Origin of the sequence: Actinoplanes sp. CA-030573, assembly GCF_050951115.1 — a bacterium.
In the GTDB taxonomy this organism is placed as follows: Bacteria; Actinomycetota; Actinomycetes; order Mycobacteriales; family Micromonosporaceae; genus Actinoplanes.
In genome coordinates this window covers 7,434,460-7,489,588 of record NZ_CP192038.1, presented here as the reverse complement: position 1 = coordinate 7,489,588, position 55,129 = coordinate 7,434,460, and the positions used below count along the sequence as shown (strand labels likewise).

At 72.1% G+C, this 55,129-nt stretch carries 56 protein-coding genes and 1 riboswitch (2 of these 57 running past the window's edge); of the genes, 28 read left to right on the top strand and 28 right to left on the bottom strand.

What is annotated here, in order from left to right; genetic code table 11:
- Together fmt and ACQP2F_RS34400 are read left to right on the top strand one after the other, a co-directional pair.
- Positions 1–815, top strand: partial view of a methionyl-tRNA formyltransferase gene (gene fmt / locus ACQP2F_RS34405; RefSeq protein WP_433307702.1) — the 3' portion only. The gene continues 112 nt to the left of window position 1, outside the view; 815 of the gene's 927 nt are visible here — the last part of the coding sequence; its start codon lies off the left edge, out of view; it ends in the stop codon at positions 813–815.
- Complete coding sequence (locus ACQP2F_RS34400) at positions 812–2,284, top strand: RsmB/NOP family class I SAM-dependent RNA methyltransferase (RefSeq protein WP_433294927.1); 1,473 nt, start codon at positions 812–814, stop codon at positions 2,282–2,284. The genes fmt and ACQP2F_RS34400 overlap by 4 nt, the downstream gene beginning before the upstream one ends.
- Positions 2,285–2,289: 5 nt before the next feature.
- Here ACQP2F_RS34400 and ACQP2F_RS34395 read toward each other — a convergent pair whose 3' ends face one another.
- Positions 2,290–3,180 (bottom strand): septum formation family protein, encoded by an 891-nt coding sequence (locus ACQP2F_RS34395; RefSeq protein ID WP_433294925.1) that lies wholly within the window; start codon positions 3,178–3,180, stop codon positions 2,290–2,292.
- 101 nt (positions 3,181–3,281) lie between these two features.
- Between ACQP2F_RS34395 and rpe the strand changes: the two genes are divergently transcribed.
- The 6 genes from rpe (at position 3,282) to ribH (ending at position 9,718) form a co-directional block, all read left to right on the top strand.
- Complete coding sequence (gene rpe / locus ACQP2F_RS34390; RefSeq protein ID WP_433294923.1) at positions 3,282–3,962, top strand: ribulose-phosphate 3-epimerase; 681 nt, start codon at positions 3,282–3,284, stop codon at positions 3,960–3,962.
- Between the two features lie 51 nt (positions 3,963–4,013).
- Positions 4,014–5,021 (top strand): GGDEF domain-containing response regulator, encoded by a 1,008-nt coding sequence (locus tag ACQP2F_RS34385; protein ID WP_433294921.1) that lies wholly within the window; start codon positions 4,014–4,016, stop codon positions 5,019–5,021.
- A gap of 1,000 nt (positions 5,022–6,021) precedes the next feature.
- Positions 6,022–6,205: riboswitch (FMN riboswitch) on the top strand.
- A gap of 141 nt (positions 6,206–6,346) precedes the next feature.
- Entirely contained in the window at positions 6,347–7,402 is a 1,056-nt protein-coding gene (ribD, locus tag ACQP2F_RS34380) for a bifunctional diaminohydroxyphosphoribosylaminopyrimidine deaminase/5-amino-6-(5-phosphoribosylamino)uracil reductase RibD (protein WP_433294919.1), read from the top strand.
- Entirely contained in the window at positions 7,402–7,992 is a 591-nt protein-coding gene (locus ACQP2F_RS34375) for a riboflavin synthase (protein ID WP_433294915.1), read from the top strand. The genes ribD and ACQP2F_RS34375 overlap by 1 nt, the downstream gene beginning before the upstream one ends.
- Positions 7,992–9,197: a bifunctional 3,4-dihydroxy-2-butanone-4-phosphate synthase/GTP cyclohydrolase II gene (locus ACQP2F_RS34370; RefSeq protein ID WP_433294913.1), complete on the top strand. Its 1,206-nt coding sequence runs from the start codon at positions 7,992–7,994 to the stop codon at positions 9,195–9,197. Before ACQP2F_RS34375 ends, ACQP2F_RS34370 begins: the two co-directional genes overlap by 1 nt.
- Positions 9,198–9,241: 44 nt before the next feature.
- Positions 9,242–9,718 (top strand): 6,7-dimethyl-8-ribityllumazine synthase, encoded by a 477-nt coding sequence (gene ribH / locus ACQP2F_RS34365; RefSeq protein ID WP_433294911.1) that lies wholly within the window; start codon positions 9,242–9,244, stop codon positions 9,716–9,718.
- Positions 9,719–9,767: 49 nt separating this feature from the next.
- On the opposite strand, the gene ACQP2F_RS34360 is transcribed toward ribH, so the two are convergent.
- From ACQP2F_RS34360 to ACQP2F_RS34345, 4 genes are all read right to left on the bottom strand, one after another.
- On the bottom strand, positions 9,768–10,346 hold the full coding sequence (locus tag ACQP2F_RS34360) for a hypothetical protein (RefSeq protein ID WP_433294909.1): 579 nt from the start codon (positions 10,344–10,346) through the stop codon (positions 9,768–9,770).
- A gap of 101 nt (positions 10,347–10,447) precedes the next feature.
- A complete protein-coding gene (locus ACQP2F_RS34355; protein WP_433294907.1) occupies positions 10,448–11,188 on the bottom strand; it encodes an amino acid ABC transporter ATP-binding protein in 741 nt (246 codons plus the stop codon).
- Complete coding sequence (locus ACQP2F_RS34350; protein ID WP_433294905.1) at positions 11,188–12,042, bottom strand: amino acid ABC transporter permease; 855 nt, start codon at positions 12,040–12,042, stop codon at positions 11,188–11,190. Before ACQP2F_RS34350 ends, ACQP2F_RS34355 begins: the two co-directional genes overlap by 1 nt.
- Positions 12,043–12,074: 32 nt before the next feature.
- A complete protein-coding gene (locus ACQP2F_RS34345; RefSeq protein ID WP_433294903.1) occupies positions 12,075–12,944 on the bottom strand; it encodes an ABC transporter substrate-binding protein in 870 nt (289 codons plus the stop codon).
- Between the two features lie 77 nt (positions 12,945–13,021).
- Here ACQP2F_RS34345 and ACQP2F_RS34340 point away from each other — a divergent pair, with 77 nt between their 5' ends.
- The 11 genes from ACQP2F_RS34340 (at position 13,022) to ACQP2F_RS34290 (ending at position 22,114) form a co-directional block, all read left to right on the top strand.
- Positions 13,022–13,285: a phosphoribosyl-ATP diphosphatase gene (locus ACQP2F_RS34340; RefSeq protein ID WP_030440099.1), complete on the top strand. Its 264-nt coding sequence runs from the start codon at positions 13,022–13,024 to the stop codon at positions 13,283–13,285.
- Positions 13,286–13,330: 45 nt separating this feature from the next.
- The gene (hisG, locus tag ACQP2F_RS34335; protein WP_433294900.1) at positions 13,331–14,173 is read left to right on the top strand and encodes an ATP phosphoribosyltransferase; all 843 of its coding nucleotides are present in this window, start codon (positions 13,331–13,333) and stop codon (positions 14,171–14,173) included.
- A 9-nt stretch (positions 14,174–14,182) separates the two neighbouring features.
- Positions 14,183–14,626 carry a PH domain-containing protein gene (locus ACQP2F_RS34330; protein WP_433294898.1) on the top strand — a complete coding sequence of 148 codons (444 nt, stop codon included), beginning with the start codon at positions 14,183–14,185 and terminating at the stop codon, positions 14,624–14,626.
- Between the two features lie 319 nt (positions 14,627–14,945).
- Positions 14,946–15,572, top strand: a complete 627-nt coding sequence (gene infC / locus ACQP2F_RS34325) for a translation initiation factor IF-3 (RefSeq protein WP_433307700.1) — start codon at positions 14,946–14,948, stop codon at positions 15,570–15,572.
- Positions 15,573–15,628: 56 nt separating this feature from the next.
- On the top strand, positions 15,629–15,823 hold the full coding sequence (gene rpmI / locus ACQP2F_RS34320) for a 50S ribosomal protein L35 (RefSeq protein WP_433294896.1): 195 nt from the start codon (positions 15,629–15,631) through the stop codon (positions 15,821–15,823).
- A 39-nt stretch (positions 15,824–15,862) separates the two neighbouring features.
- Positions 15,863–16,255, top strand: a complete 393-nt coding sequence (gene rplT / locus ACQP2F_RS34315; RefSeq protein ID WP_433294894.1) for a 50S ribosomal protein L20 — start codon at positions 15,863–15,865, stop codon at positions 16,253–16,255.
- Between the two features lie 67 nt (positions 16,256–16,322).
- Positions 16,323–17,099, top strand: coding sequence for a TrmH family RNA methyltransferase (locus tag ACQP2F_RS34310; protein ID WP_433294892.1), 777 nt, complete (start codon positions 16,323–16,325; stop codon positions 17,097–17,099).
- Positions 17,096–18,112 (top strand): alcohol dehydrogenase catalytic domain-containing protein, encoded by a 1,017-nt coding sequence (locus ACQP2F_RS34305; protein WP_433294890.1) that lies wholly within the window; start codon positions 17,096–17,098, stop codon positions 18,110–18,112. Before ACQP2F_RS34310 ends, ACQP2F_RS34305 begins: the two co-directional genes overlap by 4 nt.
- A 145-nt stretch (positions 18,113–18,257) precedes the next feature.
- The gene (locus tag ACQP2F_RS34300; protein WP_433294889.1) at positions 18,258–19,319 is read left to right on the top strand and encodes a phenylalanine--tRNA ligase subunit alpha; all 1,062 of its coding nucleotides are present in this window, start codon (positions 18,258–18,260) and stop codon (positions 19,317–19,319) included.
- 5 nt (positions 19,320–19,324) lie between these two features.
- On the top strand, positions 19,325–21,802 hold the full coding sequence (pheT, locus tag ACQP2F_RS34295) for a phenylalanine--tRNA ligase subunit beta (protein ID WP_433294887.1): 2,478 nt from the start codon (positions 19,325–19,327) through the stop codon (positions 21,800–21,802).
- A 102-nt stretch (positions 21,803–21,904) separates the two neighbouring features.
- Positions 21,905–22,114: a nuclear transport factor 2 family protein gene (locus ACQP2F_RS34290; RefSeq protein WP_433294885.1), complete on the top strand. Its 210-nt coding sequence runs from the start codon at positions 21,905–21,907 to the stop codon at positions 22,112–22,114.
- On the opposite strand, the gene ACQP2F_RS34285 is transcribed toward ACQP2F_RS34290, so the two are convergent.
- Complete coding sequence (locus ACQP2F_RS34285) at positions 22,093–22,458, bottom strand: MerR family transcriptional regulator (RefSeq protein ID WP_433294883.1); 366 nt, start codon at positions 22,456–22,458, stop codon at positions 22,093–22,095. The two genes, ACQP2F_RS34290 and ACQP2F_RS34285, sit on opposite strands and share 22 nt — an antisense overlap.
- 46 nt (positions 22,459–22,504) lie before the next feature.
- Positions 22,505–22,966 carry a hypothetical protein gene (locus ACQP2F_RS34280; protein WP_433294881.1) on the bottom strand — a complete coding sequence of 154 codons (462 nt, stop codon included), beginning with the start codon at positions 22,964–22,966 and terminating at the stop codon, positions 22,505–22,507.
- Between the two features lie 669 nt (positions 22,967–23,635).
- On the opposite strand from ACQP2F_RS34280, the gene ACQP2F_RS34275 reads away from it, so the two are divergent.
- Positions 23,636–24,334, top strand: a complete 699-nt coding sequence (locus ACQP2F_RS34275; RefSeq protein ID WP_433294879.1) for a class I SAM-dependent methyltransferase — start codon at positions 23,636–23,638, stop codon at positions 24,332–24,334.
- Positions 24,331–25,326 (top strand): LLM class flavin-dependent oxidoreductase, encoded by a 996-nt coding sequence (locus ACQP2F_RS34270; RefSeq protein ID WP_433294877.1) that lies wholly within the window; start codon positions 24,331–24,333, stop codon positions 25,324–25,326. The genes ACQP2F_RS34275 and ACQP2F_RS34270 overlap by 4 nt, the downstream gene beginning before the upstream one ends.
- On the opposite strand, the gene ACQP2F_RS34265 is transcribed toward ACQP2F_RS34270, so the two are convergent.
- Positions 25,319–25,777 carry a hypothetical protein gene (locus ACQP2F_RS34265; protein WP_433294875.1) on the bottom strand — a complete coding sequence of 153 codons (459 nt, stop codon included), beginning with the start codon at positions 25,775–25,777 and terminating at the stop codon, positions 25,319–25,321. The two genes, ACQP2F_RS34270 and ACQP2F_RS34265, sit on opposite strands and share 8 nt — an antisense overlap.
- A gap of 126 nt (positions 25,778–25,903) precedes the next feature.
- Between ACQP2F_RS34265 and ACQP2F_RS34260 the strand changes: the two genes are divergently transcribed.
- Both ACQP2F_RS34260 and ACQP2F_RS34255 read left to right on the top strand, forming a co-directional pair.
- The gene (locus ACQP2F_RS34260) at positions 25,904–26,656 is read left to right on the top strand and encodes an ABC transporter ATP-binding protein (protein WP_433294873.1); all 753 of its coding nucleotides are present in this window, start codon (positions 25,904–25,906) and stop codon (positions 26,654–26,656) included.
- Positions 26,653–28,632 carry an FtsX-like permease family protein gene (locus ACQP2F_RS34255; RefSeq protein WP_433294871.1) on the top strand — a complete coding sequence of 660 codons (1,980 nt, stop codon included), beginning with the start codon at positions 26,653–26,655 and terminating at the stop codon, positions 28,630–28,632. The genes ACQP2F_RS34260 and ACQP2F_RS34255 overlap by 4 nt, the downstream gene beginning before the upstream one ends.
- Positions 28,633–29,003: 371 nt before the next feature.
- Here ACQP2F_RS34255 and ACQP2F_RS34250 read toward each other — a convergent pair whose 3' ends face one another.
- The 3 genes from ACQP2F_RS34250 to ACQP2F_RS34240 form a co-directional block, all read right to left on the bottom strand.
- The gene (locus ACQP2F_RS34250; RefSeq protein ID WP_433294869.1) at positions 29,004–30,074 is read right to left on the bottom strand and encodes a DUF3616 domain-containing protein; all 1,071 of its coding nucleotides are present in this window, start codon (positions 30,072–30,074) and stop codon (positions 29,004–29,006) included.
- 79 nt (positions 30,075–30,153) lie between these two features.
- A complete protein-coding gene (locus ACQP2F_RS34245) occupies positions 30,154–31,536 on the bottom strand; it encodes a M20/M25/M40 family metallo-hydrolase (RefSeq protein ID WP_433294867.1) in 1,383 nt (460 codons plus the stop codon).
- Between the two features lie 168 nt (positions 31,537–31,704).
- The gene (locus ACQP2F_RS34240; protein ID WP_433294865.1) at positions 31,705–32,487 is read right to left on the bottom strand and encodes a hypothetical protein; all 783 of its coding nucleotides are present in this window, start codon (positions 32,485–32,487) and stop codon (positions 31,705–31,707) included.
- Positions 32,488–32,690: 203 nt separating this feature from the next.
- Between ACQP2F_RS34240 and ACQP2F_RS34235 the strand changes: the two genes are divergently transcribed.
- Entirely contained in the window at positions 32,691–32,936 is a 246-nt protein-coding gene (locus ACQP2F_RS34235; RefSeq protein ID WP_433294863.1) for a hypothetical protein, read from the top strand.
- 32 nt (positions 32,937–32,968) lie between these two features.
- On the opposite strand, the gene ACQP2F_RS34230 is transcribed toward ACQP2F_RS34235, so the two are convergent.
- From ACQP2F_RS34230 to ACQP2F_RS34215, 4 genes are all read right to left on the bottom strand, one after another.
- Positions 32,969–33,661: a SanA/YdcF family protein gene (locus ACQP2F_RS34230; protein ID WP_433294861.1), complete on the bottom strand. Its 693-nt coding sequence runs from the start codon at positions 33,659–33,661 to the stop codon at positions 32,969–32,971.
- 37 nt (positions 33,662–33,698) lie between these two features.
- Entirely contained in the window at positions 33,699–35,945 is a 2,247-nt protein-coding gene (locus ACQP2F_RS34225; RefSeq protein ID WP_433294859.1) for a glycoside hydrolase family 3 N-terminal domain-containing protein, read from the bottom strand.
- 114 nt (positions 35,946–36,059) lie between these two features.
- Positions 36,060–36,293 (bottom strand): hypothetical protein, encoded by a 234-nt coding sequence (locus ACQP2F_RS34220; protein WP_433294857.1) that lies wholly within the window; start codon positions 36,291–36,293, stop codon positions 36,060–36,062.
- A 12-nt stretch (positions 36,294–36,305) separates the two neighbouring features.
- Complete coding sequence (locus ACQP2F_RS34215) at positions 36,306–36,989, bottom strand: SDR family NAD(P)-dependent oxidoreductase (RefSeq protein WP_433294855.1); 684 nt, start codon at positions 36,987–36,989, stop codon at positions 36,306–36,308.
- A gap of 86 nt (positions 36,990–37,075) precedes the next feature.
- Between ACQP2F_RS34215 and ACQP2F_RS34210 the strand changes: the two genes are divergently transcribed.
- Complete coding sequence (locus ACQP2F_RS34210) at positions 37,076–37,930, top strand: helix-turn-helix transcriptional regulator (RefSeq protein ID WP_433294853.1); 855 nt, start codon at positions 37,076–37,078, stop codon at positions 37,928–37,930.
- Here the strand turns inward: ACQP2F_RS34210 and ACQP2F_RS34205 are convergent, their stop codons facing one another.
- The 3 genes from ACQP2F_RS34205 to ACQP2F_RS34195 form a co-directional block, all read right to left on the bottom strand.
- Positions 37,931–38,926, bottom strand: coding sequence for a cellulose binding domain-containing protein (locus tag ACQP2F_RS34205; protein WP_433294851.1), 996 nt, complete (start codon positions 38,924–38,926; stop codon positions 37,931–37,933).
- A gap of 93 nt (positions 38,927–39,019) precedes the next feature.
- On the bottom strand, positions 39,020–40,840 hold the full coding sequence (locus tag ACQP2F_RS34200; RefSeq protein WP_433294849.1) for a cellulose-binding protein: 1,821 nt from the start codon (positions 40,838–40,840) through the stop codon (positions 39,020–39,022).
- A gap of 138 nt (positions 40,841–40,978) precedes the next feature.
- Positions 40,979–41,332, bottom strand: a complete 354-nt coding sequence (locus ACQP2F_RS34195; RefSeq protein WP_433294847.1) for a cupin domain-containing protein — start codon at positions 41,330–41,332, stop codon at positions 40,979–40,981.
- Between the two features lie 24 nt (positions 41,333–41,356).
- Here ACQP2F_RS34195 and ACQP2F_RS34190 point away from each other — a divergent pair, with 24 nt between their 5' ends.
- Positions 41,357–43,582 (top strand): CHAT domain-containing protein, encoded by a 2,226-nt coding sequence (locus tag ACQP2F_RS34190; RefSeq protein ID WP_433294845.1) that lies wholly within the window; start codon positions 41,357–41,359, stop codon positions 43,580–43,582.
- Between the two features lie 12 nt (positions 43,583–43,594).
- Positions 43,595–43,930 (top strand): hypothetical protein, encoded by a 336-nt coding sequence (locus tag ACQP2F_RS34185; RefSeq protein ID WP_433294843.1) that lies wholly within the window; start codon positions 43,595–43,597, stop codon positions 43,928–43,930.
- Between the two features lie 33 nt (positions 43,931–43,963).
- Here ACQP2F_RS34185 and argH read toward each other — a convergent pair whose 3' ends face one another.
- From argH to ACQP2F_RS34135, 10 genes are all read right to left on the bottom strand, one after another.
- On the bottom strand, positions 43,964–45,385 hold the full coding sequence (gene argH / locus ACQP2F_RS34180) for an argininosuccinate lyase (RefSeq protein WP_433294841.1): 1,422 nt from the start codon (positions 45,383–45,385) through the stop codon (positions 43,964–43,966).
- Between the two features lie 5 nt (positions 45,386–45,390).
- Positions 45,391–46,593 (bottom strand): argininosuccinate synthase, encoded by a 1,203-nt coding sequence (locus ACQP2F_RS34175; RefSeq protein WP_433294839.1) that lies wholly within the window; start codon positions 46,591–46,593, stop codon positions 45,391–45,393.
- Positions 46,590–47,090, bottom strand: coding sequence for an arginine repressor (locus ACQP2F_RS34170; RefSeq protein WP_433294837.1), 501 nt, complete (start codon positions 47,088–47,090; stop codon positions 46,590–46,592). Before ACQP2F_RS34170 ends, ACQP2F_RS34175 begins: the two co-directional genes overlap by 4 nt.
- Positions 47,087–48,016, bottom strand: a complete 930-nt coding sequence (argF, locus tag ACQP2F_RS34165) for an ornithine carbamoyltransferase (protein ID WP_433294835.1) — start codon at positions 48,014–48,016, stop codon at positions 47,087–47,089. Before argF ends, ACQP2F_RS34170 begins: the two co-directional genes overlap by 4 nt.
- Positions 48,013–49,161, bottom strand: a complete 1,149-nt coding sequence (locus tag ACQP2F_RS34160; RefSeq protein ID WP_433294833.1) for an acetylornithine transaminase — start codon at positions 49,159–49,161, stop codon at positions 48,013–48,015. Before ACQP2F_RS34160 ends, argF begins: the two co-directional genes overlap by 4 nt.
- Positions 49,158–50,024: an acetylglutamate kinase gene (gene argB, locus ACQP2F_RS34155; protein ID WP_433294831.1), complete on the bottom strand. Its 867-nt coding sequence runs from the start codon at positions 50,022–50,024 to the stop codon at positions 49,158–49,160. Before argB ends, ACQP2F_RS34160 begins: the two co-directional genes overlap by 4 nt.
- Positions 50,021–51,193, bottom strand: coding sequence for a bifunctional glutamate N-acetyltransferase/amino-acid acetyltransferase ArgJ (gene argJ / locus ACQP2F_RS34150; RefSeq protein ID WP_433294829.1), 1,173 nt, complete (start codon positions 51,191–51,193; stop codon positions 50,021–50,023). The genes argB and argJ overlap by 4 nt, the downstream gene beginning before the upstream one ends.
- A complete protein-coding gene (gene argC, locus ACQP2F_RS34145) occupies positions 51,190–52,191 on the bottom strand; it encodes an N-acetyl-gamma-glutamyl-phosphate reductase (protein WP_433294827.1) in 1,002 nt (333 codons plus the stop codon). The genes argJ and argC overlap by 4 nt, the downstream gene beginning before the upstream one ends.
- A gap of 109 nt (positions 52,192–52,300) precedes the next feature.
- The gene (locus tag ACQP2F_RS34140; protein WP_433294825.1) at positions 52,301–53,131 is read right to left on the bottom strand and encodes an LLM class flavin-dependent oxidoreductase; all 831 of its coding nucleotides are present in this window, start codon (positions 53,129–53,131) and stop codon (positions 52,301–52,303) included.
- A 171-nt stretch (positions 53,132–53,302) separates the two neighbouring features.
- Positions 53,303–54,427 carry a cellulose binding domain-containing protein gene (locus ACQP2F_RS34135; protein WP_433294823.1) on the bottom strand — a complete coding sequence of 375 codons (1,125 nt, stop codon included), beginning with the start codon at positions 54,425–54,427 and terminating at the stop codon, positions 53,303–53,305.
- A gap of 695 nt (positions 54,428–55,122) precedes the next feature.
- Here ACQP2F_RS34135 and ACQP2F_RS34130 point away from each other — a divergent pair.
- On the top strand, positions 55,123–55,129 hold the start of the coding sequence (locus tag ACQP2F_RS34130; RefSeq protein WP_433294821.1) for an NUDIX domain-containing protein. Its footprint extends 437 nt past the window's final position; only the first 7 of its 444 coding nucleotides appear in the window; it begins with the start codon at positions 55,123–55,125; its stop codon lies beyond the right edge, outside the window.

Here is a 55,129-nt window from a genome sequence, read left to right as displayed (position 1 = left end):
GCCGGGGCCGCCGCCTGGTCCGGTCGCCCGCCGCCGCCTGGGCCGACGAGCGCGGCATCGAGGTGCTCACCCCGGCCAAGCCGCGGGAGCCCGAGTTCCAGGAGCGACTGCGGCAGATCGCACCCGACTGCGTGCCCGTCGTCGCGTACGGCGCGCTGGTGCCGCCCAGCGCGCTCGAGATCCCCAAGCATGGGTGGATCAACCTGCATTTCTCGCTGTTGCCCGCGTGGCGCGGCGCCGCGCCCGTGCAGCACGCCGTGCTGCACGGCGACGAGGTGACCGGGGCCAGCGTGTTCGAGCTCGAGGCCGGGCTCGACACCGGCCCGGTCTACGGCACGCTGACCGAGGAGATCCGCCCGTCCGACACCTCGGGTGACCTGCTCGGTCGCCTGGCCACCGAGGGCGCCGGGCTGCTCGTGGCCGTGCTCGACGCGATCGAGGCCGGCACCGCGCGGGCCCACCCGCAGCCGGCCGACGGGGTCACGTTCGCGCCCAAGATCACCGTCGAGGACGCGCAGGTCCGCTGGGGCGACCCGTCGTTCGCGGTGGACCGGCGGATCCGGGCCTGCACGCCGGCGCCCGGAGCCTGGACCACCTTCCGTGACGACCGGGTGAAGCTGGGCCCGGTGCGGCCGATCGCCAACGCCCCCGCCATTGCCGCCGGGGAGATTCACGTCGAGCGCACCCAGGTGCTGGTCGGCACGGCCACCACCCCGGTGGCGCTGGGTGAGGTGCGCGCGGCCGGGAAGAAGGCGATGCCGGCCACCGACTGGGCCCGCGGGCTGCGGATCCAGGCGGGGGAGACGTTCGCGTGACGGACCATCGAGCGGGACGGCCGCACAAGTCCGGCCGGCCGCGGGGCACGGCGGGTCCCGGCTACGACCGCGACTCGCGCACGGGCCGGGCGCCGAGAGCGGGCCGGCCGCCGTCCGATCCGGCGCGGCAAGCGGCGTACGAGGCGATCGCGGCCGTGCACCGCGACGACGCGTACGCGAATCTCGTGCTCGCGGAGATCCTCCGCGGCATGGCCCTGAGTGGCCGCGACGCCGCGTTCGCCACCGAGCTCGCCTACGGCACGCTGCGCGCCACCGGCACCCTCGATCTGATCATCGGATCGGCCGCGGGCCGCGACGTGGCCCGGATCGACCCGCCGGCCCGCGACGCCCTCCGGCTCGGCGCCTACCAGCTGCTCTACACCCGGGTGCCGGCGCACGCGGCGGTCAACCAGACCGTCGACCTGGTGCGCTCGGTCGCGCCCGGCGCCGCCGGCTTCGCCAACGCGGTGCTGCGCGCGATCACCGAGACGCCGCTGGACGGGTGGCTCGAGCGGCTGGCCCCGGCCTACGACGAGGACCCGGTCGGCAACCTCTCGGTGCTGCACAACCACCCGCAGTGGATCGTGCGGGCGTTCGCCGAGTCGCTCGGCGGCGACCTCGAGGACACCGCGCGCCTGCTGATCGAGGACAACCAGGCGCCGGTCGTCCACCTGTGCGCGCGGCCGGGGCGGGCCGAGGCGGTGGAGCTGGCGGACGAGGTCGACGGGGTGCCAGGGGCCTTCTCGCCGTACGCGGTCTACCTGAACGGCGGCTCGCCGCGGGAGCTGGCCGCGATCGCCGAGGGCCGCGCCCACGTGCAGGACGAGGGCTCCCAGCTGGTGGCGGCCGCGCTGCTGGCGGCGCCGATCGAGGGGCGCGACGCCCGCTGGCTCGATCTGTGCGCGGGGCCGGGTGGCAAGGCCGGCCTGCTCGGGTCGATCGCGGCGCTGCGCGGGGCCGAGGTCACCGCGGTCGAGGTGGCCGAGCACCGGGCGCGGCTGGTCGAGCACGCCACCGAGGGCATGCCGGTGACGGTGCTGCCGATGGACGGGCGGTCGGTCGGGCGCGATCCGGATCTGCCCGAGGACTCGTTCGACCGGGTGCTGGTCGACGCGCCGTGCACCGGGCTGGGCTCGCTGCGGCGACGGCCGGAGTCGCGCTGGCGCCGGCAGCCGTCCGACCTGCCGGCGCTGACGAAGCTGCAGCGGGAGCTTCTGGTGGCGGCGTTGCGGGCGGTGCGGCCGGGCGGGCTCGTCGCGTACGTGACCTGCTCGCCCCACATGGTCGAGACCCAGGTGACAGTGACCGAGGGTGCGCGCCGCAGCGGTGTCGAGGTGGACTTCGTCGACGCGCGCCCGCTGCTGCCGCCGGGCATGCCGGGGCTGGGCAACGGGCCGACCGTGCAGCTCTGGCCGCATCGGCACGGCACCGACGCGATGTTCCTGGCCGTGCTGCGGCGTACTTCCTGACGGGTTCAGTTCGCGTAGTGGATCTTGAGCTTCCCCGGGCCGGCGCCCCGATAGGAGCCCTTCATCTTCTCGCCGTTGAGCCACAGGAAGCACCGCACGGCCCGGTCGCCCATCCGCCAGGCCGTGTCGTCGGGCGGAAAGCCGAGCCACCCGATCCGGCTCGGCAGGGTCGCGTCGTCGCGCAGGCCGGTGAACTTGGCGATCGCCGCGTCGCAGCCCTTGGCCAGCTCGGCTTCGGAGAGGTCGGACGATGCGGCCTTGGCCGTGCTGAACAGGCCGGCGAACTCGGCGGTGTGCGTGCTCGCGCACGCGACCGGGTGCATCTCGGCGACGGACTCTCCGGCGATCTTGGGGTTGGCGCAGGCCATCCGGAGCTTGCCGCCGGCTTTGACGGTGCCTTTCATGCTTCCCGTACGCCGTACGAGCGTCCCGTCGATCGGCGAGGACTCGGCCACATCGCAGCGCACCCAGTGGGCGCCCCCGGTCCACGCCTTCGCGCTCGGCAGCACGGGCTGAAGCACCACCCAGCCCGTACGCCAGTCGCCGCCGAGGAACGCGGAGGCCTTCTGCGAGCAGGTGGCGAAGGCCTTGGCCATGCCGTCCTTCGGCGACTTCAGCGGGCCGGCGGCGGCCAGGTCGGCGACGGCGACGGTCTCGGCCAGGTGGGCGGCGGTGCAGGCCACGGGCTCGTAGTTCTCCGCCGTGCCGGTCTCGACGATCTCGGCGTGGCAGGCGCCGGCCTGCGGGCGGAACGGGGCCGCGGCCGGCATCGGCCGCCACCCGTTGGTCAGGTCGCCGTCGACGCCCTCCGGCCGGTCGGTGGCGCACCCGCCGGCGCCCAGGGCCGGCGCGCCCAGGGCCAGCGCGCACGCCAGGGCGGCCGCCCACCGTCGCATGGTCGCCTCCCCAGGCCGTCTCGGACGGGTCACTCTAACGGTTGTCCACAGGCCGCGAGGAGCCCGGGCGGCGAGCGGCGCCGACGCCCTAGACTCCTCCCGTGAGCCCAAAGCCGATCATCGCCCCGAGCATCCTGGCCGCCGACTTCGCCCGTCTCGCCGACGAGGTGGGTGCCATCGAGGGCGAGGCCGACTGGGTGCACGTCGACGTCATGGACAACCACTTCGTGCCCAACCTGACGATCGGCCTGCCGGTGGTGCAGAGCCTGCGCAAGTCGACCACGATCCCGTTCGACGTGCATCTGATGATCACCGACCCCGAGCGCTGGGCGCCGGGCTACGCCGAGGCCGGTGCCTACAACGTCACGTTCCACGCCGAGGCCTGCGAAAACCCGGTGGCCCTGGCCAAGGCGCTGCGCGCGGCCGGGTCCAAGGCCGGCCTCGCGATCGACCGCGACACGCCCGTCGAGCCCTATCTCGAGCTGTTGCCCTACGTCGACACCCTGCTGATCATGACGATCAAGGCGGGTTTCGGCGGGCAGGCGTTCCTGCCCGAAATGCTCGACAAGGTGCGCGACGTGCGGCGTCGCATCAGCGCCAAGGACCTGGCCGTCCGGCTCGAGGTCGACGGCGGCATCGCGGCCGACACCATTGCCCGGGCGGCCGAGGCGGGCGCCGACGCGTTCGTGGCGGGCACGGCGGTCTACGGGGCCGACGACCCGGCCGAGGCGATCCGGAAACTGCGGGCACTGGCCGCCGGGGCCGGTCCGTCGCATGATTGAGCTGCTTGTGGGGAGGGTTGCCGTGCGGGCCGGCGGGAGCGGGGTAGCAGGATGAGCACCGGCGTGGTGCGCGAGGCGGACGAGCTCGGTGTCGATCCGGAGGAGCGGCCCGATCTGATCCTGGTGGTCGACGACGATCAGGACATCGCGAGCTTCGTCGAGTTCAACCTCAAGATGCAGGGCTACGAGGTGATCCGGGCCGAGCACGGCCAGGAGGCGCTGCAGCTGATGGAGGACAGGCGTCCCGACCTGGCCGTGGTCGACTGGATGATGCCCGGCATGGACGGCGTCGAGCTGACCCGCAAGCTGCGTGCCGAGCCGCTGACCAGCGCCCTCCCGGTCATCATGCTGACCGCCAAGAGCATGACCGTCGACAAGGTGGTGGGCCTGGCCGCCGGCGTCGACGACTACCTGGTCAAGCCCTTCGACACGACCGAGCTGATCGCCCGGGTGCAGTCCACCCTGCGGCGCAACAAGGAGTTCCGCGAGGTCTCGCCGCTGACCGGTCTGCCCGGCAACGCGCGGGTCCGGCGCGAGATCGCCGACCGCATGAAGGCCGGCGGCGAGTATTCCGTGGGCTACATCGACATCGACCGCTTCAAGAGCGTCAACGACGTCTACGGCTTCGACCGGGGCGACGAGTTCATCGGCGCGCTGGCCCGCAGCTTGCACAAGGCGGTGACCACGGTCGGCCCGCCCTCGATCTTCCTGGGCCACATCGGCGGCGACGACTTCGTCTTCATCTGCGCGCCCGACCAGGTGCTGCCGCTGACCAAGCGCACGGTGACCGACTTCGAGCAGGCGGCCGACCAGCTCTACGACCCGTCCGACGCCGAGCGCGGCTACATCGAGGTCCCCGACCGCCGAGGCAACAAGAACCGCGCGGCCCTGGTGACCCTCTCGATCGGCGTGGCCCAGGCCACCGTCGACGGCCGCAAGTTCACCGACCCCCGAGTGGTGATCGCGGTGGCCTCCGAGATGAAAAAGGTAGCCAAGTCCCAGCCCGGCTCCTACGTAGCAATCGACCGCCGCCGCAGCGAGGCCGAGCCAGAGGAGTAACAACCCCCGCCGGCGCCAGCCACCCACTCACCTCGCCCTACTCGCCCACCCCGCCTCGGCCCGCGTCGCTCCGCCTTGTCCGCCGGCCCGCCTCGTCTCGCCCGCCCGGCCCGCCGGCCCGCCGCGCCCGGCCTGCCGCGCTCGGCCTGCCGCGCTCGGCCCGCCCGGCCTGCCGCGCTCGGCCCGCCGCGCTCGGCCCGCTCGGCCTGCCGCGCTCGGCCCGCCCGGCCTGCCGCGCTCGGCCCGCCGCGCTCGGCCCGCCCGGCCTGCCGCGCTCGGCCCGCCCGGCCTGCCGCGCTCGGCCCGCCGCGCTCGGCCCGCCCGGCCTGCCGCGCTCGGCCCGCCCGGCCTGCCCGGCCTGCCGCGCTCGGCCCGCCCGGCCTGCCGCGCTTGGCCCGCCGCGCTCGGCCCGCCCGGCCCGCCGCGCCTGACCCGCCGGCCCGCCGCGCCCGGCCCGGCCTCGCCCTGCCGCGTCTCAGCTCGCCCCGCCCGCAAGCCGTGCAGCACGCCCGCAAGCCGCCCTCGCACGCACGCTCTCCGCAGCGCCCCGAGCCGCCATGCCTCTCGTTGGGCGTTTGCCTGGCGGATCTTGATAGCTTCCGGTGCCGCGCATGCCGCAATTCATCAGGGTGTGACTCACCTCGCCTGCGATGCGCGCGCCTGTGAGGCGATAACGAGCCTGTGACGCGATGCCAGGCCCGCGGCGTGGCGGATGAGATGCCCGCTCGCGATGCCTGCGCCTGCGCTGCCCGCGCCCGTCCGTGGTTGCGCCGGCCCCCGTCGCCCTCCGGTGCGGCGTCGCGGCGCCCACTGGTCCCCACCCAGGCACTGGGTGGGCACCACTGAAGCAGCCCCCTCTGACATTTCTCCGGAGTTGTCCACCGAGCGACCGCCAAAAACCGCACCCCCGCTGACCTGCGCAATCGGGCCGCGATGTGAGATGGCTCGCGCACATGGTGGCAAAGACGAGCCTTCGTGACACACTCGGGGGTGACCCACCACGCGCTGGCGGGACTCGGTGAAATTCCGAACCGGCGGTGATCCGATGCGCGAGCATCGGTAAGCCCGCGACCCGGACGTCATGATGATGGACGGTGGACCTGGTGAAAATCCGGGGCCGACGGTTGATCGAGCGGCAAGCATCACGCCGCACGGTCAGACAGTCCGGATGGGAGACAGCGCGCGGAAACGGACCGTGGGCGGCGTGCGAAACGGCGCCGCGTGCGAACCGGGGTGCGCCTGGCGTACCCTGATGTCCCTTTCCCGGCGTTTCTTCCGCTTTCCCCCGGCGCGTGACCGCACCGCGCCCGAGAGGAAAGCACAGCATGGTGACCGAGGACGAGGCGATGCGCCGCGCTATTGCGCTGGCCGCCCGGGGCCTCGGCACGACCAGCCCCAACCCCGTCGTCGGGTGTCTACTGCTCGACGCCGAGGGTGAGGTGGTCGGCGAGGGCTTCCACGCCTACGCCGGCGGGCCGCATGCCGAGATCGTCGCGCTCGCGCAGGCCGGGGAGCGGGCACGCGGTGGCACCGCGGTGGTCACGCTCGAGCCCTGCAACCACACCGGGCGTACCGGGCCCTGCAGCCTCGCGCTGATCAACGCGGGGGTGCGCCGGGTGGTCATCGCGGTGGACGATCCGACGCCGGTCGCGGCCGGCGGCGCCGTGACGCTGCGGGCCTCGGGGGTGCAGGTCGAGACGGGGGTGCGGCGCAAGGAGGCGGAGCAGGGCAACGTCGCCTGGCTCACCGCGGTGCGGCGCGGCCGGCCGTACGTGACCTGGAAGTTCGCCGCCACGCTGGACGGCCGCTCGGCCGCCGCCGACGGCACCAGCCAGTGGATCACCTCGGCCCCGGCCCGGAGCGACGTGCACGTGCTGCGCGGCACGATGGACGCGATCATGGTGGGTGCCGGCACGGTGATCGCCGACGACCCGCAGCTCACCGTGCGCGACCTCAAGGACGGCACGCTGGCGATCAAGCAGCCGCTTCGCGTGGTCGTCGACTCCTCCGGGCGTACCCCCGGGAAAGCGCGCGTGCGCGACGTCGCCGCACCCACCTGGGTCGTCACCACCGCCGAGGTCGGCGCCGGCCCGGATGGCCGCGTCGATCTCCACGCGCTGCTCGTCGCGCTCTTCGGCCGGGGGATCCGCTCGGTGCTGCTGGAAGGCGGACCCACGCTGGCCGGCTCGTTCCTGGCCGCCGGACTGGTCGACCAGGTGATCGGCTACGTGGCGCCCAAGCTGCTCGGCGCCGGCAAGCCCGCCCTCGTCGACGCCGGCGTCACCACCATCGGCGACGCCATCGAGCTCGACCTCACCGACATCGCGCAGATCGGCCCCGACCTGCGCTTCACCGCATCGCTCCGGCAGAAGGAGAGCTGATGTTCACCGGCATCGTCGAGGAACTGGGTGACGTGGTCAGCCTGGAGAACCAAGGCGACAACGCGATCATCGCGGTACGCGGCCCGGTCGTCACGTCCGACGCCCGGCACGGCGACTCGATCTCCGTCAACGGGGTCTGTCTCACCGTGATCGAGAACGTCGACGGCGTCTTCACCGCCGACGTGATGGGCGAGACCTTGCGCCGGTCCTCACTCGGCGCGCTCAAAAAGGGCAGCCAGGTCAACCTGGAGCGCGCCGCCACGGTGGGCAGCCGGCTCGGCGGCCACCTGGTGCAGGGCCACGTCGACGGGGTCGCCACGATCCTCGACCGCACGCCCGAGTCGGAGTGGGAGGTGCTGCGCTTCTCGCTGCCGGAGAGCCTGAGCCGGTACGTGGTGGAGAAGGGCTCGATCACCGTCGACGGCGTCTCGCTGACCGTCATGGCGGTCGACGACGAGTCGTTCAGCGTCGGCCTGATCCCGACCACGCTGAAGCTGACCGTCCTGGGATCCAAGAGCGCGGGCGACCCGGTGAATCTCGAGGTCGACGTGATCGCCAAGTACGTGGAAAAGATGCTGGGGAGCCGATGATGTTCGAAGACATTGAGCGGGCGATCGCCGACATTGCCGCCGGCCGGCCCGTCATCGTGGTCGACGACGAGGACCGGGAGAACGAGGGCGACCTCATCTTCGCGGCCGAGAAGGCGACGCCGGAGCTGGTGGCCTTCATGGTGCGCTACACCTCGGGCTACATCTGCGCGCCGATCACCGAGGAGGAGGCGGACCGGCTCGACCTCCCACCGATGTACCACACCAACCAGGACCGGCGGGGCACGGCGTACGCGGTGACGGTCGACGCCACCGAGGGCGTGAGCACCGGCATCTCGGCCGCCGACCGGGCCCGCACCCTGCGGCTGCTGTCGTCGCCCGACACCCGTCCGACCGACCTGTCCCGTCCCGGCCACGTGGTGCCGCTGCGGGCCAAGGCCGGCGGCGTGCTGCGCCGCCCCGGGCACACCGAGGCCGCGATCGACCTCGCCGTGCTGGCCGGCCTGCGCCCGGCCGGCGTGCTCTGCGAGATGGTCAACGACGACGGCACCATGCAGCGCCGCCCCGACCTGGAGAAGTTCGCGATCGAGCACGACCTCGTGCTGATTACGATCGCCGACCTGGTCGCCTACCGGCGGCGCAACGACCGGCAGGTGGAGCGGGTCGTCGAGACCAAGCTGCCGACCGAGCACGGCGACTTCACCGCCGTCGGCTACCGCGCGGCCGTCGACGGCGGCGAGCACGTCGCGCTCGTCTTCGGCGAGATCGGCGACGGCCGCGACGTGCTGGTGCGGGTGCACTCCGAGTGCCTGACCGGGGACGTCTTCGGTTCCAAGCGCTGCGACTGCGGGCCGCAGCTAGACGCGGCGCTGGAGCGGGTGGCCGAGGCCGGCCGCGGCGTCGTGCTCTACATGCGCGGGCACGAGGGCCGGGGGATCGGCCTGCTGCACAAGCTGCAGGCGTACCAGCTGCAGGACCGCGGCTTCGACACGGTCGACGCGAACCTCGAGCTGGGCCTGCCGGCCGACGCCCGGGACTACGGGACCGGCGCGCAGATCCTCTACGACCTGGGCGTGCGCTCGATGCGGCTGCTCACCAACAACCCGGCGAAGCGGGCCGGCCTCGAGGGCTACGGCCTGACCGTGACCGGCCGGGAGGCGCTGCCGGTGCGGCTGCACCCGGAGAACGTGCGCTACCTGCGGACCAAGCGCGACCGTATGGGCCACCTGTTCGAGGCTTTGGGCTGATTCGGCGGCAAAAAGAGTGACAATGCAAGAAAGAGGGGGCGAGGATGGCCGGCTTCGGTGACCCGCACATGGATACCGTCGACGCCGCCGGGCTGCGGCTCGGCATCGTCGGCGCGCGATGGCACTCCGACCTGATCGAGCACATGATCGAGCGGGCCCGGTCCGCGGCCGAGGCGTGCGGCGTGACCGACGTGGTCGTCCACCGCGTGGCCGGCGCGGTCGAGCTGCCGGTGGTGGCCCAGGCGCTGGCGAAGAAGTGCGACGCGGTGGTGGCGATCGGTGTGGTGATCAAGGGCGAGACCGAGCATTTCGAGTACGTCTGCGACTCCGTCACGACCGGCCTGACCCGCATCGCGCTGGACGAGCACACCCCGGTCGCGCACGGCGTGCTGACCGTGCACAGCCTCGGGCAGGCCCGCGACCGGGCCGGCCTCGAGGACTCGATCGAGGACAAGGGCTGGCAGAGCACGGTGGCCGCGCTGGACGCCGCCCTCGTGCTCCGCGAGATCTCCAAGCCGTAGTGCCTCCGCGCCCGCCGTCTCCCCACAGCGGGCGCGGGACATCACGCGGTCAGCAGACGTCGACCCGGTCGAACGTGTCGTTGTTGTAGTCGCCTACATAGGGGAAAATGATCTGGTGACCGGGGCCGAACCGGAATTGCCAGGCGCTGCCGGTCCAGTTGTAGAACGAGGCGTAATTGGCCCCGGAGGTCTGATTGTCGAAGACCGCGCTGATCCGGTCGTTCCATTTCGGGCCGGCCGCCGTTCCGACGTACCGGAAATCGGGATAGCTGTAATAGCCGAGGTTGTAGCTGGTGCAGGCGCTGAACCGGAGCGCGTAGCCCCCGTTGAGGCCAATGCCGACGGCGGCCTCGAAGACGCACAGGTACTGGTACGAGCACTGGGCATAGGTCGAGTCGGTCGCCAGGCCGGCGGCCGCCTTCGCCGGCACCACCAGGTCGACGTTGGGCGCGACGTTGACCACGTTCGGCGCGATCTGCTTCGCGTTCGGATTCATCCGCAGAATGTCGGCGACGGTGGCGGCGGACTGGCCGCCGCTCGGTGCCGCATTGGCCGCCACCGAAGGTGCGAATGGCGCGGCGAGCAGCGTGACGAGCACGGCCGTGAAGGCGATCAGCTTACGTTTCATCCCCGTTTTCCTCCCCCGTTGAGGCATTGCCGGGAACCTATCGCGCAACCATTGATCAATGTGGACCGCGATCTAGCGCCTGCAAGAAGAGGAAAACGGGGCTATAGCCGTCCGGCCTCGATAATTCGGGCCAAAAACTGCCGGGTGCGGGCCTCGACCGGGTCGCCGAGCACCTGCGCGGGCGGGCCCTGCTCGAGCACGCGGCCGCGGTCCAGGAACGCCACCCGGTCGGCGACCTGCCGGGCGAACCCCATCTCGTGGGTGGCCAGCACCATGGTCATCCCGTCCCCCTTGAGGTCCCGGATCATGGTGAGCACCTCGCCGACCAGCTCGGGGTCGAGCGCCGAGGTCACCTCGTCGAGCAGCAGCAGCCGGGGCGAGTTGACCAGCGCCCGCACGATCGCCACCCGCTGCTGCTGGCCGCCGGAGAGCCGGTCCGGGTAGCTGCCCGATTTGTCGGCCAGGCCCACCCGCGACAGCCACTCCATCGCCTGGTCGCGCGCCTCGGCGGCCGGCCGCCCGTACACCCGGGTCGGGGCCAGGGTGATGTTGTCGAGCACCGTCATGTGCGGGAAGAGGTTGTAGGACTGGAAGACCAGGCCGATCTTCCGGCGTACGAGATCGGGATCGACCTTGGGGTTGGTGATGTCCTCGCCGTCCAGTTCGATCGTGCCGTCGTCGACCTCGGCCAGCAGGTTCACGCACCGCAGCAGGGTCGACTTGCCGGAGCCGGACGCGCCGATCAGCGCCACCACCTCGTGCTCGTCGACGCGTAGATCGAGCCCGTCGAGCACCACCGTCTCGCCGAACGTCTTCCGCACGTCCGTGCAGGTCAGCACCATCAGGTCCCCGCGTTCTGGCGTCGGGCCGCGCGCAGCGTCACCCAGTCGGTGATCCCGATGAGCGGCAGGGCCAAAAGGACGAAGAGCACACCCGCGACCACGTACGGGGTGAAGTTCGCCGTCTGCGCCACCCCGATCTGAGCGGCGCGGATCGCGTCGATCGGGCCGGCCAGCGAGATCAGGCCCACGTCCTTCTGCAGCGCCACGGTGTCGTTGAGCAGCGGCGGCGCCACCCGGCGGACCGCCTGCGGCAGCACCACGTGCCGCATCGCCTGCCGATAGGTGAGCCCGAGCGAGCGGGCCGCCGCGACCTGGCTCGGGTGCACCGATTCGATGCCGGCCCGGAACACCTCGGCCAGGTAGGCGCCATAGGTGATCACGATGGCCGCGCCGCCGAGCACGGTCACGTTGGGCGTGCCCTGCAGCCGCAGACCCGGGATGCCGAACGCGCACAGGTAGATCACGATGATCAGCGGCAGGCCCCGGAACGAGTACGTGTAGACGGTGGCCAGCGCCCGTACCGGGAAGAACACCGGACCGCGCAGCGTCCGCAGCACCGCCACCAGCAGGCCCAGCGCGAGCGCGCAGACGGCGCAGACGACCAGCATGCGGATGTTGAGCCAGAGGCCCTCGAGGATGTCGGGCAGGAACTCGCGGGCGATCTGCGGGTCGAAGAACGACTGCTTGACCCGCTCCCAGCCGGGCGCGCCGGTGATCAGCAGGCCCAGCAGCGTCCCGAGGACGGCGGTGGAGAGCGCCGCGAGCAGCACCGACCGGATCGCCCGCCGTCTCCGGTAGGCGATCCGCCCCAGCTGAATGTCACTCGGTCGGTGTCCGGCTCTGTCTTCAGTCATGTTCTGGGTGGTGGGCGGGGCGGTTGGATGGGTCACTGCAGTTCGGGAGCTCCGCCCGCGGCGAGCCAGGTCTTCTCCAGCACCGCGAGGGTGCCGTCCTGCCGCAGCTGGTCGACCGCGGAGCTCACGCAGCCGGTCAGCGCCGAGTCCTTGTCGAGCACCAGGCCGAACTGCTCGGGCACGCCGACCTGCGGCAGCTGCCCGACGATCACGCCGTCGTCGAGCTCGGCGCCGGTCATGTAGAACGCGGTCGGCAGGTCGACCACGATGCCGTCGACCGTGCCGTTGACCAGGGCGGCCTTGGCGTCGTCGTTGGTGTTGAAGACGGATGGCTTGGTGGTCGGCTTGATCACGTCGGTGATGGCCTGGTAGCTCGTCGTGCCGACCTGCGCGCCGAGCTTGGCCGACTGGAGGTCGGCGATCGACTTGGCGTTCGCGATCTTCGACTTCTTGGTCGTGATCACGGTCTGCCGGACCAGGTAGTACGGCGACGAGAAATCGACGGCCTTCTTGCGCTCGTCGGTGATCGAGAACTCGTTGATGTCGAAGTCGAACGTCTTCGGCCCGGGCGCGATCGCGTTGTTGAACGTCACAGAGACCCACGTCACGTTCTCGGCCGAGTAGCCCAGACGCTGGGCGACCTGGTACGCGACGGCCGATTCGAACCCTTTGCCGTTGCTCGGCTTGTTGTCGCTGAACCAGGGCTCGTAGGCGGGGTTGTCGGTGCCGATCGTGAGCTTGCCCGCGGTCTTGGTCGACAGGGCTCCCGGCGCGCACGTGCTCGCGGAGACCGAGGCCGAGGCGCTGGGCGAGGTGCTCTCGTCGGCGGGCGCGCAGGCCGCGAGGGCGGCCAGGGCGAGCGCGGCGCCACCGGCGTAGGTGAGGGTGTTTCGGCTGACCATGACGGGGAGCCTAGGGCACGTCTCACCTGCGGGGGCCGTTCGTATCGATCCCGTGATGAGTTGTCACAATGGCGGCCGTGAAGACGTTCGAAGAGCTGTTCGCCGAGCTTCGGGAGAAGGCGGAGACGCGCCCCGAGGGGTCGTCCACCGTCGTGGCCCTGGAGCGCGGGGTCCACTTCATCGGGAAGAAGGTCGTCGAGGAGGCGGCCGAGTCCTGGATGGCCGCCGAGCACGAGGGCCCGGAGCGGGCCGCCGAGGAGATCTCCCAGCTGCTCTACCAGGCCCAGGTTCTGATGATCGCGACCGGTCTCGACCTCGAGGACGTGTATCGACATCTCTGACGTGCCACCTCCCTGTCGATCCTCTTCAGACCAAGGAGCACGTCCATGCTGCGCATCGCCGTTCCGAACAAGGGCACCCTCTCCCAGCCGGCCTCGCAGATGCTGCGCGATGCCGGGTACCGCCAGCGCACCGACCCGAAGGACCTGGTCTGCCGGGACGAGCCCAACAACGTCGAGTTCTTCTACCTGCGACCGCGTGACATCGCCACCTACGTCGCCTCCGGCGATCTCGACCTCGGCATCACCGGCCGGGACCTGCTGGTCGACTCCGGGGTGGCCGCCGAGGAGCTGGTCGACCTGGCGTTCGGCGGGGCCACGTTCCGGTGGGCGGCGCCGGCCGGCACGATCGAGTCGACCGACCAGATCGGCGGCCGGCGCATCGCGACCGCCTACCCGGGTGTGGTCGCGCGCTATCTCGCCGACAACGATCTCAAAGCCGATGTCGTACGCCTCGACGGCGCCGTGGAGAACGCGGTGCGGCTCGGCGTGGCCGACCTGATCGCCGACGTGGTCGAGACCGGCGCGACGCTGCGCCAGGCCGGCCTGGTCACGCTGGGCGAGCCGCTGCTGCGGTCGTCGGCGATCCTGATCGGGCGGGCGGGCGAGTCGCCGGCCGGGATGGCCCAGCTGATCCGCCGGCTGCAGGGCGTGCTGGTCGCCCGCAGCTACGTGATGCTGGCCTACGACGTCCGCGCCGACCTGCTGGAGAACGCGACCGCGGTGACGCCCGGCATCGAGTCGCCGACCGTCTCGCCGCTGCACCGGGAGGGGTGGGTCGCCGTGCAGGCCATGGTCCAGCGGGCCGACGCCCACAAGATCATGGACGAGCTGTACGAGATCGGCGCCCGGGCCATCCTGGTCACCGACATCGCCAACTGCAGACTGTAGGTTGGAGGGGTGGCGACGGTGACGTACCGACCCAAGAAGATCCGGCTGGTCGCGGGCCTCGCGGCGGCGGGTGTCCTGGTGCTCTTCACCGCGATCAGCTTCGGGCTGCACGGCTCGAAGGGCTTCGACAACTCGGGCCAGTTCGAGCGGGGCGACCAGACCGCGATGATCGGGCTCGGTGTGCTGATCGCGCTCGGCATCCTGGCGTTCTGCCGGCCCCGGGTGGTGGCCGACGCCGAGCACATCAAGATCCGTAACGTCGTCGGCGGCTACGACCTGCCGTGGTCCGTGGTGCGGGCGGTGCGCTTCGACCGCAACTCGCCGTGGGCGCAGCTCGAGCTGCACGACGACGAGCAGGTGTCGATCCACGCACTGCAGGCGGCCGACAAGGACTACGCGGTCGAGGGCGTACGTGCTCTGCGGGCCCTGCATTCGGCGTCCGTCGACGCCTGATAGACTGCACGGGAGTCGACCACGCCCGCACTCGTGTGCGGGCGCGAAAGAGGAGCCCGCTGGTTCCCACCCGCCCATCCCTGAGGTGATCGGGTCCGGTCACCCGGTTCGGGAATATCCCGAGCCCGGGGAGCGTCCTCATGGACGCCGATGACCGGTCGAGCGGGCCCTGGCATGCGTGCAGTTCGGCGCAGACCGGGGCCTTCTGCTTTCTCGGTGTCCCGCGACCAAAGGGATGCTCGGGGCCGACCGACATTGGCAGCGCCGCACGGTTGGGGAACCGTGGGGCGTGAGACAGAAACCGTTCTGAGGAGGCCCCATCAGCGTCGAACCACGCGTTAACGAACAGATCCGGGCTCGTGAGGTCCGTCTGGTCGGTCCCGAGGGTGAGCAGGTCGGCATCGTGCCGCTCGAGCGCGCCCTGCAGCTGGCCGCGGACGTCGACCTGGACCTGGTCGAGGTTGCTCCGATGGCGCGGCCGCCGGTGTGCAAGCTCATGGACTTCGGCAAGTTCAAGTACGAGAGCGCACTCAAGGCCCGCGAAGCGCGGCGCAACCAGCAGCAGACCGTCATCAAGGAGATGAAGCTCCGTCCGAAGATCGACCCGCACGACTACGAGACCAAGAAGGGTCACGTGGTGCGGTTCCTCAAGGCGGGCGACAAGGTCAAGGTGACGATCATGTTCCGCGGTCGTGAGCAGAGCCGCCCCGAGCTGGGCTTCCGGCTCCTGCGCCGGCTCAGCGAGGAGATCTCGGAGCTCGGCTTCGTCGAGGCCAGCCCGAAGCAGGACGGCCGGAACATGATCATGGTGTTGGCCCCCCACCGGGCCACGAAGGCAGCTGCTGCTGCGACGGTCGCGGCCAACGCCCGTCCGCCGCGGGAGCCGCGCGAGGGCGATGGTGCCGCGACGCCCGCGGCCGAAGCCACGGACACCACCGCAGAGTAGTTCAAGCTTTTCCGGGCGGCCCCGCGCCGTACGGAAAGATCAGAAAGAGGCTTTAAGTGCCGAAGTTCAAGCCCCACACCGGTACGGGCAAGCGGGTGAAGGTCACCGGTAAGGGCAAGCTCGTCACCGAGCAGGCCGGCAAGCGCCACCTGCTCGAGAGCAAGTCCTCGAAGGTCACCCGCCGGATGACCGGTACGGTCACCGTGGCCAAGGCCGACACCAAGCGAGTCAAGAAGCTGCTGGGCCGCTGACGCGCGCGCCACACAAGTTCCCCTGTTAGGAGTACCGAAATGGCACGCGTCAAGCGTTCTGTCAACGCCCAGAAGAAGCGCCGCACCCTGCTCGAGACCGCGAGCGGCTACCGCGGGCAGCGCTCGCGGCTGTACCGCAAGGCCAAGGAGCAGGTGCTGCACTCGATGCAGTACTCGTACCGCGACCGCCGTGACCGCAAGGGCGACTTCCGCCAGCTGTGGATCACGCGCATCAACGCGGGGGCCCGGGCCAACGGCCTGACCTACAACCGCCTCATCCAGGGCCTCAAGCTGGCCGAGGTCGAGGTGGACCGCAAGATCCTGGCCGACCTGGCCGTCAACGACCCCGCCGCGTTCGCGGCGATCGTCGAGGTCGCGCGGGCTGCCGTCGCGGCCGAGGGCACCGGCGGCGCGGCCGCTCAGGCCGCCTGATCTCGCGTCACCATCGAGGCGCCTCCCGGATCCCGGGGGGCGCTTCGCTCGTTCTGAGGGGCCGGCCTTGACCTTTACGACCCGCACCCCCCGCGTGGTCGCCGCCCGACGCCTTCAGCGGCGCCGGGACCGCGACCAGAGCGGCCGTTTCCTCGCCGAGGGCCCGCAGGCCGTGCGGGAGGCTCTCGGCGCCGGGGTGGTCCTGGAACTGTTCGGCACCGAGGAGGCGCTGACCCGGAACGGCGACCTCGCGCTGCTCGCGCCGCAGGTGTCGGCGGTCGACGAGGCCGCGCTGGCCGCGCTGGCCGAGACCGTGCAGCCGCAGGGCCTGGTGGCGGTCTGCGAGCAGGCGGACGTCTCGCTCGGCGACGCGCTGGCCAAGCGGCCGCGGCTGGTGGCGGTGGCGGCCGAGATCCGGGACCCGGGCAATGCGGGGACGGTGCTGCGGACCGCCGACGCGGCCGGCGCCGGCGCGGTGATCTTCGCCGGTGACGCCGTCGATCCCTACAACGGGAAGTGCGTGCGGGCGTCGGCGGGATCGCTCTTTCACGTCGACATCGTGCGGACCGGGCTCTCGATCGTGTCCGCCCTCCGTGAGGCCGGCCTGCAGGTGCTGGCGACCAGCGGGTACGGCGCGGACAACCTGGACTCGCTGCTGGACGAGGGCGCGCTCGACGGGCCGACCGCCTGGATCTTCGGGTCGGAGGCGCACGGGCTGCCCCGGGACCTGCTCGATGCCGCCGACCGCCGGGTGCGGGTGCCGATCTACGGGGGCGCGGAGAGCCTGAACCTGGCCGCCGCGGCCGCGGTCTGCCTCTACGCCTCGGCCCGGGCGCACCGATGAAGGCGCTGGTGTACCGGGAGGTCGGCGGCCCCATCTCCCTCGAAGATCTGATGAATCCGGCGTGTCCGGCGGAAGGCGCGGTCATCGAGGTGCGGGCGACGGGCGTGTGCCGCTCGGACTGGCACGCCTGGCGCGGGCACGATCCGGTGACCCTGCCGCACGTGCCGGGGCACGAGTTCGCCGGCGTGGTGGTGGAGTCCGGCGTTCCCGGGTTCGCGGCCGGCGACCGGGTCACCGCGCCGTTCGTCAACGGGTGCGGGCGTTGCGCCTACTGCCGGTCGGGCAACGCGCAGATCTGCCCCGACCAGACGCAGCCGGGCTTCACCCACCACGGTTCCTTCGCCGAGCGGGTCGTGGTGCGCGCGGCCGCCACCAACCTGGTCAAGGTGCCGGACGAGATCGGGTTCGTGGAGGCGGCGGCCCTGGGGTGCCGGTTCGCCACCGCCTTCCGGGCCCTGCGCGGCGTGCGGCCGGACGATACGGTCGCGGTCTTCGGCTGCGGCGGCGTCGGGCTCTCGGTGGTCATGATCGCCGTGGCGCTGGGCGCTCGTGTGGTCGCGGTGGACCCGTCGCCCGTTGCGCTGGCGGCGGCGGTCGATCTTGGAGCGGTGGCGGATACGCCCGGGGACGTGGACGTCACGGTCGACGCCTACGGCTCGGCGGCCACGGCCATGGCCGCGGTGCGCAGCCTGCGGCGGGGCGGCCGCCACGTGCAGGTCGGCCTGATGCTGGGCGCCGACGCCGCCGCACCGCTGCCCTGGGATCTGGTCGTGGCGCGGGAACTGGAGATCGTCGGCTCGCACGGGATGGCGGCCGTCGACTACCCGCCGATGCTCGATCTCGTGGCGAGCGGGCGGCTCGACCTCCGCCGGCTCATCCACGCGGTGATCCCGCTGGACGAGGCCGGGGCCGCGCTGATGGCGATGGACGACCCGATCGCGCGAGCCGGGGGCATCGTCGTCGCGGCGAACGAGTATGCTGGCGAGCGTGTCGGACCCGATGACGCTGTTTAGCCGGCCCGCTGGTCGCGGGCGCCGGATCTGACTTCTGCGCGGATCTGAATTCTGGGCGTTGACTCCCTGACCGGCGGGCTGCGGCTCAGCCGCTTCTCCGTACACTGCCCGATGGCTCAAACGGTGTGAGGGAGTTCGCCCGACCATGTCCTACCGCAACGATCCGTACGATCCGAAGCAGGCCGCCCTGCTCTCGGAGGAATCCCTCGACGCGGCCGCGGCCGAGGCCCGCCGGGCCTTCGCCGCCGCGTCCGACCTGGACGCGCTGGGCGCGCTGAAGCCGGCCCACCTCGGCGACCGGTCCCCGATCTCGCTGGCCCGCCGCGAGATCGGCTCGCTGCCGCCGGCCGCCAAGTCGGACGCCGGCAAGCGGGTCAACATCGCCCGCCAGGCCGTCCAGGCCGCGTTCGACGAGCGCCACGCCGAGCTCGAGGTCGAGCGGGCGGCGCGGGTGCTGGTCGAGGAGCGCGTCGACGTCACCCTCCCGTGGGACCGCCGCCCGCGCGGCGCCCGGCACCCGATCACCACGCTGATGGAGCACATGGCCGACCTGTTCGCGGGCATGGGCTACGACGTGGTCGAGGGCCCCGAGCTCGAGCTCGAGTGGGCGAACTTCGACGCGCTGAACATCGGGCCCGACAACCCGGTCCGCGGCTCGATGGACACCTTCTACGTCGACCTGCCCGGCCTGGTCATGCGCACGCACACCTCGCCCGGCCAGGTGCGGTCGATGCTGACCAAGCAGCCGCCGATCTACGTGGTCTGCCCGGGCCGGGTCTACCGCTCGGACGAACTGGACGCCACGCACAGCCCGGTCTTCCACCAGATCGAGGGGCTGGTCGTCGACGAGGGCATCACGATGGCCCACCTGCGCGGCACGCTCGACCACTTCGCCAAGGCCATGTTCGGCCCCGACGCGCGCACCCGCTGGCGGCCGCACTACTTCCCGTTCACCGAGCCCTCGGCCGAGTTCGACGTCTGGTTCGCCCAGCACCGCGACGGGCCGCGCTGGGTCGAGTGGGGCGGCTGCGGCATGGTCAACCCGCGCGTGCTGGTCGCCTGCGGCATCGACCCCGACCGGTACTCGGGCTTCGCGTTCGGCATGGGCGTCGACCGCACGCTGATGTTCCGCAACGGCGTGGGCGACATGCGCGACCTCGTCGAGGGCGACGTGCGGTTCACCGCGAACTTCGGCATGGAGGTCTGAGCGCGATGAAGACGTCACTCTCGTGGCTGCGCGACTATGTGGAGCTGCCGGCCGGCCTCACCGCCGAGGAGCTGGACAGCGCGCTCACCAACCTCGGCATGGAGGTCGAGTCGATCGTCGACCAGGCCGCCACGGTCAAGGGCGACCTGGTGATCGGCCGGGTGCTGACCATCGAGGAGCTGACCGGCTTCAAGAAGCCGATCCGCTTCTGCACCGTGGACGTGGGCAGGGACGTGCCGCAGGAGATCGTCTGCGGCGCCCGCAACTTCGCCGAGGGCGACCTGGTCGTCGTCATCCTGCCCGGCGGCGAGCTGCCCGGCGGGTTCAAGATCGGCGCGCGGAAGACCTACGGCCGCAACTCGAACGGCATGATCTGTTCCGCCGCCGAGCTGGGGCTCTCCGGCGACCACGCGGGGATCATCGTGCTACCCGCGGGCGCCGGCGCTCCGGGCGCGGACGCCCGGCCGGTCATCGGGCTCGACGACGTCCTGGTCGAGATCGAGATCACCCCGGACCGCGGCTACCAGATGAGCCTGCGGGGGCTGGCCCGCGAGCTGTCGTACGCGTTCGAGGCCGCCTTCACCGACCCGGCCCGGATCGAGGCGCCCGGCGGCACCGCCGACGTGCCGCACCCGGTGATCGTCGAGGACACCGTGGGCTGCGACCGGTTCTCGGCCCGGGTGGTGCGCGGCATCGACCCGCACGCCCCCTCGCCCGCCTGGATGCAGCGCCGCCTGGTCGCGGCCGGCATCCGCACCATCTCGCTGCCGGTCGACATCACCAACTACCTGATGCTCGAGCTGGGCCAGCCGATGCACGTCTTCGATCTCAACCGGATCAACGGCCCGCTGGTCGTACGCCGTGCGCGTCCCGGCGAGAAGCTGACCACCCTGGACGGCGTGGCCCGGGTGCTCGACGCCGAGGACATGGTGATCTGCGACGACACCGGCCCGATCTCGCTGGCCGCGGTGATGGGCGGCGAGACCAGCGAGTGGCAGCCGGAGACGGTCGACGTGCTGCTCGAGGCCGCGCACTGGGACCCGGTCATGGTCGGGCGCACGGCCCGCCGGCACAAGCTGTTCAGCGAGGCGGCCAAGCGGTGGGAGCGCGGGGTCGACCCGGCGCTGACGCTGGCCGCGCTCGAGCGGGCGGTCCAGATCCTGACGGCGCACGCCGGGGGCACCGTCGACGAGCGGGTTCTGGACCTGGATCACGTACGCAAGCCGGGTTTGATCCTGCTTGATCCCGCCCTGCCGGCCCAGCGGATCGGCGTGTCCTATCCGGCCGATCGCGTCGTCGACCTGCTCACCCGGGTCGGCTGCACGGTCACCGGCGTGAGCCCGCTGGAGGTCGTCCCGCCGACCTGGCGTCCCGACCTGCTGGCCCCGATCGACCTGGTCGAGGAGGTCGCGCGGCTCGGCGGCTACAACGACATCCCGAGCCTGCTGCCCCCGGCCCGCGGCGGCAGCGGCATCACCCCGGCCCAGCGCCGCCGGCGTTCGGTCGGGCGGGCGATGGCCGAGAACGGGTACGTCGAGGTGCTGTCCTACCCGTTCGTGGCGCCCGGCCTCGCCGACGCGCTCGGCTACCCGGCCGACGACCCGCGGCGCAGCGCGGTGCGGCTGACCAACCCGCTGTCCGAGGAGGAGCCGCTGCTGCGCACGTCGCTGCTGCCGCCGCTGCTCGGCACGCTCAAGCGCAACCTCGGCCGCGGCCTGCGTGACCTGGCGCTCTACGAGATCGGCACGGTGTTCCGGCCCGGCGCCTCGTCGACGCCGCCGCCGGCCATGGGTGTCGACCGGCGACCGAGCGACGAGGACTGGGCGGCCGCCAACGCCTTCCTGCCGAAGCAGCCGTGGCACCTGGCCGCGGTGCTGACCGGTGCGGTCGAGCCCGCCGGCTGGTGGGGCCCGGGCCGGCCGGCGACCTGGGCCGACGCGATCGAGGGGGCGCGGATCGCGCTGTCCGCCGCGGGCATGGACGCGTCGCGGGTGACCGTCGAGGCGGCCGAGTCGGCGCCGTGGCACCCGGGCCGGTGCGCGGCGATCGCGGTCGACGGGGTGGTGATCGGGCACGCCGGCGAGCTGCACCCGGCCGTCGTGTCCGCGCTGGAGCTGCCGAAGCGCACGGCGGCCATGGAGATCGACCTGAGCGCGATCCCGGCCGCGCCGGTCGTGCAGGGCGTGAAGATCTCGTCGTTCCCGCCGGCCCTGATCGACGTGGCGCTGGTGCTCGACCGCACGGTCCCGGCCGCGCGGGTCGAGGCGGCGCTGACCGAGGGCGCGGGCGAGCTGCTCGAGTCGGTCGCGCTGTTCGACGTGTACGAGTCGGACCAGCTCGGTTCCGGTAAGCGGTCGCTTGCGTACAAGCTGACGTTCCGCGCGCCCGACCGCACGCTGACCTCGGAGGAGGCACTCGCGGCCCGGGACGCCGCGGTGGCCGCCGTAGCCGACCGCTTCGGCGCCACCCTGCGCGGCGCGTAGCCGTAATGCCGGGCTCGTGGCTTCGGCCGCGGGTCCGGCCGCGGCTGACACACGCCGGGCTCGTGGCTTCCGCCGCGGGTCCGGCTGCTCTACCGTCGCCGCGTGGATGACATCGTCGCGGCCGTTCTGGACGCCGCTGCCCGGCAGGACCGGGCGGCGCTCGTCCCGCTTCTCCACCCCTACCTGCACTGGACGTCGGGCGGCCGCACCATCCGCGGCCGCACCAACGTCTTCGCCCATCTGGCCGAGCTGCGCGCGCCCGACTCCTACGAGCTGCGCGACGGGCAGATCTACCGCTGGACCGAGCGGTAGTAGGCGATCTTGCCCCGGATGTGCTCGCGCTGACGCAGAAGCGTCTCGATGCGCTCCTCGATGTCGCGGTCGTGCTCCTCGAGAAGCGTGATGCGGTCGGCGATCGTGCCCTCGTCGCGGGTCAGCTCGGCAAACTCCAGCATCCGAGCGATCGGCATGCCGGTGTCGCGCAGGCAGCGCAGCATCTCCAGCCAGCCCACGTCGTCGTCGCGGTACTGCCGGCGGCCACCGGCGGTGCGGCCGACGCCGTCGAGCAGGCCGATCTTCTCGTAGTAGCGCAGCGTGTCGAGGCTGAAGCCGGTCTTCTCGACGACCTGTCCGGGCGTGTAGGTGGTGGTGGACATGCCCGTCAGGTTACGTCGAGCGGGGTGCCGCCCGGGGTCCCGTAGTTCAGCGGGACTTGAGCAGGCGGCGGGCGTGGTCGCGTTCCGCCGGGCGCACGGGGGAGCAGGCCGACTCGATCAGGCTCCAGTCGCCGTGCGCTCCGTCGTGCGCCGCGCCGAGCGCCTCGTCGAGCGCCTCGCCAGGTGCCTCGCCAGGTGCCTCGCCGGGTGCGTCGTCGAGCGCCCCGCCGTGCGCTCCGCGGTGCGCTCCGTCGTGTGCCCCGCCGCTGAGCGCGTTGTCGATGCGGCGGCGGACCTCGGCGGCCCGGTGCGGCTCGGTGGCGTAGAGGATCCGCAGCCGCAGGGTGTCGCCGTCGCGGGTGACGGCGGTGTGGTGCGGGGCGAGCGGGCAGGGCGGCTCGTGCTCCCAGTGCCCGCACAGCGCGACGGTGACGGCCGCGCCCGGGGCCCGATCGTCGGCGCCGGCGGGGAACGCGAGGACCGCGTCGTGCGCGTACGCCTGCCGCATGCCGATCCGCCCTTCGCCGGTGGTGCCCGCTCGCCGTCCACCGTATCTGCCGGCCCGTTACTCAAACCCCACCCGGTCACTGGGTGGGGTGAGATTACGGCCCGGGTATGACGCTTCTGGTGCTTCGTCCACAGGGCAGTGTTCTGCGGGGTTCGGTGTTCTCGTGGGTCGGCGAGCGGCGCAGCTGCCCGGGGAGCCGGCCGACCGGGTCGCTGACCGATGCTTCTACCGATGATCAGAGCACCTTCCCCGTCTCCCGGGACGGCCCGGCCGGCGATATCGGCCGGCCGCCCGCTGATCGTCGCCATGGTGGCGGCCATCCGCGGCCGGCGTTGTGCGGCCGGTCGGCGTGGGCGGGGTACCGCCCGACCGGTGCGCAGCGCACGTGCATCTGCGGCCGCTGGGCACGGAGCCGGGCAGCAGGGCGAGCTGGCGATCGCTGCCGAACCGCTCGGGCGCGGCGATCTGCCGGACCGGCACGTGTTCCCCGCGATGGGAGCGGGCGGCCTAAGGCGCGGTCGTCGGTGATTTCGGATGGCACGGCCGCGGCATGGCGCGTACGTCTGCTTCGGAGAAATCGCACCGGGAAGCCGCAGCTTTCGCGCCCGCCGGTGAGATCGTCGCCGGCCGCGGCTTCCGGGCGGGCGATTCCGTGACAGGGTAGATCTTGTGCAGCAACGACATCGGCCCGGTTATGCGGGCAGCGGGCCCGGCGAATTCACCCCCGACGGATGCGCGGTCGATCTCTATCGGCGGCTGCCGGTGCGCGACGAGCCGCAGATCATCGCCTCGGTCGTGCCGCCGCCGGCCACCCTCCTCGAGCTCGGCTGCGGCGCGGGACGAGTGACCGGTCCGCTGGTGCGCGCCGGTTATCAAGTCACCGCCGTCGATGAAAGCGCGGAGATGCTGGCCGCCGTGTCCGGCGCCGAGACGGTGCGGAGCGCGATCGAGGATCTCGCGCTGGACCGGACCTTCGACGTCGTGTGGCTCAGCTCGTTCCTCGTGCATGCGCCGGACGTCTCGGTCCGGGAGCGGATGCTGCGGGTCTGCCGCCGGCACGTCGGGCCGGGCGGCGCGGTGATCATTCAGCGGGAGGGCGCGGGCTGGCACACGCAGATTCCGCGCCAGGGGCCGGCCGGCGACGGGATCAGCCGGGTGGTCGCCTCGAACGACGTCGGCGACGGGGTGCGCGAGGTGCACGTCGAATACGAGTTCCCGGACGCGCGATGGACGCAGACCTTCCGTTCCCGGCCGCTCACCGCCGAGCAGTTCGAAGACGCCTTGCGGTCGGCGGGGCTTGTCGTTTCCCGCTATCTCGACTCATCGGGGACGTGGGTGGCCGCGTCCGTTTCCGGAGGTGCACGGTGAACCTGCGCAAGCTTGGCTTTCTCACGATCGGGCTGTTCGATCCGGCCGACCCGCGGGCCGGGCACGAATCGACGCTGGACATCATCAAGCTCGGCGAGGACCTCGGTTTCGACAGCGCGTGGGTGCGGCATCGGCATCTGCAGTACGGGATATCGTCGCCGGTCGCGGTGCTGGCGGCCGCCTCGCAGCGTACGTCCCGGATCGACCTTGGCACGGCCGTGATCCCGCTCGGCTGGGAGAACCCGTTGCGGCTGGCCGAGGATCTGGCGACGGTCGATCTGTTGTCGGGCGGGCGGCTCAATCCGGGCGTGTCGGTAGGTCCGCCGATGAACTTCGACACGGTCAAGGGCGCGCTCTATCCGGACACCGCGGCGGCCGAGGACTTCTCCTATGCGCGGGTCTCCCGATTGCTGTCCTTCGTGCGTGGTGAGCCCGCCTCCGATTTCTCGGGGACCGAGGGATTCGAGGTGTTCTCCTCCCGGGTCGAGCCGCATTCGCCGGGGCTGGGCGCGCGCATGTGGTACGGCGGTGCCAGTCTCCGGTCGGCGCAATGGGCCGGTGAGAATGGCATGAACTTCCTCACCAGCAGCGTGGTCAAGGCCGAGTCGCCGTCCTCGTTCGCCGACATTCAGCTGTCCCACATCCGGGCATTCCGCGCGCACAATCCGGCCGGGCGGGTCAGTCAGGGGCTCGTCGTCATCCCCACCGACAGCGCTTCTTCCGAACAGAAGGCGAAATACCGGGCGTACGTCGAGAAGCGCACCCCCCGTACCGCGGCGCCCCAGGGACCCGCGCGGATGCTCTTCTCGATCGACTACGTCGGGTCGGCCGAGGAGATCGCCGCTCAGCTGCTCGCGCACGCCGCCTATCAGGAGATCGACGAGGTCGCGTTCGCGTTGCCGTTCAGCTTCGAGCACGCCGACTACGTGCAGATCCTTTCCGACATCGCCGGCCGCCTCGGCCCGGCGCTCGGGTGGAAGCCGGCTAGCTGAGCGCGGTCGTCTCGATCGGTTGCCCCTCGGTGAGACTTCGCACCGGGATCAGGGCGGCGGGACCCCCGGCCATCAGCACGAGGGTGGTGGTCGACCGGTCCTGGGCGGCCATGCCCTTCAACTTGGGCACCTCGCCGGCGGCCACGGTGACCTTGCCGTCGCCGCGGCTCGCCCGGACCGTGCCGAGCGGGCCGCTGAGGACCAGGCAGAGCTTCCGGTCGCCGTCGCGCGCGTAGTAGGTGTCGGCGTCGCACATGCCGAGGGCACGGCCGACCACGCCGGGCGGCTCGTCGACCACGGTCGAGATGGCGTCGTCGACGGCGTAGACCTCGAGCTCGCGGTCGCCGGGGAGCAGGTGCGGATCCCGTACCAGCCGGATGATCCCGGCGACGGCCACCACCAGAACCACAAGTCCACCGAGGACGTACGGCCATCTTCGTCTCGTTGCCATGCGGTGAACCTATGCGCCGGCCGCCCCGCCGGCATGAGTAGCAGTGCCTAGGTATGGCTGGCCCTACCCCGGGAACGGTGGCTGGCGATACCGGCAGCGACCGATCCGGCCAATAGCGTTTCGGGCATGACGACAACGACCATGACCAGGGCAGATGCGGCCGTGACGCTGCGCGGGGTGAGCCGGGTCTACGGCCGCGGCCCCGCCGCGGTCCGAGCCGTCGACGACGTGACCATCGAGTTCCCGCGGGGCGGGTGGACGGCCGTGATGGGCCCCTCCGGCTCCGGCAAGTCGACGCTGCTGCACTGCGCGGCCGGCCTTGAGCGGGTCGACGCCGGCCAGGTGCTGCTCGGCGACACCGATCTCACGGCGGCCCGCGACCGCGAGCTGACCGCGTTGCGCCGTACCCGGATCGGCTTCGTCTTCCAGAGCTTCAACCTGATCGGCTCGCTCTCCGCCGCGCAGAACGTGGGTCTGCCGCTCAAGCTGGCCGGCCGCCGGCCGCGCGGCGCCGAGGTGCGCGAGACGCTGGCCGCCGTCGGCCTCGCCGACCGCGCCCGGCACCGGCCGCGCGAGCTCTCCGGCGGTCAGCAGCAGCGGGTGGCGATCGCCCGGGCCATGGTGACCCGGCCCGACGTGCTGTTCGCCGACGAGCCGACGGGCGCCCTCGACTCCTCGGCCGCCCGGGTCGTGCTCGACCTGCTGCGGTCGATGGCCGATGCGGGGCAGACCATCGTCATGGTCACCCACGACCCGATGGCCGCGGCCCGGGCCGACGCCGTCGTCTTCCTGCGTGACGGGCGGGTGGTCGACCGCCTGGCCGGCGCCGGCGCGCGCCAGGTCGCCGACCGGCTGGCCAGTCTGGAGGGCGCGCGATGAAGCTGTTCGCCGGCGCCTTCCTCTCCGTGATGCTCGGGGTCGCCCTCGTGCAGTCGTCGCTGCTGCTGCTCATCTCGGCGGCCACCTTCGACCCGCCGCCCGGCCTCAGCGCCGCCGAGCGGATGGAGCTCACCGACAACACGGCCGCGGTGGTCTCGATGCTGGGCCTGGTGCTGGGCATCGCCACGTTCCTGGCCGGGTTCATCATCAGCTCGACGTTCGCGTTCACCGTCGCCCAGCGCCGCCGCGACTTCGCGCTGCTGCGCCTGGTCGGCAGCAGCCGCGGCCAGGTGACCCGCCGGCTGCTCGGCGAGGCCGTGCTTCTGGGCGGCCTCGGCGCCGCCGCCGGCGTGCCGGTCGGACTGGCCGTGATGGCCGCGCAGACCTGGCTGATGCGCCGGATGGGCTTCGTGCCGGACGGGTTCAGCGGCCAGTGGCGCATCTGGATCCTGGCCGTCTCGCTCGGCACCGGCATCGTGCTCGCCGTGGCCGGCGCGATGGTGGCTGCCCGCCGGGCCGGCCGCGTGCGCCCGCTCGAGGCCCTGCGCGAGACCGGCGCGGCCGCCCGCGTCATGACCGCCACCCGCTGGGTGGCCGGCCTGATCTTCCTGGGCGGCGCGCTCGCCCTGGTCATCGTCGCCCCGCACGGCGGACCCGCCGGCGCCGCGGCGATGGCGATGAACGTGCCGCTGCCGGCCGCCATCGCCGCGGCCGCGCTCAGCCCGCTGGTCGTTCCGCTGCTCGGCCGCCTGCTGCCCACCGGGACGAGCCCGGTCGGCGTGCTGGCCCGGGCGAACCTGTGGGACGCCCGCCGCCGCAGCGCCTCGGTGGCCGCCCCGCTGATCGTGCTGGTCGCGCTCGTGGTCGGCACGGCCGGCGCGGGCGCGACGTTCACCGCCTCCGGCGTCGACGAACTGCGCCGCCAGACCCACGCCGACTTCGTCGTCACCTCGCCGGGTCCGTTCGTCTCACCGGGCGCTGCCTCGCCGGGCGCTGCCTCGCCGGGCGCTGCCTCGCCGGGCGCTGCCTCGCCGGGCGCCGCCTCCGTTGGTGCCGGCGGTTCGCCGGGCGCCGGCGTGGCCGGCGCGATCGCCTCGATTCCGGGTGTCGCTTCGGTCTCCACCGAGTCGTCGGTGCCGGTCACCTTCACCATCGGCCACGGTGAGGACGCGGAGACCGACACCGGGTCGGCCCTCGTCGTCTCGCCCGATGCCTACGCCGCCGTCCACTCGGCCGGCTCCTCGCTGGCCGCGCTGCGGGGCCGGGCGGTGGCGGCCGGTCCGGGCGGCGACGTTCCCCGGCACGGCACGATCCGGCTCGCGGTTCCCGAGGCCGACCTCGGCCCGGTGCCGGTGGTGGCCTCGGTCCCGCCCGCCATGAGCGGCGGCGCCGACCTGCTGCTGCCCGCCGGGCTGGTGCCGGCCTCCGTTCTGGCCGCCGCGCCGACCCACTCCTTCGTCACCCTCGACCGCGGCGCCGACCCCGCTTCCGTGCGGGCCGCGCTGTCCCGGGTGGGCGCCGTCTCCGCCGTCGACGAGTGGCTGCGGTCCGACGCCGCCGACCGGCAGTCCACCAGCGACAAGATCATGCTGGTGATCATGGGGCTGGGTGGCCTCTACGCCCTGATCGGCGTGGTCAACTCGGTGGTGATCGGCGCCGCCGCCCGCCGCCGCGAGTTCGCCGAGGCGCGCATCACCGGCCTGACCCGCGGGCAGGTGATCCGTTCGGCCCTGGTCGAGTCGACGGCCGTGACCGTGGCCGCCCTCCTGCTGGGTGCGCTCGCCGCCGCCGGTTCGTTGGTGGCCGCGATGGCCGCCACGTCCGCGATCACCGGCCACGGCACGGTAGTGATGCCCTGGCCCCTGATCGGCGCCGTGTGCGCGGTCGCCCTGACGGTCACGGCAGTCACCAGCCTGATCACCTCCTGGTCCGCGACGCGCCCGGCCCCGATCGCCTTGCTGGCCGCCCGCGAGTGAGCCCGGGCCGGCGCGCGTCAGCCTCCTGCCGCCGCCGGCCCGCCTCGCGCGCCTCTGGCGAGCGGCGCGCCTCGCGCGCCTCTGGCGAGCGGCCGGTCTCGCGCGCCTCTGGCGAGCGGCCCGTCTCGCGCGCCTCTGGCGAGCGGCCGGTCTCGCGCGCCTCTGGCGAGCGGCCGGTCTCGCGCGCCTCTGGCGAGCGGCCCGTCTCGCGCGCACCTGGCGAGCGCCCCGCCTCGCGCGCCACTAGCGAGCGCCCCACCTCGCGCTCGCCGCTCTCGCCGCGCCTCGCGCTCGCCGCTCTCGCGCTCGCCGCTCTCGCGCCGCGCTCGCCGCTCTTGAGCGCTCCGGCCTTGCGCGATTTCGGCTGGGTGTCAGGGGCGGGGCGGGAGCAGCAGGACGTCGGCTATCACGGCGCCGTCTTCGGTCAGGCGGGCCGTGGCTGGGCTGTCGTATACGACAAGTACGCGGTCGGTTCCCAGCATGCTCAGGCCCTCGGCATGGTCGTCGCCCTCGCCGTAGGAGACGTCCAGCTCTCTTGTTATCAGGGTGTCCCGGACGATGGTGGGGATCTCGGAGCGGGCCGCGCCGTGCCAGCGGTAGATGCGTACCGGGCCGTCCAGGTCCATCGTGGGGCCGGCCAGGATGAGCAGGTCGTCGCCGTCGGGGCAGAGGTCGCGGACGCCCAGGCCCTCGAGGTCGAGCACGTGCTTGCGGTAGGGGAGGCCGTCGGCGAAGTCGCGCAGGCGCAGGCGGTCGGGGTCGTCGTCGCTGACGTACGGGCGCAGCTCGAGCACGAACGCCCAGCCGCGCAGGACCGGGCCGCGCAGTCCCAAGTAGACACGGTCGCCGCGGACGGCTATGCCCTCGATGTCGAGGCCGTTGTCCTTGCCGGGAATCGGGAGGAACGGGCCGAGGTGCTCGTCGTCGCGCAGCAGGGAACGGAGGTTGTCGCGGCGGCGGAGAGCGGCGGCCCGGTGGCGCTTGCCGTCGACCTCGATCTCTCGCACGGGGGTGGGGACGCCGTCCACGTCGGCTATCGGGAGGCGTACGAGAATCTGGCGGTTGTCCTGTCCTTCGATCTTCGCCAGTCGTTTCAGGGCTTGGGGGCCGTCGTGGCGCTCCTTGATCTGCTTGCGGCGGAGGCTGTGCGAGCCGATCGCCCACAGGAAGTGGCCGGTGCGGGCCAGGCCCTCGACGTCGGCCTCCTCGTCGGCGTCGTCACCGGGCAGGTCCACGAAATCGGTCAGGCGGAACGTGGTCTCGTCGCCGAACTCGATCGCCTTCTCGGGCTGGTCGGCCATCAGACGCTCGACGGTCGCGGTTTCGTCACCGGCGATCCACAGCACGTGGCCGTCGAGCCGGACCGCGGAGAGGTTGGTGTGCGTGGCGGCGGCCCGGGACGTCTCCCCGAAGCGCAGCCGAACCGTGTAGTCGACCGTCATGGTCCACATGGTGTCACCGCCACGCACGGTGGGCGGCGCGTATGGGTAAGCAGAGCGGGGCGTCGCGGGACTCGGGGCGTCAGGAAGAGGGCTGGGGAGCGGCGGCGGGGCTGCGGTTTCCGGAGCGGTCTATCGCGCGTACGCCGAAGAAGACGTTGTCCTTGGAGAGGTCGATCGTCACGGTTGTCACGTTTCCCACGCGGCGGGCGTTGGTCCAGTCGGGGGCGGTGGTCTCGCGCCACAGGATCTCGTAGCCGTCGAGGTCGGGCTCGGGGTTCGGTTGCCAGCGCAGGGTCGTCGCGTTGGTGAGCTGGGTGGTGTCGATGACCACGCCCTTGGGAGTGCCGGGTGCCTGGGCCAGCGACCACAGGGCGGCGGCGTTCACCCGGGCGACGCGGGCGATGTAGCCGAAGTCGCAGAACTCGATCAGGTCGCCGTATTGGACGCCATTTTCCACGCGTACGTCCTGGTGCTCGTGGGCGAAGTTCTCGCGGGGTTCGGTGAAGCGGGCCGCCGGGTAGCCCCGCAGCAGGAACGAGATGTGGTCGCTGCCGCGCAGATAGCGGTCGCGGCGCCAGATCTGGCGCACGCGCATCCCGGTCTGGCCGTTGCTGGCCACGTCGTGGACGAAGCGGCCCAACTGCCGGGACGGGCCGTCGTTCTCGCCGCCGACGCTCTGCCGGATCGCGGCCTGGGCGGGGGTCTCCGAGGTCGGCACGCCCTCGACGAAGAGGCGGACGGTGTGCGGATCGTCGGGGGTGCCGTCGTGGGCATCGCCCGTTCCGACGATGTCGTTGCTGAACGCGGCCTGGATGTCGGCGCCCGCGTCCTTGAACGACTGGGCCAGGTGGTCGGAGCCGTAGAGGCCCTGCTCCTCGCCGGCCACGGCGGCGAACACGATGGTCGCCTCGGGGGAGCGGGTGGCCAGCACCCGGGCCAGTTCCATGATCACCGCCACCCCGGAGGCGTCGTCGTCGGCGCCGGGCGCGTCGGCGGTCGCGTTCATGACGTCGGTCACCCGCGAGTCGTAGTGACCGGTCACCACGTACAGGCGATCGGGAGTGACGCTGCCGCGCAGGGTGGCCACCACGTTGGTGATCCGGGTGGGCACCGGGATGCGGTTGGAGACCGGCTGGACGAACGACTGGAGCTGGACGGTCATCCGGCCGCCGGACGTGGCGGCGTAGCGCTGCAGCTCCGCGAAGATCCAGTCGCGCGCCGCGCCGATGCCGCGGACCGGGTCGTCCTGGGCGGAGAGGGTGTGCCGGGTGCCGAAGGCGACGAGCCGGCGGATGGTCGCCTCGATCCGGCGGGGGTCGATCTCGCGAAGGATGGCGCGCAGGCCGGGCGAGGGGGAGTGGTGGCCGAGACCGGCCGCGAGGGCGGGGGTCTCGCCGGAGACACCGGCGGCTACGGCCGCCGCGGACACCGTCAGGAAGGTACGCCGAGTCGACTTGGCCATGCCGACCACTCTCGTCCGAGGGGGCCGGCATGTCCATGGTTGTCGATGTTCGGGGTGGGGCCGGGCTGTCCCTCCCCCCGTTCGGGCTGTCCCTCCCCCACCCCGTTCGGGTGGGGGAGCAGTGAAGCACTCGCCTATGACAATTCTCCGCTGTTGTCCACAGGATGATCAGGAGGTGGTTGTCGGCGCGGGGGAGGCGGCGCTGCCGCTGGGGGCGGGGGCCGGGCTGGTGGGGTTACCCGGGTTTCCGGGCCCGCCCGGGTTGGCGTGGCGGCGGCCGTCCTGGCGGTCGGGGAACCCTTGGCCGGGGCCGTTGCCGTAGCCGGGGCCGTTGCGGTAGCCGGGGCCGTCGAAGCGGCGCTGGTCGGGGGCGCTGTGGCCGCGGTCGTCGAAGTGGGTGAAGGCCGCGGCGGCGCCGACCACGCAACCGCCGATCACGCAGCCGGCCAGGAGGGTGGCGCCGGCGATCAGGATCGGGACTCGGCGCGAGTACCAGCGGGTGGCGGGGGCGGCGTAGCCGGGGCCGGGCGGTGGGCCGGTGTAGGCGGCGCCGGGCGGTGGGCCGGTGTAGACGCCGGGTGGGGGCGCGGCCTGGGCGGCGGCCTCCTGGTCGGGCGTCGTCTCGTGCGGCGTCGCGGCAGGGTGGGCGGCGGCCTCGGACGTGGGCGCGGCGGAAGAGGGCGCGGGCGAGGAAGAGGGCGGGGCCGGGGAAGCGGGTGCGGCCGAGGAAGCGGGCGGCGCCGCTGAGGACGAGGGGGCGGCCGAGGCCGAGGAGGGAGGCGGCGCGGAAGAGGGAGGGGCGGCCGAGGAAGGCGGCGGCGCGGCCGAGGATGAGGGGGCGGCCGAGGACGAGGGGGCGGCCGAGGAGGGAGGCGGCGCGGAAGAGGGAGGGGCGGCCGGCTGGCGTACGGTCGGCTCGTCGGGGTTGATCGGGGGGTTTTGATCGGTCATTCGAAGGGCTCCATACCGAAACCAAGGGGTGAGAGCCTCAACGATCGGGCCGGTAGCTGGGAAGTGCGGTGGGAAGCGTCTAAGAAACGGCTAAGAACCGGCCGTTCCTAACCTGTGGATCTTTCGGGGTAGTCCGTCCGGGCGGTGGGGCCGCCCGGTTGTCCGGTCCACAGCGGATCGGCGGCGATCTAGCATTTCAGCGCATGCGGAAGGTGTTTCGGAGGCAGGACACCAGCGAGCTCGAGGCCGAGATCGAGGCGCTGCGGATCTACGTGGCCGGGACCCGCGCCGAGAATGAGCGGCTTGTACGGGAGAACGCGGCGCTGCGGGCCGAGATCGAGCGCCTCGGGATGGCTGTCGAGTCGTCGACCAGCGAGTTGCGGCGCGTCCTGGGGACCGGGCCGGTGATGGCCGGGACCCGCTGGCACGCCGAGCCGCCGCCCTGGTGAAGCCGGCGGCCCCAAGGAGAGCGGCCCCACGATCAGGAGAGCGCGTCGTCGACGCCGGGCTCGTGGCGGCCCAGGAAGACCGGGTCCCGGTGGGAGAGCACGTCGACGGCGGCCTTGACAACCGCGCCCCGCTCGCGGACCACCGAGTGCGCCCACGGCCCTGCGTAGATGCGCACCGAATCGTCGCCCACCCCGCTCGCGTCGACGCCGAGCTGCCGGCAGAGCGCCACCGCCCGGTCGATGTGGTAGCTCTGGGTGACGACGATGGCCCTGGTCACGCCGAAGATCCGCTTGGCGCGGGCGCACGAGTCGTACGTGTCGAAGCCCGCGTAGTCGAGCACCACCTGACTGGCCGGCACCCCGCGCGCCACCAGGTAGACCTGCATGGCGCCGGGTTCGTCGTAGTCCCAGCGGCGGTGATCGCCGGAGACCAGGATCGCCCTGACCTTGCCCGCGTCCAGCAGCCGGTGCGCGATGTCGAGCCGGGCCGCGAGGAACGGCGACGGCGTCCCGCCCTGGTACACCTGCGCGCCGAGGACGAGCGCGACCGGCGCCGGCGGCACCGACTTCTCGTCGTAGACGTGCCCGGACGCCCGGCCGATCACCCACAGCGACGAGGCGGCCATGACGAGAACGGCGAAAGCGGTGGCGTAGGCGCCGGCGTAGAGCAGGCGGCGCAGCAGGCGGGGCAGCACGCGGCCGACGATGCCAGGCCGTGTCAACATCACCAACCCGGCCCGGCGCCGCCCGGTGCCGCCCGGCTCAGCCGATCGTGAACGGCGCGCGCAGCAGATCACGCTCCCGCGACGACGGGCCGACGTGCAGCTCGAAGTCGCCCGGCTCGACCACCCGGCGGCCGTCGGCGGCGACCAGCGAGCAGGCCGACGCCGGAATCTCGAACTCGACCGTCACGGACTCACCCGCCGGCACCGTGACCTGCCGGTACGCCTTCAGCTCGCGCACCGCCCAGGTGACGCTGGTGACGAGGTCGCTCACGTACGCCTGCACCGTCTCGGGCGACGGCCGCGTGCCGGTGTTGGTGAGGGTGACGGACGCGGTGACCACGCCGTCGGTGGCAACCTCCGGCGAAACGGTCAGATCGCTGTAGGTGACGGGGGAGTAGGAGAGGCCCTCGCCGAAGACGAACAGCGGCTCCTGGGTCAGGTCGGCGTAGCGCGTCCCGTGCTGGCCGCGGATCTGGTTGTAGTAGACCGGCTGCTGGCCGACGTGCCGCGGCACCGACAGCGGCATCCGCCCGCTCGGCTCGATCAGGCCCAGCACCAGCTCGGCGATCGCCCGCCCGCCGCGCATGCCGGGGTTGAAGGCCTGGATGACGGCCGCCGCCTCCAGCGCGGACGGGGGCAGCACGCACGGCTTGGAGTTGAGCAGCACCACGATCATCGGCGTCTTGGTCGCGGCGACCGCGTCGAGCAGCGCGATCTGCCCGCCCTGCAGCTCGAGCGTCGCCGTCGACTTGTGCTCGCCGGTCAGGTTGACCGTGTCGCCGACGACCACGACCGCGTAGTCGGCCCGGACCGCGGCGTCGCGGGCCACGGCGATCAGGTGCGGGTCGACCGGCGCGCCCTGGGAGATCGGCGGCCGCGGCTGCCCGTCCGGATAGGTCGCGCCCTCGGGGTCGGGCACCAGGCGCTCGATGTCGGCGCCGCGGGCGTGGGTGATGTCCCAGCGGGCGGGCGCGACCGCGCGGAAGCCGTCGAGCACGGTCTCGGTCATCTCGCGCGGGTGGCCGTCCGGCATCCAGTCGACCTGACCGGAGTTGCCGGCCCAGTCGCCGAGCTGCGCCGAGACGTCGTCGGCGTTGGGTCCGAGCACGGCGATCCGCTTGAAAGCGCTCGCCTGGTCCAGCGGCAGCACGCCCTGGTTGCGCAGCAGAACCAGGGACTTGCGGGCGACCTCGAGGTTGAGCTCGGCGTGCGCGGCGACGCCGATGACCTCGCGCTGGCGTTCGGCGTCGGGGGCCCGGGGGTCCTCGAACAGGCCCATGCGGAACTTCAGGCGCAGGATCCGGCGTACGGCCGCATCGATCTCCTCCTCGCGCAGAAGCCCGCGCGAAACCGCCTCCTGTGCCCCCTCGAAGAATCCCGGCGTGGTCATGACCAGGTCGTTCCCGGCGCGCACGGCGACCGCCGCGGCCTCGGCGTAGTCGGCGCAGACCTTCTGCTCCCAGACCATCCGGCCGACGTTGTCCCAGTCGGTGACCAGCGTGCCGTCGTAACCCCACTCGCCCTTGAGCACGTCGTTGAGCAGCCACTTGTTGGCGGTGATCGGCACCCCGTCCATCGACTGGTAGCCGAGCATGAACGCCTGGCAGCCCTCCCGGGCGACCCGCTCGAACGGCGGCAGGAACCAGGAGCGCAGCTTGCGCGGGCTGATGTCGGCCTCGCTCGCGTCCCGGCCACCCTGGGTCTCGGAGTAGCCGGCGAAGTGCTTGGCGGTGGCCAGGATGCCGGTCGGGTCGGACAGGCCCTCGCCCTGGTAGCCGCGGATCATCGCCGAGCCGAGCTCGCCGATCAGGAACGGGTCCTCGCCGAACGTCTCGTCGACCCGGCCCCAGCGCAGATCGCGGGTGATGCACAGGACCGGCGAGAAGGTCTGGTGGATGCCGGTCGCCGCGACCTCGAGCGCGGTGACCCGGGCCGCCTTCTCGACCAGGCCGGCGTCCCAGGTCGCGGCCATCGCCAGCTGGGTCGGGAAGATCGTCGCGCCCGGCCAGAACGAGTGGCCGTGGATGCAGTCCTCGGCCGTCAGCAGCGGGATCTGCAGCCGGGTCTTGGCGACCAGATCGATCGCCTCGAGCATCTTCTGGGGCGAGGTGTGCAGGATCGAGCCGGCCAGCTTCTCGCTGACGATCTCCTTGACGTCGTTGCGGGCGTCCAGCTGGAGCATCTGCCCGACCTTTTCCGGCAAGGTCATGCGGGCGAGCAGGTCCTCGACGCGCTGCTCGACGGGCAGGGCCGGATCCCGGTAGGGAAGAAGATCAGCGGGCACTCGTGCCTCCGGTCGTCACGACCGCGGTGGCACGGTCTGTGGAACGCTAACAACCGGCAGTCTTCCAGCCCGGAACCGGTTCCGGCACCCCGTTCCGGTTCCGGAACTGTTCAGTTAGTTATCCGGATCACTCTCATCAATGCTAGGGGCTTCGATGCCGGCGGCCTCGAGGGCGTCCAACCGGGCCTCCTCGGCCTCCTTCTCGCGCTCCACGAGGGTCGCGTACTCGATCAGGGCCGAGGGGTCCGTGGAGTCCTCGAGCCGGTCGAAGAATCGCTGGGTGGTGCGGACCGCCTCGGCGTACGCGGCGGCCGCCTCCCGGATCGCGATGATCGTCTTGTCTGTCATGCGGACAGTCTTTCACCACGGCACCCGGCCGTGCCGGTTGACGTATTCGCCGGTCGGGCCGTCCCGTCCGACCTGCGCCATCCGCACGATGATCTCGGCGCCCTCCTCGATCGTCTGCGGTCCCTGGTGGCCGTTGAGGTCGGTCGCCGTGTAGCCGGGATCCACGCAGTTGATCTTCATTCCCGGGTACGCCTTGGCGTAGTGCACGGTGACCATGTTGAGCGCCGCCTTCGCCGCCCCGTACGCCAGCGCCGGCACGTGGTACTCCATCACCGACGGGTCGTTCGCCCAGCCGAGCGAGCCGAGTCCACTGGATACGTTGACGATCACCGGCAATTCCGACTTTTCTAGCAAAGGTCGGAAAGCATGGGTGACCTCAACCACGCCGAAGAGGTTCGTCTCGAATACTGGACGCATGATCTCCGCGGTCACTTCGCCGACCGGGGTCATGCCGCCCGAGATGCCCGCATTGTTGATCAGCACGTCCAGGGCGCCGACGGTCTGGACGGCGGCCGCGATCGAGCCCGGGTCGGTGACGTCCAGCCGGACGAATCGCCCGCCGAGCCGCCGCGCCGCCTCGGCACCCCGCTCCGCGTCCCGCGCGGCCATCCACACGTCGTGCCCGGCGGCCAGGAGCTGTCGCGCGGTCTCGTAGCCCAGGCCCTTGTTGGCCCCGGTGATCAATGTCGTCGTCATGTCATCAGGCTGCGCCGGCCGCGGCGCGATAGGGGAGGTATCCGCGGTACCAGGCAACCGGGCCGCGCGCGGGTGACACTCGACGCATGACGGCCTCGACATCGACCGAGTTCGGGCGCGCGGTGCGCCGATGGCGGGAGCGGCTCACCCCGCAGGCGGTCGGCCTGCCGCCCGGTGGCCGCCGCCGCGCCGCCGGCCTGCGCCGGGAGGAGCTGGGCCTGCTCGCCGGCATCTCGGTCGACTACATCATCCGGCTCGAGCAGGGACGGGCCACGGCGCCGTCGGCACAGGTGGTCGAGGCTCTGTCGCGCGCCCTGCGCCTCGACGGCGGCGAGCGCGACCTCATCTTCCGCCTGGCGGGCCTCGAGCCGCCGGGGCGGGGACGGCTTCCCGTCCATCTCACGCCGGGCGTGCAGAGACTTCTCGACCGCCTGTCCGGTACGCCGGTGAGCGTGCACGACGGCGCCTGGAACCTGATCACGGCCAATCAGCTGTGGGTCGCCCTGATGGGCGACCTGCTCGCGGTGCGGGGCCGGGAGCGCAACATCGTCTGGCGGCACTTCACCGACGCCGGCAGCCGGATCACCCTCAGCCCCGCGCAGGCGTCCTCGTTCGAGGGCGCCATGATCGGTGACCTGCGCTCGGCGGCCGTCCGCTACCCGTCCGACCCCTCGCTGCGCGATCTGATCGCCGACCTGCGCCGCGTCTCGCCGCGGTTCGCCCGGCTGTGGGACGACGGGATCGCGGCGCCGCACGAGTCCGGCCGCAAGAACGTCGACCACCCGGTGGTGGGCCGGATGGAGCTGGACTGCGACGTGCTGACGGTGCCCGGCTCCGACGTGAAGATCGTGGCCTACACGGCGGAGCCGGGCTCGGAGAGCGAGAGCCGGCTGGCGTTGCTGTCGGTGGTGGGCTCCTTGGATCCGGCCCTGCGGGACTAGTCAGGCCACCGTGCACGCGGCGCCGTTGAGGACGGCGGCCGTCGGGCGGGCGTTGCTGGCCGTCCAGCGGCCGAGCATGCCGGCCGTGACGCTGCCGCCGGCCGCGATCGTGCGGTTCCAGCGCTCGCCGGTCAGCGTGATGGTCGCGCCGGCCTGCTGCACGGTGGCGTTCCACGCCGACGTGACGCGCTGATCGCCGCCGGCCGTGAGCACGAGCGTCCAGTTGTCGACGGCGGTGGTCCGCTGATTGGTGACCGTCACCTCGGCCACGAAACCACCCGGCCACTCCGATGTGGACTTGTAGGCGACGGTGCAGAGCTGCGGGGGCGGCGGGGTGGTGGTGACGACCGGCCCGCGTACGGTGTTGGAGGCGATCGAGACGTTGCCGGCGGCGTCCCGCGCGCGTACGTAGTAGGACGGCAGGCCGAGGCTGCTGCTCCGGAACGGCGCGACGAACGTGGTGCCGGCGGCGGATCCGACCACGGTCGAGGTGTACCAGCCGTCGAAGAAGTACACGTCGTAGCCGGCGATGCCGACGTCGTCGGCGGCGGCGTCCCAGGCGAGCGGCACGCCGTCCGGCGACGTCCCGGTGATCCGCAGGTTGCCCGGCGCGGACGGCGGGGTCGTGTCGCCGGTGGTGGATACCGGCGTCACGACGGTGACCGTGTTGCTGGAGGCCGAGTACCCGCTCGCGTCCTTGGCGCTGACCCGGAACGAGTACTGCCGGCCCGGGGAGATGTACCCGGTGATCGTGGCCGTCGTGACGTTGCCGACCGGCTGCGACCAATAGACGTCGTTGAAGGCCTGGGTGTAGTTGACCTGGTAGTCGGTGGCGCCCTCGGACGCGGTCCAGGAGAGCGTGACCGAGACGGGCGTGATGGCGGTGACGTGGAGGTCACCGGGTGCCGGCAGGGCCGCGGCCGCGGGACGGGCGGCCACCGCGACCAGGGCCGCCACGAGGAGCGTCGAGGCGAGCATCTTGCGAGGACGAGACATGCCTCGACCGTCCAACCTGGAATAGACGGATGTCAACGCCATCCCGCGGTCGGCCGGGCCGGCGCGGAGTCGCGCCGGTCCGGCCGGGTGACGCTACGGGTTGACGACTTTGCCGCCGAAGGTGACCTGCAGCCTGCCGTCGGAGGCGTAGGACCAGCCGAGCGCGCCGCTGTACGTGGTGCATCTCGAGCCGTTCGTGCCGGACCAGAACTGGTTCGAGCTGTCGGCGTTGCCGACGATCCGGTCGTTCGTGCCGCTCGAGCTGCGGCACGACGTGTTGGTCCGGAAGGTGGACGTGCCGGCGTCGAACGAGAAGTTGCGCTCGGCGTTGTCGATCGCCACGTCGTTGGAGATGGTCATCGAGCCGGGGTTGCTGTTGTAGGTGAAGCCGTGGTGGCCGTTCCGGTAGGCGATACTGTGCGTGACGACGTGGTTGACGCCGATATCCTCGCCGCCCAGCTTGTAGCCGTTGCGGTCGCCCGCGCCGGCCTGCGAGCCGTCGCTGAGCGTGCCGTTGGCGTAGGACAGTGAGTACTCGATGGTGACCGGGCCGATCGCGCCGGTGTCGGTCTTGGTGTAGAGGTCCCAGCCGTCGTCGATGTTGTTGTGCGACACGTCGTACCGGAAGATGTTGCCGGTGCCGACCGTGAGCTTGGCGGCGAAGCCGTCCGCGTCCTCACCGTCGGAGTCGGCGTTGTCGTGCGACTCGGCGCTGACGATCAGGTTGTTCGACGGCCACTGCGACTGCGGCGTGTCCGAGGCGGTGCGGGACAGCTGCAGGCCGGTGTCGTGGTTGAACCGGGTCACCGTGCGCTCGATGACGTTGTTGCTGCCGCCGACGAAGATGCCGTTGTCGCCGGCGTGCTCGACCACGATTCCGTACACGTGCCAGTAGTTGCCGTTGATCGCCAGCCCGCGGTTCGCCGGGTCCTCCGCCTGCGCCGAGAAATTCAACACCGGAGTTTCCCCCGGGTACGCGGAAATTGTCTTCCGGGCGGCCGATGTGCCGTTGTTCCCGGGCGCGATCGTGATCGTCGACGACGGCGCGTAGATGCCGCCCCGCATGTAGATCGTCCCGCCGGCCGCGATCCGGGTGATCGCCGAGGCGAGCGTGGTCGGGGCCGACTGCGTGCCCGCCGCGCTCGCCGAGCCGTTGGGCGCCACATAGAGGGCGCCGCTGGTGGGAGGCGTCGTCGGGGAGGTCGTCGGCGTCGTCGGCGTCGTCGGTGATGTGGTCGGTGATGTGGTCGGGGTCGTGGTAGGCGAGGTCGGCGTCGAGTCGCCGGCATCGTCCACGACCACATCGTCGAAACGCCCGGCCGCGTGCTCGGTCAGCAGCCCGATCCGCCCGGCGCCGATCGTGCTGTCGGTCGCGCTGCCCACGCTGGTCCCGTTGATCGAACCGCTGATCGTGGTGCCGTTCACCGACAGCTTCAGCGTGTAGAACGTGCTGGTCGAGATGGTCTGGCCGAGACTGGCCAGGATGGTGACGGCCGAGCCGTTCATGGTCTCGAGCTGCACCTTGTTGCCGCCGGTCAGCGACAGCCGGTACATCCTGGTCGCGCCCGCGGCGCGCGCGGTCAGGGCCACCACGCCGCTGGTGGTGGCGAACGACGTGGCCTTGACCCGGGCCTGCACCGAGTAGTCGGCCCAGCTGGTCTGCCCGGCGAACTCGCGGGCGCGCTCGCTGCCGGAGTCGGACTGCTGGAGCACCCGCGATCCGTCCGATGTGATCGACCAGGTGCCGCCCGATTTCGACCAGCCGCTGGTGCTGCCGGTCTCGAAGTCGGCGCTGAAGACGGTCGCCGCCTCGGCGTCCGTGACGGTGACGAAGAGGCCCGCCGCGACCAGCGTGACCAGCCCGCCGACACCGGCCGGCCGGCGCCACCGGCGGGCGCGTGGTGTGGGTGCCATGCGCAATTCTCCTTGTCGCATTGGGAACCCGCCGGAGAGCGAACGGCAGCGACGGCGTGACCGGCAAGGGCCCGTCGTTTGATGGTTCCGGGGGACGGTTATTCCGTTCCGGAATCTGCCACCGTCAATGCATCAGGGTCAATGAGTTCCATTTGCAGTTTTGTTGCACAGCTCGGTGGACTCAATGGCGAGCACGGTCAGTCCCCCTTTCGACCGGGTCGCGTGCTCCTCGCCGGCCGCCCAGAACGCGGCCTGCCCGGCGCCGATCGGCAGCCACGGACCGTCGCCCGAGCGCACCTCGCCGCCGCCGGAGAGCACCACCAGCAGCTGGCCGACCGGCGCCGGATGGGAGCCGATCTTGCCGCCGGCCTCGACCCGCAGCACGGTCACCTCGGCGGCCGGCTCGCGCACGAGCTTGGCGGCGCTCAGCCCGATGCTTCCGAATGCTTCGATCGAGTGAACGGGGAGCGCGGTCAGATCGACGATTTCCACGCGCCGAACGATAACCTGATCCGCGTGTGGCGACTGGCCTTTGTGGTGGGCGACCCCGGCCCCGACCGGGATTCGGCTCTCGACGCGATCCTGCGCGAGGCGCCCACGCCGGTTCGGCGGGTCGACGGTGATCGCGGCGCCTTCCCGGTGGCCACCCGGGGCACCATGGTCGTGGAGATCGAGTCCTCGGTGACCCTGGCCCAGCGGGTGATCCGGGAGCTCCTCGACGCGGGCCTGACCGTGGTGATCGTGACCCGGAGTCAGGATCTCGCCGAGAGCTTCCCGCAGTGGTCGCCGCGCGTCGTGAGCTCGGGGCCGCCGATCGACTACGAGAGCATCGACTTTCCGGACTTCGACTTCGAGGCCGGCCTCCCGGACGCCGATTACGCCGACCCCGGCATTCTCCCGGCCGAGGGGATTCCGGCCGAGGAGCTCGAGCGCTGGCCCACGATGGGGCTGCCGCGCCCGGAGGCGACGCCGGAGAAGCCCGACCTCATCCCTGCCGTCCGCCGGTCGCGCGTGGTGAGCGTGGCGGTCGTCGACGGGGCGGGGCGGGCGGCGACCGGTGGGCTTCCGCCGGAGCTGCCCTTCCTCGTCCGCGTCGGGATCGGCGCGCCGCGGGCCGGGAGCATCCTGCCGCCGACCACGCCGCCGTTCCCGGAAGAGCTGCTGGGCGACCCGGACGAGGGCTGGTGGCTGCAGGCCGTGCTCTCCCGGGACGGGCAGGTGGTGCAGAGCGGCGCGATCTTTCTCCCGCGTACGGGCGAGGGGTTTGTCTGCTCGTGCACACCCGGTGACCGGCACCGGTGCACCGAGAGTGACCGATCGCCGTGGTTGAGCCTGAGCGTGATCGCGCCGCGCTCACCCGGCGTGCAACAGCTGCAGCTCGCGTTGCACCTCGGCGCGGCCGCGATCCAGGCGTTCGAGATCGAGGTCGCGGTCGGCGACGGCGGGCCGGCGCCGGTCGGGCGGGCCGTCTTCACGCTGAGCAAGGAGCTGGCCGAGCTCGACCGGTTCGGCGACCGCGCGATGTCGATCCGGCTCGGTGACCTGGCCGAGGGGCGGCACTACCTGGTCGTCAACGACGCGGCCGGCACCCGGGTCGGCACCGAGCTCTCCGACGCGCAGGCCGGGGACGCGGCCCGGAGCCTGCGGGCGGTGCTTTTCGACCGGCAGCTCAGCGAGACCGGCGGCGGGTGGCGGTCGCTCTACGACGACGGGTTCGCGAAGTCCGAAAAGGATTATGTCGCCGACCTGTGGGCGATGGCCCGTGCCGGTTCCTCGGCCTATCTGGGCATCTTCCCGGATGTGGACGACAGGCTGACGATGCGGCGCGCGCTGGCGGCCGGCAGCGGACCGGCGACGATCCAGGTGGCGCTGGCCGAGGGGTCGCGGGCGGTGATCCCGTGGCAGCTCGTCTACGACTTGCCGATCCAGGACGGCGCGGGGTTGTGCCCGAGCGTCCACGAGCTGGGCCCGGCGGGCGCAGGGCCGGCCGGCTCCGGCGGCGTGCCCGATCGTTGCCCGCACGCGGCCGGCCATGATCAGCGGCACGGTGTGCTGTGCCCCTACGGGTTCTGGGGTCTCGCCCACGTGCTGGAGGTGCCGCCGTCGAGCGGGCGGATGACGCTGGCCGCCGCGACCAGCGAGGCGCGGCCCGCCGCCGTGGTGGTCGGGCTCAACGCCGAGCTTGCGGGCGCGGACTGGGACCGGCAGCGGGCCGTGCTCGACCGGCTCGGCGCGGCCAGCGTGGTCACCACCGACGTCGAGGCGCTGCGGGACGCGGTGATCGGCGGTGCGGACCTTCTCTACCTGTTCTGCCACGGCCGGCGGGTCACCGGCGCGGGCAGCTCGTCCGGCGGGCTCGCGCTCGACTTCGGCCGGGGCGGCACGCTGCGGCCGGAGGACGTCAGCTTCTGGGCCGAGCTGTCCCCGGCGGTCCGCTGGGAGAGCCGGCGGCCGCTGGTGGTGCTGAACGGCTGCTACACCGGCGAGCGGCTGCCCGAGACGCTCACCGACTTCGCGTCCGCGTTCGTCCGCTCGACCGGCGCGGCCGGGGTGCTCGCCACCGAGGTGACGATGGAACAGCGCCTGGCCGCCTACGCGATGAGCGCCTTCGTCGCGGCCTGGGGGAGCGGCGGCGGCGTGGGCGCGGCGATGCGCCAGGTGCGCTGGCAGTTGCTCGCGCGCGGCAATGTGATGGGGCTCGCGTACTCCCCGTACTGCGATGCCGGCCTTCGACTGCCCTAGGAGGGTGCGACCGTGGTGGTGCTGAACATCGGCAGTGTCTGCTTCGGACTGGTGGTGGGTTTCATCACCTACCGGACGCTGGTCCACAGCAACGACAAGGCCAGCATCTCCGACCTGGCCGCCGTACTCGCGGCCATCGGCGGCGGCGCGGTCACCGCGCTCTTCCCCGAGGGGACGGACGCTTTCGGCTGGTACGCGATCGGCCTCGCCGTGGGTGTGGCGACGTACCTGATCGTGGCCCTCCGGCTGCGCAAGGACCCGTTGCAGATCCTGAGCGCGCCCGCCATCCCCGCACAGTCTTCCCCGCCGCCGGTCCGCGACCAGCCCGACGACATCCGCCCGCGCTGAGGCCGGCCGCCGTGGGCGGCCGGCCGTGGACGCTCAGCGCGGGACGACCTTCTCCAGCGCCCACTCGCGCCAGCCGTCGAGCTTCTGCTGGACCGACGCCAGCTGCTCGGCCACCGGGCCGGGGCCGGTCGAGCCCGGCGTCGTGCGGCTGGCCAGCGCGGACTGCACCGAGAGGACCGCGCGGACGGACGGGTCGAGGTGGCCGCTCACCGTCTTGAGGTCGTCGTCGGTGAGGTCCTCGAGCTCGCAGCCGCGCACCGAGCACAACGCCACCAGCTGGCCGGTGATCTCGTGCGCCTCGCGGAACGGGACGCCGCGCCGCACCAGCCAGTCGGCGACCTCGGTGGCCAGCGAGAAGCCCACCGGCGCGGCCGCGGCCAGCCGGTCGGCCCGTACGGTCATCGTGGAGATCATGCCGGCCAGGGCCGGCAGCAGGAGCTGGAGCGTCTCGATCGCGTCGAACGCCGGCTCCTTGTCCTCCTGCATGTCGCGGTCGTACGTGAGGGGCAGTCCCTTGAGCATGGTCAGCACCGCCACGAGGCCGCCGACGAGCCGGCCGCTCTTGCCCCGGGCCAGCTCGGCGATGTCCGCGTTCTTCTTCTGCGGCATGATCGACGACCCGGTCGCGAAGGCGTCGTCCAGCTCGACCCAGCCGAACTCGGTCGAGGTCCAGAGCACCACCTCCTCGCCGAGGCGGGACAGGTGCACGCCGATCAGCGCCGTCACGAACAGGAACTCGGCCACGAAGTCGCGGTCGGCCACGGCGTCCATCGAGTTCGGGGCCGGCGCGGTGAAGCCCAGTTCCTTCGCGACCGCGGCCGGGTCGAGCGGCAGCGAGGAGCCGGCCAGCGCGCCGGAGCCGAGCGGCGAGATGGCGGCCCGGGCGTCCCAGTCGCGCAAGCGGTCGAGGTCGCGCAGCAGCGGGTGCACGTGGGCGAGCAGCCAGTGCCCGAACGTCACCGGCTGGGCGTGCTGCACGTGCGTCAGGCCCGGCGCCGCCGTGTCGACGTTCAGCGCGGCCTGCGACGTGAGCGCGTCGGCCAGCTCGACCAGGGCGACGGCCACGCCGCGGGCGTGGTCGCGCAGGTAGAGCCGCAGGTCGGTGGCGACCTGGTCGTTGCGGGACCGGCCGGCGCGCAGCTTGCCGCCGAGCGCGCCGAGGCGTTCCAGCAGGCCGCGCTCGAGCGCGGTGTGCACGTCCTCGTCGTCGATCGTGGGCCGGAACTCACCGGACGCGCAGGCCGCCTCGAGGTCGTCGAGGGCGGCCAGCATCTGGCCCAGCTCGTCCGGGTCGAGCAGCCCGGCCGCGGCGAGCACCCGGGCGTGGGCCCGGGAGCCGGCGATGTCGTACGGCGCGAGCCGCCAGTCGAACTGGACGCTCACCGACAGCCGGGCCAGGGCGTCGGCGGGGCCGCCGGAGAACCGGCCGCCCCACAAACTCGTTTTCTCGGTCACGACGTTCAGTCTGCCAGCCGCCGGTCGCGGCCCGCCGCCATGCGCGACGGGAGACCCCAGAGCTGCACGAAGCCCTTGGCCAGCGACTGGTCGAACGTGTCGCCGGTGTCGTAGGTGGCCATGCCGAAGTCGTAGAGGCTGGCCTCCGAGCGCCGGCCGGTGACCACCGCGCGGCCGCCGTGCAGGGTCAGCCGCACCTCGCCCGAGACGTGCTTCTGCGCGTCGTCGATGAAGGCGTCGAGCGAGCTCTTCAGCGGCGAGAACCACAGGCCGTCGTAGACCAGCTCGCCCCAGCGCTGGTCGACCGAGCGCTTGAACCGGGCCAGGTCACGCTCGACGGTGACGTTCTCGAGCTCCTGGTGGGCGGTGATCAGAGCGATCGCGCCCGGCGCCTCGTACACCTCGCGGCTCTTGATGCCGACCAGCCGGTCCTCGACCATGTCGAGCCGGCCCACGCCCTGCGCTCCGGCCCGCCGGTTGAGCTCGGTGATCGCCTGCAGCGGGGTGACCGTCTCGCCGTCGATCGCGACCGGGTTGCCCTGGTCGAAGGTGATCACGACTTCATCGGGGTCACGGGCGACCGAGGGATCCGAGGTGTACGAGTAGATGTCCTCGATCGGCGAGTTCCAGATGTCCTCGAGGAACCCGGTCTCGACGGCGCGACCCCACAAGTTCTGGTCGATCGAGTACGGCGACTTGTGCGACACGTCGATCGGCAGGCCCTTCTCCTCGGCCAGCGCGATCGCCTTGTCCCGGGTCCAGGCGAAGTCCCGGGCCGGCGCGATGACCTTGAGGTCGGGAGCGAGCGCGCCGATGCCGACCTCGAACCGGACCTGGTCGTTGCCCTTGCCGGTGCAGCCGTGCGAGACGACCGTGCCGCCGTGCTGCTTGGCCGCCTCGACCAGGTGGCGCACGATCAGCGGCCGGCTCAGCGCCGACACCAGCGGGTAGCGGTCCATGTAGAGGGCGTTGGCCCGCAGCGCCGGCAGGCAGAAGTCGGCCGCGAACTCGTCGCGGGCGTCCACCACGACGCTCTCGGCGGCGCCGCAGTCGAGCGCGCGCTGCCGGATGACCTCCATGTCCTCCCCGCCCTGGCCGACGTCGAGGGCGACGGCGATGACCTCCCCGCCGATCTGGTCGGCGAGGTAGGGGATGGCCACGGAGGTGTCGAGGCCCCCGGAGTATGCAAGAACGACCCGCTCGGTCACGGGATGCTCCCTTCGGTGATGTCGGAGTGGTGCCCAGCCCATTCGGCGAGCTTGTCGGCCAAGGCCTTGCCGCCGGTGACGTCGCGGGCCACGACGAGAATCGTGTCGTCGCCGGCGATGGTGCCGACGACATCGGTGAGTCCGGAGCGGTCCAGCGCGCTGGCCAGGAACTGGGCCGCGCCCGGGGGCGTGCGCAGGACCGCGATGTTGCCGCTGGCGTCCACCCCGGTCAGCAGCTCCCGCAGCAGCCGGACGAGGCGGGCGGGCGCGCTCTCGGCCTCGCGGAGCGGCCGCTGGCCGTCCTCGGGGATGAGGTAGGCGCCGCTGACCTTAACGGCGCGCAGCTCCTCCAGGTCGCGGGAGAGCGTGGCCTGGGTGACGTGGATGCCGTCGGCGGCCAGGAGGTCGGCCAGCTCGGTCTGCGACCGGATCGACGAGGCGCGGATGAGCTCGACGATCCGGGCGTGCCGCCCGGCCCGGGTCACCGGTCCGGTCATTGCTCGTTCACCGCCAGCAGCCAGGTCAGCAGCGCCTTCTGGGCGTGCAGACGGTTCTCCGCCTGGTCGAACACCGCGCTCTGCGGGCCGTCCATCACGTCGTCGGTGATCTCCTCGCCGCGGTGCGCGGGCAGGCAGTGCAGGACGATCGCCCCGGTCGCGGCGGCGGCCAGCAGCTTGTCGCCGACCTGGTAGGGCCGGAACGGGGTGAGCCGGTCCTTGCCGTCGTTCTCCTGACCCATCGACGTCCAGGTGTCGGTGGCGATCACGTCCACCCCGTCGACGGCCTCGAACGGGTCGCGCAGCACCTCGACCGAGCCCCCGGTCCAGGCCGCGATCTCGGCGGCCCGGGACACGACGGCGGGCGCGGGGTCGAAGCCGGACGGGCCGGCCACCCGTACGTGCATGCCCGCGGTGGCCCCGGCCAGCAGGTAGGAGTGGGCCATGTTGTTGGCGGCGTCACCCACGTACGCCAGCTTGCGCCCCTGCGTCCCGCCCAGCCGCTCGCGGATCGTCTGCAGGTCGGCGAGCAGCTGGCAGGGGTGGAAGCCGTCGGTGAGCGCGTTGACCACCGGCACGTTGACCCCCGAGGCAAGCTCGACGAGCCGCTCGTCGCCGGTGGTGCGGAAGACCATGGCCGCCACGTAGCGCGAGACGACCCGCCCGGCGTCGGCCAGCGACTCGCCCCGGCCGAAGTGGGTGGCCTGGGTGTCCACGATGACCGGCTGGCCGCCGAGCTCGGCGATGCCGGCCTCGAACGACAGCCGGGTGCGCAGGCTGACCTTGTCGAAGAAGACCGCGACCGAGCGCGGGCCCTCGAGCGGCCGGTACTGGAAGCGGTTCGCCTTCATCTCGGCCGCGAGGTCGAGGACGGTCGCCTGCTCCTGCGGGGTCAGGTCGTCGTCGCGCAGGAAGTGTCGCGTCATTGCAGACCGTCCAGGACGGCGATGAGGGCGTCGGCCTGCTCGGTGCTGACGATCAGAGGCGGCGCGAGCCGGATGACGTCCGGTTGCGACGCGTTGACCAGGAACCCGGCGTCCTGCAAGGACGCCGCGATCCGCTTCGACTCCGGCGCCCGGAGCACGACCCCGAGCAGGAGGCCGGCGCCGCGGACGTGATCCACGAGCGGGTGGTTCTCCAGGCCGCGCCGCAGCTGCTCGCCGACCCGCTTGACGTGGTCGAGCAGGCCCTCGCCGGCGATCGTGCGGACCACGGCGAGGCCGGCCGCGCAGGCGATCGGGTTGCCGCCGAAGGTCGTGCCGTGCGAGCCGGGGGTGAACAGGTCGGCGGCCGGCCCGAAGGCCAGGCAGGCGCCCAGCGGCAGCCCGCCGCCGAGGCCCTTGGCCAGGGTGACGACATCGGGCTCGACGCCCTCGCTCTGGTGGTGGAACCAGTGGCCGGTGCGGCCGATGCCGGTCTGCACCTCGTCCAGCACGAGCAGCGCGCCGTTGCGGGTGCAGATCTCCCGGGCCCCGGCCAGGTAGCCGGCGGGCGGGACGACCACGCCGTTCTCACCCTGAATCGGCTCCAGGATGACCATGGCGGTCCGGTCGGAGACCGCGGCCGCCAAAGCGGACAGATCCCCGAAATCCACATGGTCGACAAAACCGGGCAACGGCCGGAACGGGTCGGCCTTGGCCGGCTGGCCGGTCAGCGCGAGCGCGCCCATCGTACGGCCGTGGAAGGCGCCGTGAGTGGCCACCACGTGGGTGCGGCCGGTGAGCCGGGACAGCTTGAACGCCGCCTCGTTGGCCTCGGCGCCGGAGTTGCCGAAGATGACCCGGCCGGTGCGCCCGGCCAGCGCGAGCAGCAGCTCGGCCAGCGCGACGCAGGGCTCGGCGACGTAGAGGTTGGAGACGTGCCCGAGCTGCTGGACCTGGGTGGTGACGGCCTCGACGACGGCCGGGTGGGCGTGGCCCAGGGCGTTGACCGCGATGCCGCCGAGGAAGTCGACGTACTCCTTGCCGTTCTCGTCGGTCACCACCGCGCCCTCGCCGCGGACCAGGGCGATCTGCGGCGTCCCGTAGTTGTTCATCATCGACTGCGACCAGCGCTCGGCCAGCGTGCTCATGCGGGCACCACCATCGTTCCGATCCCTTCGGGGGTGAAGACTTCGAGCAGCGTGGAGTGGGCGACCCGGCCGTCGACGACGTGCGCCGCGGGCACGCCGCCGCGGACGGCCCGCAGGCACGCCTCCATCTTGGGAACCATGCCCGCCTCGAGCCGGGGGAGCAGCTTCTCCAGATCGTCGGCGTCGATCCGGGTGGTCAGCGACGAGGTGTCGGGCCAGTTGGTGTAGAGGCCGGGCACGTCGGTGAGCACGACCAGCTTACGGGCGCCGAGCGCCTCGGCCAGGGCGGCCGCGGCGGTGTCGGCGTTGACGTTGTGCACGACTCCGTCCGCGTCGGGCGCGACGCTGGCGACGACCGGGATGCGGCCGGCCCGGATCAGGTCCTCGATACCCGAGATGTCGACCTTGTCGACGTCGCCGACCTGGCCGATGTCGACCTGCTCGCCGTCGATCGTGGCGGTGCGCCGGACGGCCGTGAACAAGCGGGCATCCTCGCCGGACAGTCCCACCGCGAACGGCCCGTGCTTGTTGATCAAGCCCACGAGTTCACGCCCGACCTGTCCGACCAAAACCATTCTTACGACATCGACCGCTTCCGGGGTGGTGACTCTGAGGCCGCCGCGAAACTCGCTTTCGATGCCCAGTTTGTTGAGCATTCGACTGATCTGCGGCCCGCCGCCGTGGACGACAACCGGCTTGATGCCGACATAACGCATGAAGACGACGTCAGCGGCGAAAGCCGCCTGGAGTGACGGGTTGATCATGGCGTTGCCGCCGTACTTGATGACGACCGTCGCACCGTGGAAACGCTCCAGCCAGGGAAGCGCTTCGATCAGGACCTCGGCCTTGTCGTGCGGGGTCACGAGGAGTACGCCGAGTTCTCGTGCACGTACGCGTGGGACAGATCGGTCGTCCAGATCGTCGCCGCCATCTCGCCCTCGTGCAGGTTGACCGTGATGGTGACGTCCCGGTTCTCCAGGTTGACCTTGGACCGGTCCTCGGCCGCGGCCCCGCCCCGGCAGATCCACACCCCGTTGATCGCGACGTCGACCCGGTCGGGCTCGAATCTCGCGGTCGTCGTGCCCACCGCGGCCAGGATCCGTCCCCAGTTCGGGTCGTTGCCGAACAATGCCGTCTTGACCAGGTTGTTGCGGGCCACCACGCGGCCGACCTCGACCGCGTCGGCCTCGGTGGCGGCGCCCTCGACCACGATCGCGATGTGCTTGGTGGCGCCCTCGGCGTCGGCGATCAGCTGCTGGGCGAGGTCGTGGCAGACGGCGGTGACCGCGGCGGTCAGCTCCTCGGGCGAGGGCTGCACGTCGGAGGCGCCGCTGGCCAGCAGCAGCACGGTGTCGTTGGTCGACATGCAGCCGTCGGCGTCGATCCGGTCGAACGTCACCCGGGTCGCCTCGCGCAGCGCGGCGTCGAGCACCTCGTTGTCGGCCGACGCGTCGGTGGTGACGACGACGAGCATGGTGGCCAGCGCCGGGGCGAGCATGCCGGCGCCCTTGGCGATGCCGCCGACCGACCAGCCGTCGCGCTGGACCACCGCGTTCTTCGCCACCGTGTCGGTCGTCATGATCGCCTCGGCGGCCTTCGGGCCGCCGTCGCCGGCCAGCGCCTTGGCCGCGGCGGTGACGCCGGGCAGCAGCTTGTCCATCGGGAGCAGCTCGCCGATCAGGCCGGTCGAGCAGACCGCCACGTCGCCGGCGCCGATCATCTGCGGTTTCGGGCCGCCGCGCAGCACGGTCGCGACGTGCTCCGCGGTCGCGTGCGTGTCGCGGAATCCCTGCGAGCCGGTGCACGCGTTGGCGCCGCCGGAGTTCAGCACGACGGCGCGGACGATGCCGCCCTTGAGCACCTGCTGGCTCCACAGGACCGGGGCGGCCTTGACCCGGTTGCCGGTGAAGACGCCGGCGGCGGTGAAGTCGGGCCCGTCGTTGACGACGAGGGCCACGTCGGGGTTGCCGGTGCCCTTGAGACCGGCGGCGACCCCGCTGGCCCGGAAGCCCTTCGGGTGGGTGACGGTCATGGTGCTACTCCGAACACGGACAGGCCCATCGTCTCGGGCAGGCCGGACATGAGGTTGGCGCACTGGACGGCCTGGCCGGCGGCGCCCTTGCCGAGGTTGTCGAGGGCGCTGACCACGACGATCCGGCCGGAGTCGACGTCGACCGTGGCCTGCAGGTGGCACGAGTTGGACCCGGCGGTGGCGGCCGTGTGCGGCCAGTGACCGGCCGGCAGCACATGGACGAACGGCTCCTCGGCGTACGCCCGGCGCAGCACCTCGGCCGGATCGCCCGCGCCGGCGAAGCGCGCGGTGACGGTGGCCAGGATGCCCCGCGGCATCGGCGCGAGCACCGGCGTCATGGACAGCGACGTCGCGCCGGTCGCCTGCTTGATCTCGGGCACGTGCTGGTGTGCGCCCACCTTGTACGGCGAGAGGTCGCCCATCACCTCGCTGCCGAGCAGGTTGACCTTGGCGCCGCGGCCGGCCCCGGACGTGCCGGAGCTGGCCACGACCACCACGTCGGCCGGATCGGCCAGGCCGGCGGCGATCAGCGGCGCGAGCGCGAGCGTGATCGTGGCCGCATAACAACCCGTGTTGGCCACCCGGTCGGCGCTCGCGATCAGCTCGCGCTGGCCGGGCAGCTCGGGCAGCCCGTAGGTCCAGGTGCCGGCGTGCTCGCCGCCGTAGTAGCGCCGCCAGAGCTCGGCGTCCTTCAGCCGGAAGTCGGCGCCCAGATCCACGATCTTGACACCGGCCGGCAGCCGGGCCGCCAGCGCCGCCGACTGCCCGTGCGGCAGGGCGAGAAAGACCAGGTCGGCGTCGCCGAGCGCGGCCGGGTCGGTCGCGCTCAGCGTCAGGTCGAGCCCGGTCAGCTGCGGGTGCACGGCGGCGACGTGCGTGCCCGCCTGCGAGTGCGCCGTGGCGGCCACGAGGTCGAACTCGGGGTGGCCGGCGAGCAGACGAAGAAGCTCGCCGCCCGCGTAACCACTGGCCCCCGCGACCGCAACCCGGATTCCCATACCAACCTCCGCATGACTATGCAGAGAACCGTATCAAGCCCGCCTCCGGAGCGGCAACCACATACCCCCTGTCGATGACATCACTCCGTCACCGGATTTATCCGCTAAGTCAGCAGACAAGCCGGGCAAGCGCCGGAACTTGGCCCGGATCGTCGCCGTAGCAGTAGAGAACGAGCTCGTCCGCGCCGAACTCGCGGTAGGCGGCCACGGTGTCGGCGATCTCCGCCGGGTCGGTCAGGGGAGCGCCCCACCCCGGCCGCCCGGTGAAGGCGTAGTAGCCGGCCACCGCGGTCCGGGCCCGGGCGACGGCGGCGGCCGGCCCGGCCGCGACGTTGATCTGGCACACCAGGCGCGGCCGCCCGGCGCGGCCGGCCGAAGCCCACTGGTCCCGCACGGTCTGCACGAGCCCGCCGGCCCAGGACAGGGGAGCGGCGCAGAGGAACCCGTCGGCGAACAGCGCGACCCGGCGCAGTGCGGCCGGCGCGAACCCGCCGATCAGGATCTCCGGCGGGGTCAGCGGCCGGGGACCGATGACGGCGCCGCGGTACGGCTCGCCGCGCCAGATCTGCCGCAGCTCCGGCAGTTGCCGGTCGAGCACCCGCCCGCGCGCGGACAGCGGCACGCCGGCGGCGTCGTGGTCGTCGGCGCGGCCCCCGACGCCGATGCCGAGCACGAACCGCCCGCCGGACATCCGGTGCAGGGTGGCCACCTGCTTGGCCAGCAGCGCGGTCGCGCGCAGCGGCCCGAGCAGCACCTCGGTCTGCAGGCGGATCCGCGAGGTGGCGCCGGCCAGCACGGCCAGCGCGGTCAGCGGCTCGGGATTGTCGAACGCGAGCCGGTCGAGCAGGGCGAGCGAGTCGAAGCCGCAGTCCTCGGCCGCGCGCGCCCACTCGGGCAGCAGGGCGGGCGAGCTGATGGGCAGACCCAATCCGAATTGCATGATCTTTCTCCGTAGGTAGGCAGCGACAACTGAGTCGCCCCTCCTCCCCGCGATCATGGCGGGGTCCCGGGCCCGTCTGCGACGTGTATCCAGGGCCGGGGATACGGATTTCGCGGCCGATGCTACCCGGCCCGCGACGCGTGGGTGTCGCCGCGGACCGGGAGCGGTCTTTCAGCCGTACGTGAGAGAGAAGGTGTTGGTGGTGAAGTTGGACTGTCCCGCCGTGCCGCTCAGCTCGAAGCCGAACTGGATGTCGCCGACCGTCACGTCGGCCCACCGGCCGCTGGTGCGCAGCCACTTCAGCACCGCGAGGACGTCGATCGTGCCCGCATCGGTGCCGCTCGTGCGGACGAAGGAGTAGACCGCGTTGCTGCCGTTCGAGCCCCGGTAGACGTTCCAGGTGTGGCCGCCCACCGACAGGTTGCGCACGGACGGAACCGCGCCGTTGGCGTCGTAGGACTCGGCGATCGGACCCACCGCGCCGTGCTGGTTGGTCCAGATCATCACCTCGTACGCGTTGGAGTTCGCCCAGATGTCGTACGCGGTCTCATAATCGCCGTCGGGCGGCACCGAGACGTTGAACGAGCTGGAGACCGAGCCGAGCGAGCTGAGCGTGCGGTTCAGCGTCTTGCCCGTGTGCGGGTAGGACTTGACGCCGCTGGTGCGCGGGTGGTTCGCCACGACACCCCAATTCGTTCCGGTACGCGCCCAGATCGTCTGCGGCCCGGCGCCGCCGCCCCAGACGTCGTTGTTGAGGGTGTAGCCGTTGTTGGTCCACGAGTCCCACTGGCCGGAGGCGACCCAGACCGCGTCCGAGGGAACGCCGCTCGCCGGGGGAGGGGTCGTCGTGGGTGGCGTGGTCGTCGGCGAGGTTGTCGGGTTGCTCACGCCGCCGGTGCACGCCACGCCGTTCAGCGAGAACGCGGCCGGTACCGGGTTGGTCCCCGTCCACGACCCGTTGAAGCCGAACGAGGCCGTCCCATTTGTCGCGATCGAGCCGTTGTAGCCGGCGTTCTTGGCCGTCACGGTCGAGCCGCTCTGGGTCAGGGCGGTGTTCCACGACTGGGTGACGGTCTGGCCGGCCCCGAACGACCACGCCAGCGTCCACGAGCTGAAGGGGTCGCCGAGGTTCTTGATCGTCACGTTCGCTCCGAAGCCACCGGGCCACTGGCTGCTCACGGCATAGGTGACGGTGCAGCCGGCGGCCGCCGCGGCCGGCCCCGCGGTGACCACGCCGGCCGTCACCGCGACCCCGAGGGCGGCGGCCGTGCCGAGCGCGAGAGTACGCCTACGCATGTCGGTATCCCTTTCGTACGAGACAACCACACGGGCGTGACCTGCGACTTCGCCTGTCGAAGCGCTTCGACAGCCGGGCCCGAAGTTTCACGTACGTCAATGCGGCATTGCGCCGATGTTAGGTCTCCCCGCCACCTCAAGCAAGAGAAGTCCATGAATGTCGAAGGCGCCCCTGCGCGAGTCGCGGCCGGCGGCCCTACAGCCCTGAAGGCTTCGGGTGTCCCGTGCGCCAGGTCACCTAGATTTCGCCTTCCGGCGCCATGGCGCACCGGAGCGGGCGGCAGCAGGTGGTGGCGCGGCAGCGCTGATGATTTCGAGCGCACCGAGCGTTCCCGATTCATCAAGATCCTGGGTGGGTGGTGCCCCGCGGTGGGTGGGGTGGGATGGCGTGAGTCGCGGGTGACTGAGTGGCGCTGTCGTGGCCTGGCGTGGCGTTGCGGATGGTGAGGAGGGTGGCGTCTAGCGCGGGCGGGGAGTTCCCGTGGCGAGGAGGGTGTCGCGGGCGGGGAGTGCCGGGGTGGCGAGGAGGGTGGCGCCTGGCGCGGGCGGGGAATGCCGGGTGGCGTGGCGGGTGACGGTGGGGTTGTCGGCGCGGCTGGCGACTCGGTGGGTGGCGCGGCGGGCGGTCGGGCGTTGATGACTTCGAGTGCGGTGGGTGCGTGAGGTCATCAAGGTCTGCGGAGGAGGTGATGCACGTGGCGG

Coding starts and splice junctions, on each gene's coding strand:
- ACQP2F_RS34395 (WP_433294925.1), bottom strand. CDS start 3,180: ATGCGACGGTGGGCGGCCGCCCTGGCGTGCGCGCTGGCCCTGGGCGCG.
- ACQP2F_RS34385 (WP_433294921.1), top strand. CDS start 4,014: ATGAGCACCGGCGTGGTGCGCGAGGCGGACGAGCTCGGTGTCGATCCG.
- ribD (WP_433294919.1), top strand. CDS start 6,347: ATGGTGACCGAGGACGAGGCGATGCGCCGCGCTATTGCGCTGGCCGCC.
- ACQP2F_RS34375 (WP_433294915.1), top strand. CDS start 7,402: ATGTTCACCGGCATCGTCGAGGAACTGGGTGACGTGGTCAGCCTGGAG.
- ACQP2F_RS34370 (WP_433294913.1), top strand. CDS start 7,992: ATGTTCGAAGACATTGAGCGGGCGATCGCCGACATTGCCGCCGGCCGG.
- ribH (WP_433294911.1), top strand. CDS start 9,242: ATGGCCGGCTTCGGTGACCCGCACATGGATACCGTCGACGCCGCCGGG.
- ACQP2F_RS34360 (WP_433294909.1), bottom strand. CDS start 10,346: ATGAAACGTAAGCTGATCGCCTTCACGGCCGTGCTCGTCACGCTGCTC.
- ACQP2F_RS34355 (WP_433294907.1), bottom strand. CDS start 11,188: ATGGTGCTGACCTGCACGGACGTGCGGAAGACGTTCGGCGAGACGGTG.
- ACQP2F_RS34350 (WP_433294905.1), bottom strand. CDS start 12,042: ATGACTGAAGACAGAGCCGGACACCGACCGAGTGACATTCAGCTGGGG.
- ACQP2F_RS34345 (WP_433294903.1), bottom strand. CDS start 12,944: ATGGTCAGCCGAAACACCCTCACCTACGCCGGTGGCGCCGCGCTCGCC.
- hisG (WP_433294900.1), top strand. CDS start 13,331: ATGCTGCGCATCGCCGTTCCGAACAAGGGCACCCTCTCCCAGCCGGCC.
- rplT (WP_433294894.1), top strand. CDS start 15,863: ATGGCACGCGTCAAGCGTTCTGTCAACGCCCAGAAGAAGCGCCGCACC.
- ACQP2F_RS34305 (WP_433294890.1), top strand. CDS start 17,096: ATGAAGGCGCTGGTGTACCGGGAGGTCGGCGGCCCCATCTCCCTCGAA.
- ACQP2F_RS34300 (WP_433294889.1), top strand. CDS start 18,258: ATGTCCTACCGCAACGATCCGTACGATCCGAAGCAGGCCGCCCTGCTC.
- pheT (WP_433294887.1), top strand. CDS start 19,325: ATGAAGACGTCACTCTCGTGGCTGCGCGACTATGTGGAGCTGCCGGCC.
- ACQP2F_RS34285 (WP_433294883.1), bottom strand. CDS start 22,458: ATGTCCACCACCACCTACACGCCCGGACAGGTCGTCGAGAAGACCGGC.
- ACQP2F_RS34280 (WP_433294881.1), bottom strand. CDS start 22,966: ATGCGGCAGGCGTACGCGCACGACGCGGTCCTCGCGTTCCCCGCCGGC.
- ACQP2F_RS34265 (WP_433294875.1), bottom strand. CDS start 25,777: ATGGCAACGAGACGAAGATGGCCGTACGTCCTCGGTGGACTTGTGGTT.
- ACQP2F_RS34260 (WP_433294873.1), top strand. CDS start 25,904: ATGACGACAACGACCATGACCAGGGCAGATGCGGCCGTGACGCTGCGC.
- ACQP2F_RS34255 (WP_433294871.1), top strand. CDS start 26,653: ATGAAGCTGTTCGCCGGCGCCTTCCTCTCCGTGATGCTCGGGGTCGCC.
- ACQP2F_RS34250 (WP_433294869.1), bottom strand. CDS start 30,074: ATGACGGTCGACTACACGGTTCGGCTGCGCTTCGGGGAGACGTCCCGG.
- ACQP2F_RS34245 (WP_433294867.1), bottom strand. CDS start 31,536: ATGGCCAAGTCGACTCGGCGTACCTTCCTGACGGTGTCCGCGGCGGCC.
- ACQP2F_RS34240 (WP_433294865.1), bottom strand. CDS start 32,487: ATGACCGATCAAAACCCCCCGATCAACCCCGACGAGCCGACCGTACGC.
- ACQP2F_RS34235 (WP_433294863.1), top strand. CDS start 32,691: ATGCGGAAGGTGTTTCGGAGGCAGGACACCAGCGAGCTCGAGGCCGAG.
- ACQP2F_RS34230 (WP_433294861.1), bottom strand. CDS start 33,661: ATGTTGACACGGCCTGGCATCGTCGGCCGCGTGCTGCCCCGCCTGCTG.
- ACQP2F_RS34220 (WP_433294857.1), bottom strand. CDS start 36,293: ATGACAGACAAGACGATCATCGCGATCCGGGAGGCGGCCGCCGCGTAC.
- ACQP2F_RS34215 (WP_433294855.1), bottom strand. CDS start 36,989: ATGACGACGACATTGATCACCGGGGCCAACAAGGGCCTGGGCTACGAG.
- ACQP2F_RS34210 (WP_433294853.1), top strand. CDS start 37,076: ATGACGGCCTCGACATCGACCGAGTTCGGGCGCGCGGTGCGCCGATGG.
- ACQP2F_RS34205 (WP_433294851.1), bottom strand. CDS start 38,926: ATGTCTCGTCCTCGCAAGATGCTCGCCTCGACGCTCCTCGTGGCGGCC.
- ACQP2F_RS34200 (WP_433294849.1), bottom strand. CDS start 40,840: ATGGCACCCACACCACGCGCCCGCCGGTGGCGCCGGCCGGCCGGTGTC.
- ACQP2F_RS34170 (WP_433294837.1), bottom strand. CDS start 47,090: ATGACCGGACCGGTGACCCGGGCCGGGCGGCACGCCCGGATCGTCGAG.
- argF (WP_433294835.1), bottom strand. CDS start 48,016: ATGACGCGACACTTCCTGCGCGACGACGACCTGACCCCGCAGGAGCAG.
- ACQP2F_RS34160 (WP_433294833.1), bottom strand. CDS start 49,161: ATGAGCACGCTGGCCGAGCGCTGGTCGCAGTCGATGATGAACAACTAC.
- argJ (WP_433294829.1), bottom strand. CDS start 51,193: ATGACCGTCACCCACCCGAAGGGCTTCCGGGCCAGCGGGGTCGCCGCC.
- argC (WP_433294827.1), bottom strand. CDS start 52,191: ATGGGAATCCGGGTTGCGGTCGCGGGGGCCAGTGGTTACGCGGGCGGC.
- ACQP2F_RS34140 (WP_433294825.1), bottom strand. CDS start 53,131: ATGCAATTCGGATTGGGTCTGCCCATCAGCTCGCCCGCCCTGCTGCCC.
- ACQP2F_RS34135 (WP_433294823.1), bottom strand. CDS start 54,427: ATGCGTAGGCGTACTCTCGCGCTCGGCACGGCCGCCGCCCTCGGGGTC.